Source organism: Thioalkalivibrio sp. ALJ2, assembly GCF_000378325.1.
Taxonomy (GTDB): Bacteria; Pseudomonadota; Gammaproteobacteria; order Ectothiorhodospirales; family Ectothiorhodospiraceae; genus Thioalkalivibrio.
On record NZ_KB899559.1, the window covers coordinates 112,928 to 169,477 of the forward strand.

At 65.1% G+C, this 56,550-nt stretch carries 52 protein-coding genes and 2 tRNA genes (2 of these 54 only partly in view); 24 read left to right on the forward strand and 30 right to left on the reverse strand.

What is annotated here, in order from left to right; translation table 11 throughout:
• The 4 genes from pheT to F468_RS0111975 form a co-directional block, all read left to right on the forward strand.
• Positions 1–1,779 carry the 3' portion of a phenylalanine--tRNA ligase subunit beta gene (gene pheT / locus F468_RS0111960; protein WP_018995248.1) on the forward strand. Its footprint begins 582 nt before the window's first position, so only the last 1,779 of its 2,361 coding nucleotides appear in the window; its start codon lies off the left edge, out of view; the stop codon is at positions 1,777–1,779.
• 4 nt (positions 1,780–1,783) lie between these two features.
• Complete coding sequence (locus F468_RS0111965; protein ID WP_018139153.1) at positions 1,784–2,083, forward strand: integration host factor subunit alpha; 300 nt, start codon at positions 1,784–1,786, stop codon at positions 2,081–2,083.
• A complete protein-coding gene (locus F468_RS0111970) occupies positions 2,067–2,423 on the forward strand; it encodes a MerR family transcriptional regulator (RefSeq protein WP_012982329.1) in 357 nt (118 codons plus the stop codon). Before F468_RS0111965 ends, F468_RS0111970 begins: the two co-directional genes overlap by 17 nt.
• A 59-nt stretch (positions 2,424–2,482) precedes the next feature.
• Positions 2,483–2,559, forward strand: a tRNA-Pro gene (locus tag F468_RS0111975).
• Positions 2,560–2,657: 98 nt separating this feature from the next.
• Here F468_RS0111975 and F468_RS0111980 read toward each other — a convergent pair.
• The 4 genes from F468_RS0111980 to flgA form a co-directional block, all read right to left on the reverse strand.
• The gene (locus tag F468_RS0111980; protein ID WP_018995249.1) at positions 2,658–3,374 is read right to left on the reverse strand and encodes a flagellar brake protein; all 717 of its coding nucleotides are present in this window, start codon (positions 3,372–3,374) and stop codon (positions 2,658–2,660) included.
• Positions 3,375–3,492: 118 nt separating this feature from the next.
• Positions 3,493–3,978 (reverse strand): flagella synthesis protein FlgN, encoded by a 486-nt coding sequence (locus tag F468_RS0111985; protein WP_018139151.1) that lies wholly within the window; start codon positions 3,976–3,978, stop codon positions 3,493–3,495.
• 13 nt (positions 3,979–3,991) lie between these two features.
• Positions 3,992–4,306, reverse strand: coding sequence for a flagellar biosynthesis anti-sigma factor FlgM (flgM, locus tag F468_RS0111990; protein ID WP_018139150.1), 315 nt, complete (start codon positions 4,304–4,306; stop codon positions 3,992–3,994).
• A gap of 131 nt (positions 4,307–4,437) precedes the next feature.
• Complete coding sequence (gene flgA / locus F468_RS0111995) at positions 4,438–5,172, reverse strand: flagellar basal body P-ring formation chaperone FlgA (RefSeq protein WP_018995250.1); 735 nt, start codon at positions 5,170–5,172, stop codon at positions 4,438–4,440.
• A gap of 243 nt (positions 5,173–5,415) precedes the next feature.
• On the opposite strand from flgA, the gene F468_RS0112000 reads away from it, so the two are divergent.
• From F468_RS0112000 to F468_RS0112065, 14 genes are all read left to right on the forward strand, one after another.
• Positions 5,416–6,345: a chemotaxis protein gene (locus tag F468_RS0112000; protein ID WP_018139148.1), complete on the forward strand. Its 930-nt coding sequence runs from the start codon at positions 5,416–5,418 to the stop codon at positions 6,343–6,345.
• Positions 6,346–6,618: 273 nt separating this feature from the next.
• The gene (locus tag F468_RS0112005; RefSeq protein WP_018139147.1) at positions 6,619–7,434 is read left to right on the forward strand and encodes a protein-glutamate O-methyltransferase CheR; all 816 of its coding nucleotides are present in this window, start codon (positions 6,619–6,621) and stop codon (positions 7,432–7,434) included.
• A gap of 180 nt (positions 7,435–7,614) precedes the next feature.
• The gene (flgB, locus tag F468_RS0112010; RefSeq protein WP_012982336.1) at positions 7,615–8,025 is read left to right on the forward strand and encodes a flagellar basal body rod protein FlgB; all 411 of its coding nucleotides are present in this window, start codon (positions 7,615–7,617) and stop codon (positions 8,023–8,025) included.
• Positions 8,026–8,061: 36 nt separating this feature from the next.
• Positions 8,062–8,481, forward strand: coding sequence for a flagellar basal body rod protein FlgC (gene flgC, locus F468_RS0112015; protein ID WP_018139146.1), 420 nt, complete (start codon positions 8,062–8,064; stop codon positions 8,479–8,481).
• A 13-nt stretch (positions 8,482–8,494) separates the two neighbouring features.
• Positions 8,495–9,166 carry a flagellar hook assembly protein FlgD gene (locus tag F468_RS0112020; protein WP_026278842.1) on the forward strand — a complete coding sequence of 224 codons (672 nt, stop codon included), beginning with the start codon at positions 8,495–8,497 and terminating at the stop codon, positions 9,164–9,166.
• 25 nt (positions 9,167–9,191) lie between these two features.
• Entirely contained in the window at positions 9,192–10,418 is a 1,227-nt protein-coding gene (gene flgE / locus F468_RS0112025) for a flagellar hook protein FlgE (protein ID WP_018139144.1), read from the forward strand.
• A 29-nt stretch (positions 10,419–10,447) separates the two neighbouring features.
• Positions 10,448–11,188, forward strand: coding sequence for a flagellar basal-body rod protein FlgF (flgF, locus tag F468_RS0112030; RefSeq protein ID WP_018139143.1), 741 nt, complete (start codon positions 10,448–10,450; stop codon positions 11,186–11,188).
• Between the two features lie 35 nt (positions 11,189–11,223).
• Positions 11,224–12,012, forward strand: a complete 789-nt coding sequence (gene flgG / locus F468_RS0112035; RefSeq protein WP_018139142.1) for a flagellar basal-body rod protein FlgG — start codon at positions 11,224–11,226, stop codon at positions 12,010–12,012.
• Between the two features lie 4 nt (positions 12,013–12,016).
• Complete coding sequence (gene flgH, locus F468_RS0112040) at positions 12,017–12,715, forward strand: flagellar basal body L-ring protein FlgH (RefSeq protein WP_018139141.1); 699 nt, start codon at positions 12,017–12,019, stop codon at positions 12,713–12,715.
• A gap of 86 nt (positions 12,716–12,801) precedes the next feature.
• Entirely contained in the window at positions 12,802–13,935 is a 1,134-nt protein-coding gene (locus F468_RS0112045) for a flagellar basal body P-ring protein FlgI (RefSeq protein ID WP_369699445.1), read from the forward strand.
• Complete coding sequence (gene flgJ, locus F468_RS0112050) at positions 13,935–14,990, forward strand: flagellar assembly peptidoglycan hydrolase FlgJ (RefSeq protein ID WP_018993597.1); 1,056 nt, start codon at positions 13,935–13,937, stop codon at positions 14,988–14,990. Before F468_RS0112045 ends, flgJ begins: the two co-directional genes overlap by 1 nt.
• A gap of 56 nt (positions 14,991–15,046) precedes the next feature.
• The gene (gene flgK, locus F468_RS0112055) at positions 15,047–16,987 is read left to right on the forward strand and encodes a flagellar hook-associated protein FlgK (protein ID WP_018995251.1); all 1,941 of its coding nucleotides are present in this window, start codon (positions 15,047–15,049) and stop codon (positions 16,985–16,987) included.
• 26 nt (positions 16,988–17,013) lie between these two features.
• Positions 17,014–18,243 carry a flagellar hook-associated protein FlgL gene (gene flgL, locus F468_RS0112060; RefSeq protein WP_018995252.1) on the forward strand — a complete coding sequence of 410 codons (1,230 nt, stop codon included), beginning with the start codon at positions 17,014–17,016 and terminating at the stop codon, positions 18,241–18,243.
• A gap of 85 nt (positions 18,244–18,328) precedes the next feature.
• Positions 18,329–19,015: a hypothetical protein gene (locus F468_RS0112065; RefSeq protein WP_018139136.1), complete on the forward strand. Its 687-nt coding sequence runs from the start codon at positions 18,329–18,331 to the stop codon at positions 19,013–19,015.
• An 18-nt stretch (positions 19,016–19,033) separates the two neighbouring features.
• Here F468_RS0112065 and F468_RS0112070 read toward each other — a convergent pair whose 3' ends face one another.
• The 3 genes from F468_RS0112070 to egtC all read right to left on the reverse strand — a co-directional run bounded on the left by F468_RS0112070 (position 19,034) and on the right by egtC (position 21,785).
• Positions 19,034–19,765 (reverse strand): SIMPL domain-containing protein, encoded by a 732-nt coding sequence (locus F468_RS0112070; protein ID WP_018993594.1) that lies wholly within the window; start codon positions 19,763–19,765, stop codon positions 19,034–19,036.
• A gap of 19 nt (positions 19,766–19,784) precedes the next feature.
• Entirely contained in the window at positions 19,785–20,936 is a 1,152-nt protein-coding gene (locus F468_RS0112075) for an SUMF1/EgtB/PvdO family nonheme iron enzyme (RefSeq protein WP_018995253.1), read from the reverse strand.
• Between the two features lie 66 nt (positions 20,937–21,002).
• Entirely contained in the window at positions 21,003–21,785 is a 783-nt protein-coding gene (egtC, locus tag F468_RS0112080) for an ergothioneine biosynthesis protein EgtC (RefSeq protein ID WP_018995254.1), read from the reverse strand.
• Between the two features lie 74 nt (positions 21,786–21,859).
• Here egtC and egtD point away from each other — a divergent pair, with 74 nt between their 5' ends.
• The 3 genes from egtD to F468_RS0112095 are packed head-to-tail and all read left to right on the forward strand — an operon-like array spanning position 21,860 to position 24,900.
• Positions 21,860–22,885, forward strand: coding sequence for an L-histidine N(alpha)-methyltransferase (egtD, locus tag F468_RS0112085; protein ID WP_018649361.1), 1,026 nt, complete (start codon positions 21,860–21,862; stop codon positions 22,883–22,885).
• Between the two features lie 17 nt (positions 22,886–22,902).
• A complete protein-coding gene (locus tag F468_RS0112090) occupies positions 22,903–23,394 on the forward strand; it encodes a histidine phosphatase family protein (RefSeq protein WP_018995255.1) in 492 nt (163 codons plus the stop codon).
• Positions 23,395–24,900: an exopolyphosphatase gene (locus F468_RS0112095; RefSeq protein ID WP_018995256.1), complete on the forward strand. Its 1,506-nt coding sequence runs from the start codon at positions 23,395–23,397 to the stop codon at positions 24,898–24,900.
• On the opposite strand, the gene ppk1 is transcribed toward F468_RS0112095, so the two are convergent.
• From ppk1 to F468_RS0112115, 4 genes are all read right to left on the reverse strand, one after another.
• Positions 24,893–26,965: a polyphosphate kinase 1 gene (gene ppk1, locus F468_RS0112100; protein WP_018995257.1), complete on the reverse strand. Its 2,073-nt coding sequence runs from the start codon at positions 26,963–26,965 to the stop codon at positions 24,893–24,895. The genes F468_RS0112095 and ppk1 overlap by 8 nt on opposite strands.
• 76 nt (positions 26,966–27,041) lie before the next feature.
• A complete protein-coding gene (gene argF, locus F468_RS0112105) occupies positions 27,042–27,956 on the reverse strand; it encodes an ornithine carbamoyltransferase (RefSeq protein ID WP_018995258.1) in 915 nt (304 codons plus the stop codon).
• Positions 27,953–29,149, reverse strand: coding sequence for an acetylornithine transaminase (locus F468_RS0112110; RefSeq protein ID WP_018995259.1), 1,197 nt, complete (start codon positions 29,147–29,149; stop codon positions 27,953–27,955). The genes argF and F468_RS0112110 overlap by 4 nt, the downstream gene beginning before the upstream one ends.
• 96 nt (positions 29,150–29,245) lie before the next feature.
• Positions 29,246–29,827 carry a superoxide dismutase gene (locus tag F468_RS0112115; protein WP_018174486.1) on the reverse strand — a complete coding sequence of 194 codons (582 nt, stop codon included), beginning with the start codon at positions 29,825–29,827 and terminating at the stop codon, positions 29,246–29,248.
• Between the two features lie 167 nt (positions 29,828–29,994).
• Between F468_RS0112115 and F468_RS0112120 the strand changes: the two genes are divergently transcribed.
• Both F468_RS0112120 and F468_RS0112125 read left to right on the forward strand, forming a co-directional pair.
• On the forward strand, positions 29,995–31,524 hold the full coding sequence (locus tag F468_RS0112120; protein ID WP_018995260.1) for a DASS family sodium-coupled anion symporter: 1,530 nt from the start codon (positions 29,995–29,997) through the stop codon (positions 31,522–31,524).
• Positions 31,525–31,655: 131 nt separating this feature from the next.
• A complete protein-coding gene (locus F468_RS0112125) occupies positions 31,656–33,566 on the forward strand; it encodes a methyl-accepting chemotaxis protein (protein WP_018139124.1) in 1,911 nt (636 codons plus the stop codon).
• Positions 33,567–33,629: 63 nt separating this feature from the next.
• Here the strand turns inward: F468_RS0112125 and F468_RS0112130 are convergent, their stop codons facing one another.
• The 11 genes from F468_RS0112130 to F468_RS0112180 all read right to left on the reverse strand — a co-directional run bounded on the left by F468_RS0112130 (position 33,630) and on the right by F468_RS0112180 (position 45,769).
• Positions 33,630–34,499 (reverse strand): amidohydrolase family protein, encoded by an 870-nt coding sequence (locus F468_RS0112130; RefSeq protein WP_018995261.1) that lies wholly within the window; start codon positions 34,497–34,499, stop codon positions 33,630–33,632.
• A gap of 80 nt (positions 34,500–34,579) precedes the next feature.
• Entirely contained in the window at positions 34,580–35,023 is a 444-nt protein-coding gene (locus F468_RS0112135; protein WP_018139122.1) for a glutathione S-transferase N-terminal domain-containing protein, read from the reverse strand.
• A 60-nt stretch (positions 35,024–35,083) separates the two neighbouring features.
• Entirely contained in the window at positions 35,084–35,650 is a 567-nt protein-coding gene (locus F468_RS0112140; protein ID WP_018995262.1) for a DsrE family protein, read from the reverse strand.
• 92 nt (positions 35,651–35,742) lie between these two features.
• The gene (gene phoU, locus F468_RS0112145; protein WP_012982363.1) at positions 35,743–36,465 is read right to left on the reverse strand and encodes a phosphate signaling complex protein PhoU; all 723 of its coding nucleotides are present in this window, start codon (positions 36,463–36,465) and stop codon (positions 35,743–35,745) included.
• A 26-nt stretch (positions 36,466–36,491) separates the two neighbouring features.
• Positions 36,492–37,322, reverse strand: a complete 831-nt coding sequence (gene pstB / locus F468_RS0112150; protein ID WP_018139120.1) for a phosphate ABC transporter ATP-binding protein PstB — start codon at positions 37,320–37,322, stop codon at positions 36,492–36,494.
• A gap of 217 nt (positions 37,323–37,539) precedes the next feature.
• Positions 37,540–39,207: a phosphate ABC transporter permease PstA gene (pstA, locus tag F468_RS0112155; protein WP_018995263.1), complete on the reverse strand. Its 1,668-nt coding sequence runs from the start codon at positions 39,205–39,207 to the stop codon at positions 37,540–37,542.
• A gap of 10 nt (positions 39,208–39,217) precedes the next feature.
• Positions 39,218–41,488 (reverse strand): ABC transporter permease subunit, encoded by a 2,271-nt coding sequence (locus tag F468_RS0112160; protein WP_018995264.1) that lies wholly within the window; start codon positions 41,486–41,488, stop codon positions 39,218–39,220.
• A 209-nt stretch (positions 41,489–41,697) separates the two neighbouring features.
• A complete protein-coding gene (locus F468_RS0112165; protein WP_018993584.1) occupies positions 41,698–42,672 on the reverse strand; it encodes a PstS family phosphate ABC transporter substrate-binding protein in 975 nt (324 codons plus the stop codon).
• A 123-nt stretch (positions 42,673–42,795) separates the two neighbouring features.
• On the reverse strand, positions 42,796–44,118 hold the full coding sequence (gene phoR, locus F468_RS0112170) for a phosphate regulon sensor histidine kinase PhoR (RefSeq protein ID WP_018995265.1): 1,323 nt from the start codon (positions 44,116–44,118) through the stop codon (positions 42,796–42,798).
• Positions 44,119–44,163: 45 nt separating this feature from the next.
• Complete coding sequence (gene phoB, locus F468_RS0112175) at positions 44,164–44,853, reverse strand: phosphate regulon transcriptional regulator PhoB (RefSeq protein WP_018995266.1); 690 nt, start codon at positions 44,851–44,853, stop codon at positions 44,164–44,166.
• Positions 44,854–44,965: 112 nt separating this feature from the next.
• The gene (locus F468_RS0112180; RefSeq protein ID WP_038049255.1) at positions 44,966–45,769 is read right to left on the reverse strand and encodes an MBL fold metallo-hydrolase; all 804 of its coding nucleotides are present in this window, start codon (positions 45,767–45,769) and stop codon (positions 44,966–44,968) included.
• A 356-nt stretch (positions 45,770–46,125) separates the two neighbouring features.
• On the opposite strand from F468_RS0112180, the gene F468_RS0112185 reads away from it, so the two are divergent.
• Positions 46,126–46,201: transfer RNA gene (locus tag F468_RS0112185), tRNA-Ala, on the forward strand.
• 43 nt (positions 46,202–46,244) lie between these two features.
• Here F468_RS0112185 and F468_RS0112190 read toward each other — a convergent pair.
• From F468_RS0112190 to F468_RS0112225, 8 genes are all read right to left on the reverse strand, one after another.
• Positions 46,245–48,662 (reverse strand): bifunctional diguanylate cyclase/phosphodiesterase, encoded by a 2,418-nt coding sequence (locus F468_RS0112190; RefSeq protein ID WP_018995268.1) that lies wholly within the window; start codon positions 48,660–48,662, stop codon positions 46,245–46,247.
• A gap of 106 nt (positions 48,663–48,768) precedes the next feature.
• Positions 48,769–49,215 (reverse strand): cyanase, encoded by a 447-nt coding sequence (gene cynS, locus F468_RS0112195; RefSeq protein WP_018649366.1) that lies wholly within the window; start codon positions 49,213–49,215, stop codon positions 48,769–48,771.
• Positions 49,216–49,254: 39 nt separating this feature from the next.
• Positions 49,255–50,169 (reverse strand): ABC transporter ATP-binding protein, encoded by a 915-nt coding sequence (locus F468_RS0112200; RefSeq protein WP_018995269.1) that lies wholly within the window; start codon positions 50,167–50,169, stop codon positions 49,255–49,257.
• Positions 50,170–50,199: 30 nt separating this feature from the next.
• Positions 50,200–51,045: a nitrate ABC transporter permease gene (ntrB, locus tag F468_RS0112205; protein ID WP_018139110.1), complete on the reverse strand. Its 846-nt coding sequence runs from the start codon at positions 51,043–51,045 to the stop codon at positions 50,200–50,202.
• Between the two features lie 3 nt (positions 51,046–51,048).
• Positions 51,049–52,509: an ABC transporter substrate-binding protein gene (locus tag F468_RS0112210; protein ID WP_018995270.1), complete on the reverse strand. Its 1,461-nt coding sequence runs from the start codon at positions 52,507–52,509 to the stop codon at positions 51,049–51,051.
• Positions 52,510–52,698: 189 nt separating this feature from the next.
• Positions 52,699–54,339 (reverse strand): sigma-54-dependent Fis family transcriptional regulator, encoded by a 1,641-nt coding sequence (locus tag F468_RS0112215; RefSeq protein WP_018649369.1) that lies wholly within the window; start codon positions 54,337–54,339, stop codon positions 52,699–52,701.
• Positions 54,340–54,482: 143 nt separating this feature from the next.
• On the reverse strand, positions 54,483–55,322 hold the full coding sequence (locus F468_RS0112220; protein WP_018139107.1) for an ABC transporter permease: 840 nt from the start codon (positions 55,320–55,322) through the stop codon (positions 54,483–54,485).
• Positions 55,319–56,550: the 3' portion of an ABC transporter substrate-binding protein gene (locus tag F468_RS0112225; RefSeq protein WP_018139106.1), read on the reverse strand. Its footprint extends 52 nt past the window's final position; the window shows 1,232 of its 1,284 coding nt (coding positions 53–1,284); the start codon falls outside the window, past its right edge — the gene reads right to left on this strand; it ends in the stop codon at positions 55,319–55,321. The genes F468_RS0112220 and F468_RS0112225 overlap by 4 nt, the downstream gene beginning before the upstream one ends.

The following is a 56,550-nucleotide window of genomic DNA, read 5'->3' on the forward strand; positions in this document are numbered from 1 at the left end:
GCCGGGGCGGAACTGGACGCACGTGTTGCGATCCAGGTCGAGGATACCGAGGCCTGCCCGCTGTACGCGGCGCGCGTGCTCGACGGTCTGGATGCGCGTGCGTCCACGCCTTTGTGGATGACCGAGCGCCTGCGGCGGGCCGGGGTGCGTCCGCTCAGCGCAATCGTGGATGTCACGAACTACGTGATGCTGGAACTCGGGCAGCCCCTGCATGCGTTCGACGCGGGCCGTCTGGGTGACACCATCGAGGTGCGCTGGGCGCGCTCCGGCGAGGCGCTGACCCTGCTGGGCGGGGACCAGAAAGTCGAGCTCGCCGAGCAGGACCTGGTAATCGCCTCGGCCACCACTGCGGTGGCGCTGGCGGGGATCATGGGCGGCGCCGACAGCGCCGTGGATGACGACACGACGCGGGTGGTGCTCGAGTGTGCCCACTTTGCCCCGCTGGCACTGGCCGGGCGCGCGCGGGCCCATGGCCTGCACACCGATGCCTCGCATCGCTTTGAACGTGGTGTGGATCCGACCCTGGTCGAGCGGGCTATGGAGCGTGCTACGCGTCTGTTGCTGGAGATCTGTGGCGGGCAGTGCGGGCCGGTGGAGCGTGTCGGCGAGCTGCCGTCGTCTCATTTCGACCAAGCGATTCGACTGCGCCGGCCCCGCATCGAACGGCTACTGGGGACGACGTTCGCGGATGAAGAGGTCGAGCGCATCCTGGGCGCCCTGGGTTGCCAGGTCGCTTCCTCGGATGACGGCTGGCAAGTCCGGGCCCCGCGTGCCCGCTTCGACATGGAGCGCGAGGAGGACCTGATCGAAGAGCTGGCGCGGGTGCATGGCTACGACCGTCTGCCGCAGCGCCTGCCGTCCCCGGTGGCGCCGGCCGAGCGGCCACCGGCCTTGCGTGGTCTGCGCGATCAGTTGGCGAGTCAGGGGTTTCACGAGGTCATCAGTTTCAGCTTCATCGATGCCGAGGCCTCGCGGTCTTTCTATCCGACGGTGGAGCCGCTGGGCCTGGCCAACCCGATCTCCAGTGACTTGGCGGTAATGCGCCCCGGCCTGTGGCCCGGTCTGGTCGCCACGGCGGCCTATAACCAGGCGCGCCAGCAGCCGGACCTGCGCCTGTTCGAGCATGGCCTGCGATTTGTGCCGGATGCCTCCGGCCTGCGCCAGGAGCCGCGTCTCGCGGGCCTGCTGGGCGGGCGGGCGCAGCCGGAGCACTGGGAGGCCGCGTCGCGCCGCGTCGACTTCTTTGATGCCAAGGGTGTCGTCGAGGCACTTTGTGCCTCCGTGGAGGCGCCGCTGGGCTTTCGCTCGGAGAAACATCCTGCGCTCCACGACGGGCAGTCCGCGCGGATTATGGCGGGTGATCGCCCCATCGGTTGGGTCGGGCGTCTGCACCCGGCGCTTTGCAGGCAGTTCGATGTCGAGCCGGTGTATCTGTTCGATCTCGATGCGCGGGCGATCCTGCGCGCACCGGTCGCCCAGTTCGCGCCGCTGTCGCCATATCCGTCGATCCGGCGTGATCTTGCCCTGGTGGTGCAGGCGACCGTTCCGGCCGGTGATGTGCTGAACGCGATCGAAGAACTGGGGCTGGAGCTGGTGCAGGATGTCCGGCTGTTTGATGTCTACCAGGGCAAGGGCTTGAATCCGGACGAGAAGAGCCTCGCTTTGGGCTTGATTTTGCGGGCTTTTGATCGCACCCTAGGCGAACAGGACGTGGCAAGCGTCACCGACAAGGTCGTCGAGCATCTGCACGCTCGCTTCCAGGCAACCCTGAGGCAGTGATTCCATGGCAGCAGTGACGAAGGCGGATCTTGCCGCCACGCTGAACGAAGAACTGGGCCTGAACAAGCGCGAGGCCAAGGAATTCGTCGAGATGTTCTTCGAGGAGATGCGCCAGTCGCTGGAAGAGGGCGAGGGCGTGAAGCTCTCCGGCTTCGGCAACTTCATCCTTCGCGACAAGAACCAGCGGCCCGGGCGCAATCCGAAGACCGGCGAGGAAATCCCGGTCTCGGCGCGGCGCGTCGTCACCTTCCGCCCGGGGCAGAAGCTGCGCGAGAGGGTCGAAAGCTATGCTGGAAGCGAGTAACCACCAGGAACTGCCCGCGATCCCGGGCAAGCGCTACTTCACCATTGGCGAGGTCGCCGAGCTGTGTCAGGTGAAACCTCACGTGCTGCGCTACTGGGAACAGGAGTTCCCGATGCTCGAGCCGGTCAAGCGGCGGGGCAATCGGCGCTACTACCAGCGCCAGGACGTGATCCTGATCCGCCAGATTCGGGCCCTGCTGTACGAAGAGGGCTATACGATCAATGGCGCGCGACAGAAGCTGTCTGGCGACGAGGCCAAGGGTGATCGCCAGCAGGCACGCCAGATCATCCAGGATACGATCTCGGAGCTGGAATCGGTGTTGCGTGTATTGCGCGCCTGAGAGGTCTTCTGGTCCGGGTCCTTTCGTGGGGGCAGGGAATCGGATATGATTCGCGGCTTCGGGGCGTAGCGCAGTCTGGTAGCGCATCTGCATGGGGTGCAGAGGGTCGCAGGTTCAAATCCTGCCGTCCCGACCAAGTTCAACGACTTGAAGGATATTCTTCAGGTGAAAAAAGAGGCCGCATCGAGCGGCCTTTTTTGTGTCTGGAGTGAGGGAAGAGACTGGCCTCGTCTGTTACTCCATCGAACGCCGGCGCGCCTCGCGCTGATAGTGCAGCAGGGCGATGTTGAACTGCCGCTCCAGCCACTGGTTCATGCCGGTGACCTGGAAGCCGGCATACACGTATCCGTCGCGCGGGCTGCGACGGCGATTGGCCAGACGCAGGTCGCCGCCCAGGCGTTCGCCAACTTCGGGCAGTAGCAGGTTCTCGAAACGCATCGGGGTCCCGATCTCGATTGTTTCGACCCAGTCTTGTGGTACCTCCACGCACATCCCCTGGGCCGAAAGATCGGCCAGGTCCCCGATACCGGGCTCTTCCCATTCGCGGTACTGCAATTCGACGCGCGGGCGCTCGCTGATCGGGATATGGACGCGAAAGGTCTCGCGTCGCTGGAGATATTCCAGGGTCTCGGGATAGGGGCAGACGTAAAGGGCCCCGGCGTCCTCGCGTTCGATGCGCGAGACGGCGGTGGAGAAGCGTACGGCCACCCCGCGCAGGCTGGCGAATACCCGCATGCCAGTGCCTTCCTGGGCGTGGCGATTCGCTTCGATGGGCGTGAGTTCGTCGAGGAAGAGCTCGCGTGCACCGGAATCAAGGCGAACCAGCGCGGAGTTGTACAGCGGGCCATCGTCGTCGAGGCGGACGTTGACGAGGGTGAGCTTGTGATCCAGATCCTTGAGGATGCCGGCAATCCGCTCCGGCTTGTCGACGGTGTAGTCGGTCTCTCCCATACGTGGCGTTGTTGTAATTATTGGGCCAAGCCGCACGGTACTGCCGAGCGGTCCGGAATGCCAGCCCCGGGTGTGAGGCGGAGAAGGGCGGAGAGGTGTCGCGCAGAGCGCGCGCGGGTCATGCGCGGGTGATGCGCCGACCGGTACGGCTGCCGGACTGGGTGCGGCCGTAGGGGTCGTAGGTGGGAGCCGGGCCGGGTTCCTCGCCGCGCAGGATCTGGATGGACATCTCCACGCGACGACGGTCGCGATCGATCAGTCGGGCATTCCCCTGGTTGAGGGTATTGCAGCGCTCCACCGAGCGGCGTAGCGCCTGCCAGTGGTCGTCCAGCTCGGCGCCTCCCTCGAGCCGACCGAACAGCCGTGCAAGTCCCTCGGGCGTATACGTTTCGCCGGCGGCCTCGATCGTCTCGCGCTGTCGCCGGCTTTCGGTTTCGAGTTCCTGCAGTAGCGTCTGCTTCTGGGCCACGACTTCACGCAGGGTCTCGGCGGCCCGTGATTCCACCGCACGGGTCTCCTGCAGCAGGATGTCCTCCATCTGGTGGCTCAGCCGAATCGAGGCCTCCAGCGAGCGGAGGAAGGCGTGGCGTTGTTCGGGCGACATCGTCGGGTCTCTGTTAGCGCAACAGGCTTTCCAGCTCGATCATGCGATCGGCTAGCTGTTCGTTGTCTACCGGGTACTGACCGTTGGAGATGGCCTCGCGCAGCTCGGCGACTCGCGCCTCGTCGAACGGGGCGTTGCTGGCGGCCCCGGAGGCGGCGTTCATTGCCTGCGCCGCGCCGGTCAGGGTGACAGAGTCATCCTGACGTACGGGTGAGGATGCATTGCCCTGGGCGCCTGCGTCGGGGCGAGAGGTCTCATCGCGGCCCTTCACGCTCGAGCTGTTGCCATCCGGGCGCAGGCCGGGGGAGTTCGGGCCTTTGATATCCATTATTCGGTTTCCTGTTTTTGCAATTCTACTGCAGGGGTTAGCGGCAGCACCGGCTGAAACTGTAGCCCCTTGAGCTGTGAATTTTCGATTCGCTTCACAGTTTGTGGATGGTGACGAGACACACCGCCATTCTACAGGGCAACGCGTACATGTCCGGACTCGAGCACCTCGCCTTCCACGACGCGTCCGGACGAGGTGTTCTTCACGCGGATGCGATCGCCCAGGATGCCATTCTCCAGCGCCTCGCCCTGCATGCGGATCACCACCGAGCCGTTCTCGGCCAGGATGGTGACGCGCTGGCCGCGGCTGACCACCTCGCGCTGGGTGACGTGCTGCTGGCCCAGGATCTGACCGGGCCGGATGTTGCGCCGGGTCTGCAGCCCCACCAGTTCGCCCTTGTTCTCGAAATAGCTCCCCGCATGGCGAGAGGTCTGAATTCGCTTGGTGCGCAGATCGCCGGGGAGGATCGTGTGCTGGCGTCGCAGGCTGCGGCTGGCGACCAGCACCTCGGCGTAGCGCTCGACCGTGACTGGCACATAGATCGACCAGCTGACGGGGGTCTCGCACTGAACCTGTACCGCCGTATTGCCATCGCGTCGCCCGCCGGGCGGGAACCGGGTCTCCAGTGCCTCGCTGCATCGGGCCAGGCGCAGGCGGTTGTCCAGCCGGCCGATCTGAATCTCTACCGCTTCGTCGCCTGGTGTGAGGTTCAACTCCTCCTGGATGAAGTGCTCCGCCGCCAGGCGGATGTTTTCCACTGCCTCGATCTCGGCCTGTGCCGCAATGGAGACCAGGGCCAGAACGACGCCCATGGCGGCCGAAAGCCACCAGGAGCGAATGGAAGGTTTGCGTGCTGACTGGTTCATTGGTCTGGATGCGCGTCGGCTTGTCAGGACTCGAGAGGTTTGCAGAGACGTGCAAGCAGAAAACATGCCAGGCAATCAGGAGCGTACCCTCAAGAGTCACAGCGGCCGGCCGTTATCGGGTCTAGAACGCGTGCAATCGGCATGCGACGGCGGGTTGTGGCATGACAGCGTCGGTCTGCGGGGTGCACACTGGGGCCGGCGAGTCGAGGTGGCTGGCCGCTGGGCGAGGGGGAGAGCAGGACAATGAGTCAATTCATTGACGATGTGAATCAGCGCACCCAGCTGGTGGGGCAGAACCGTATGGAGCTGCTCCTGTTTCATTTGGGGAGCTCGCAGACTTTCGGTATCAACGTATTCAAGGTGCGCGAGGTGATCCCGTCGCCGCCGCTGCGGCAGATTCCCGGATCGCTGAGTGTGGTGCGTGGTGTGGCTACCCTGCGTGGCGGAACCGTCCCCATCATCGATCTGGCGCGCGCGATGGGGCTGCGTACCGCCGTGGGCGAAACGGGCGACCACAAGGTGGTGGTGACCGAGTTCAACCGGTCGGTACAGGGGTTCTGGGTGTCCGCGGTCGACCGGATCGTCAACGTTAACTGGGAAGACGTGAAGTCCCCGCCTCGTGGGACCGGGCGCGAGTCGTTTCTGGTGGCGGTCACCGAGATCGACAACAAGCTGGTCGAGATCATTGACGTCGAACGGGTACTGTCGATCGTCAACCCGTTGCCATCCACGGTATCCGACGCGGTGCGCGCGGAGGCCGAGGAAGAACGCGCCAAGCATGGACAGCGCAAGATTGTGATCGTTGATGACTCCGTGGTCGCGCGCAAGCAGATCGAGGGTGCGATCAAGGGCCTGGGCTGGGAGTACGTGGTCTTCAAGGATGGTCGCGAGGCGCTGGATTTCCTGGAGGAGCAGGCCGAGGCCGGCACCGTGGACGAGGTGGTGGAGCTGGTGATTTCGGATATCGAGATGCCGCGCATGGACGGCTATACCCTCACCGCTCGAATTCGTGCGAACGATCGCCTGAAAGGCCTCCGGGTTCTGCTGCACTCGTCACTGAGTGGGGAGTTCAATACGGATATGGTCAAGCGTGCCGGGGCCGACGCCTTCCTGTCCAAGTTCAACCCCGACGAGCTGGCCGAGGCTGTGCTTGACCAGACCCGCAAGGACTGATGCCGGTGCCTGCGCCGTTTGCGTTAGTCGACCGAGTCGACCCTGGCGGCATGGAAGCGGTAACGGATTGCCGGCCGCATGAACATCAGCGGCCATGGCGCGCCGCATCGATCACCCGTTGGGATGCTGTCGGCGTCCGCGCGGTTGCACGTATACTGCATCCGTCCGGCATGGGGGATCGCGTGTTCCCCAGTCGGGTTTTCCGACACGCTGTCAAGGATTCGTCATCAACGTGCCCGTCCGCCCGTACCGTCGACTTTCAAGGATGACTTCGTGATCGACTCGCGTGACTACGAGGAGTTCTCGCGTTTTCTTTCCGAGTGCTGTGGCCTGGTGCTGGGCGACAGTCGTCAGTATCTCGTGTCGAGCCGACTGTCGCGGCTGCTGGACGAGTTCGGCTACAAGAGTGTGCCGGAGCTGCTGCACGCAATGCGCCAGGCGCCCAACCCGCGCCTGCGCACGCGTGTGATCGACGCGATGACCACGAACGAAACCTCCTGGTTTCGCGATGGCTTCCCGTTCGAGATCCTGCGCCATGTACTGCTCCCGGAACGGGCGGAGAAAGGCGCAGGGATCAAGGTCTGGTCGTCCGGCTGCTCCAGCGGACAGGAGGCCTACAGCATCTCGATGGTGGCGTCCGAGTGGGAGGAATCGCGGCCCAAGCGTGTGGTGCCGGTATCGATCCTGGGTACGGATCTCTCGGAGAAGATTCTGGACGATGCCCGGCGCGCGGTGTACGACGGGCTGAGCATCGTCCGTGGCCTGAGCGAGGCGCGGCGCGCCCGCTTCTTCGAGACCGTGGCGGAGGGCCATCGCGTACGCCCGGAGATCCAGCGCCGCTGCCGTTTCCAGAAGCTCAACCTGATCGACAGCTATGCGGCGCTGGGCAAGTTCGACATCGTGTTCTGTCGCAACGTGCTGATCTATTTCTCCGCCGAGACCAAGCGACAGGTTCTTGACGGAATTGCCCGCCAGATGAATCCCGGTGGCTATCTGTTTCTTGGCGCTTCCGAGACAGCGGGTCCTTACACCCAGGCCTTCGAAACCGTTCGCACCGAGTACGGCTCCGTCCTTCGCCTGAAGGGCTGATCGGCCCTTTCCGCCTTTCCATACGGTCGCTCCCGCGATCCGGGCGCCACCCTCGGCGCTGCTCTCCCAACCTCTTTCGGCCCATAGTGGCACACCAATTGCTTTGTCCCTGTCGTACGGGGCGAAGCGGTTTCGTCCCGAGGAACCTGAAGTTCGCCAGTGGCGGACGGGGTACGACGGATGAGTCTCTCTCTCGACAAGGCGATGGGCATTCTCCCGGAGGCGGTGAACGTCCGTGCGAAGCGGATGGAGCTGCTGGCCTCGAATATCGCGAATGCCGATACGCCGAATTACAAAGCGCGCGATATCGACTTTCGCTCGGTGCTGCAGGCGGCGGCCGGCGAGGGCGGCAACATGCCGATGGCGAGCACACATCAGGGCCATATCGGCGCCGGCGGGGCGGGTGGTGCCAACGGGTCGATGGAGACGCTTTATCGCGTGCCGTCGCAGCCGTCTCTGGATGGCAACACGGTGGACCCGCAGCTGGAGCGAGCGGCCTTTGCCGAGAATTCCCTGCAGTACCAGAGCAGCCTCGAGTTCCTGAACCGCCGGGTTTCCGGCATCCGTGATGCTCTGCGGGGCGAGCGCTAATGCGAGCGCCAACGCTGGGAACAGGAGAGTGATGTCGTGAGTGATCTGTTTAATCTGTTCAACACCTCGGCCTCCGCGCTGACCGCGCAGTCGGTGCGGCTGAATACGGTCGCGTCGAATCTGGCCAACGCCAACACCGTGGCGACCAACCCTGACGAGGCCTACCGGGCGAAGCAGGTGCTGTTTCAGACCGTGATGAACCAGGCCGATCCGAACGGCGCCTCCAATGGCGTGCGGGTGGCGGGAATTGATGAGTCGCGCGCGCCGCCACAGGCGCACTACGAACCAAACCATCCGCAGGCCAACGAAGACGGCTACATCTTCCGTCCCGCGATCAGCGTGGTGGAGGAGATGGCCAACATGATGTCGGCCTCGCGCAACTACGAAGCGAACGTCGAGGTGATGGAGACCTCGCGCCAGCTGTTGCAGCGAACGCTGCAGATCGGCCAGGGCTAAACCGGAGCCTCCCATGACTCAGATATCACCCGAAATGCTGGACCGCTTGGGCCTGTCACGTCCCAAGCAGGACGACAAGGAGACGGATCGCCTGGGTCAGGACGATTTCCTGAAGCTGATGACTACCCAGCTGCAGAATCAGGACCCGTTTGAACCGATGGAAAACGGGGAGTTTATCGGTCAGATGGCTCAGTTCTCGACCGTCACGGGGATCGAAGAGCTTTCGAAGTCCTTCGAGAAACTCGCTCAGTCCATGGGCCAGAGCCAGACCCTGCAAGCGGCCTCCCTGGTGGGTAAGGACGTCCTTGTCCCAACCGACTTCAGCGAGTTGGGTGCGGATGGCACGGTGCGCGGCGCCGTGGATCTGGATCAGTCGACCGGGCAGTTGCAGGTCGAGGTGTACAGCCCCACGGGTGAACGCATCCGAAGCATGAATCTGGGTTCGGCCAGTGAGGGGCTGCAGGAATTCACCTGGGACGGTCTGCGCGATGACGGGACGCCTGCGGCCCCGGGCGTATATGAATTCCGGGCGTCGGCCCAGAGCGGTTCCAGTAGTGAATCAGTAGATGTCTTCCTCGACGCCCGCGTCGAGAGCGTTTCGGTAGGCGACGATTCCAGCCTGGGCCTGATGGTCCGTGGCCTGGGCGAGATCAATTTCTCGGATGTCCGGCGCATCAGCAGCTGACGGACTCTAACGGAGGTAGACCAGTATGCCCTTCAATATCGGATTGAGCGGACTGAACTCGGCGCAGGCCGATCTGCAGACCACTGGCAACAACGTCTCGAATGCCGGCACGACCGGTTTCAAGCGCTCGCGCGCCGAGTTCGGTGATGTCTTTGCGCAGAGTTTTGGTGGCGTCAGCCAGACCGCGACTGGGGGTGGTTCGCGTCTCATGGCGGTGACACAGCAGTTCTCGCAGGGACGCACGGAGTTCACCGAGAACGGTCTCGACCTCGCGATTGATGGCGAGGGCTTTTTCGTGATGAACGATGGTGGCAATCGTGTCTATACGCGCGCTGGCGAGTTTCAGGTAAACCGCGACGGCAACCTGGTGAACAACCAGGGTCAGCAGCTGCAGGGCTATCCGCCAATCAACCCGGGCAGCACGGATACTGATTTCAATACCGGACAGCTTGGGGATTTGCGTCTGCAGACAGGGGCCTCCGCGCCGCAGGCTACCAGTGACATTGAGGCTCTGGTCAATCTCCAGTCGGATGCTCCAATCCTGGATCCGGGCGAGTTCGAGTTCGATGATCCGGACAGCTATAACTACTCGACGTCCCTGACGGTGTATGACTCGCTGGGGACGTCCCGCGATGCGCGCATCTACTTCGTGAAGAGCGACGAACGAGAGTGGACGGCCTTCATGAGCGTTGACGGCGAGCCGATCAACGAGGAAGAAGGCTTCGAACTCTCTTTTGACGCCAGTGGCCAGCTGGATGGCAACACGGAATTCCCGTTCTCCACGGAAGATTTTACCAACGGGGCTGAAGGTCTGGATGGGACGATCGACTTTGCCGGGACCACTCAGTTTGGTGGCGACTTTGCGGTGAACGATCTTGGCCAGGACGGGTTCGCTTCGGGCCGGCTGACGGGGGTCGACATCGATTCCAGCGGGGTGGTGTTCGCGCGCTTCACCAACGGCCAATCTTCCGTTCTGGGGCAGGTCGCTCTGGCCAACTTCACCAACCCACAGGGCCTGGAGCAGCTGGGCAACAACAACTGGGCCGAGACCTTTGCGGCCGGTGATCCAGTGTTTGCCTCTCCGGGCACCGGCAACCTGGGCGAGATCCAGGCCGGTGCCCTGGAGGCCTCGAACGTCGATATCGCCCAGGAGCTGGTGAATCTGATCACCGCGCAGCGCAACTTCCAGGCGAACGCGCAGACGATCTCCACGGCCGACCAGGTCACCCAGACCATCATCAACATCCGCTAGGTCAGGGACAGGGACACGAGGGCACAGGCATGGATCGATTCCTCTACATCGCGATGTCCGGCGCGAAGGAGACCATGCACGCGCAGTCGGTCAACAACCACAACCTGGCGAATGCCAATACCGACGGCTTTCGCCAGGCACTGGCCAACGCGAACACCGTCCCCGTGCGGGGTCCGGTATTCGATTCGCGCGACTACGCACAGCTGGGCACCGACGGCACGGACTTCTCCAAGGGCCAGATGCAAAGCACCGGTCGCGATCTGGACATCGCGATTGAAGACCAGGGTTTTATCGCGGTGCAGGGCCCGGACGGCGAGGAGGGTTACACCCGGGCGGGTTCCCTGCATGTGGATGCGTTCGGGCTCTTGCGCACCGCACAGGGGCACCAGGTCCTGGGGGATGGCGGCCCGATCGCGATCCCGCCGTCGGAGAAGATCGAGATCGGCACGGACGGCACGATCAGCGTGCGCCCGCAGGGAGTGGGGCCGGAGGCCCTGGCCGCGATCGAGCGTATCCGCCTGGTGAACCCGGACGTGAATGAACTGGAGCGCGGCGATGACGGCCTGTTCCGCATGGCCGACGGCGGCGAGGCGCCGCCGGATGCCGAGGTGCGGGTGGTCTCGGGCATGCTCGAGGGCAGCAACGTGAATACCGTCGAGGCGCTGACCCGGATGATCGAGCTGTCTCGCCACTTCGAGATGCAGGTAAAGATGATGGACAGCGCCAACACGCTGGAACAAAGCAGCAACCGGCTGCTGGGCCTCGGCTGACGCGGCCCCCATTGCAGGACTGACAGGAGAGCACCATGAACCAGGCACTGTGGATTGCCAAGACCGGCCTCGACGCGCAGCACACGCGCATGTCGACGGTCTCGAACAACCTGGCCAACGTGAATACCACCGGCTTCAAGAAGGACCGTGCGGTGTTCGAGGATCTGATCTACCAGACCGTACGCCAGCCGGGCGCCCAGGCCACCCAGGATCAGCAACTGCCCTCGGGGCTGCAGATCGGTACCGGTGTGCGCGCCGTGTCCACCGAGAAGATGTTTACCCAGGGTAACCTGCAGCAGACCGACAACTCGCTGGATGTCGCGATCGAAGGGCGGGGTTTCTTCCAGGTCCTGATGCCCAATGGGGACATTGGTTACACACGGGACGGCAGCTTCCAGCTCAATGCCGATGGCGAGGTGGTGATGTCGAACGGCTATCCGCTGCAGCCGGGCCTGTTCGTGCCGCCGGATACCCAGTCGCTGGCGATCGGCAAGGATGGGACCGTGACCGCGCAGATCCCGGGGCAGGCCGAACCGGTGGAGCTGGGGAACATCCAGCTGGCGGACTTCGTGAATCCGGCGGGTCTGCAGGCGATGGGCGAGAACCTGTTCCAGGAGACTGCGGCCTCCGGCGTCGCCCAGCAGGCCCAGCCCGGGCTGAACGGTACCGGCACCCTGGTACAGGGCTCGCTGGAGACCTCGAACGTGAACATCGCCGAGGAGCTGGTGAACATGATCGAGACCCAGCGCGCCTACGAGGTCAACTCCAAGGCGATCTCCGCGGCCGACCAGTCGCTGCAGTTCGTCAACCAGACGATCGGGTAGCGCGATGAACCGGCTTGAGACCCTGATGCGACCGATCCTGGGCCTGGCGGCTGTGGTGGTGCTGTCCGCCTGCGCCGCGACCCAGCCGACGATGCCCGGGGACAACCCGGACTACAACCCCGTGATGCCGCCGCAACCGGTGCCGCAGGCCCAGAACAATGGCGGCATCTACCAGGTCGCGCAGTCTCAGGGCCTGTTCGAGGACTACAAGGCACGCCAGGTGGGCGACATCCTGACCGTGATCCTGGCCGAGAGCACCCAGGCGCAGAAGTCCGCCTCGACCTCTACGCAAAAGGATTCGAACCTGGATCTCGGCAATCTGCAGGCGTTCGGCGGCGAGGCGACCCACCGTGGCCGTCCGTTGTTCGGTGCCAGCAATACCAGCAGCCGTGACTTCGATGGCTCCGGCGACTCGTCGCAGAGTAACCAGCTGGATGGCGAGATCACCGTGACCGTCGCCGAGGTACTGCCGAACGGCAATCTCGTGGTGCAGGGCGAGAAGTGGCTGGGCATCAACCAGGGCGAGGAATACGTGCGCTTTCGCGGCATCGTGCGCCCGGTGGACGTGACGACCAACAACACCGTCTTGTCGACGCAGGTGGCCAATGCGCGGGTCTACTACGGCGGCACGGGTGTGCTGGCCGACAGCAACACGCCCGGGTGGATCACCCGCTTCTTCAATAGCCCCTGGTGGCCGTTCTGAGCGGGAGATCCGAGATGCAACGAACAGGGTACAAGTCGCATCGGCGCAGCATGCGCCGCATCGCAGGGCGCGTGCTGCCCGGTCTGATGGTCGCCATGGGGCTACTGCTGGGCGGAATCGCCGGCGCGCAGGCCCAGACAGCGATCCAGCAGCAGGCGGCGATGCAGGAGCGCACCTACACCGAACGGGTCAAGGACGTGGCCAGTGTCTTCGGCGTGCGCGAGAACCAGCTGGTGGGCTATGGCCTGGTCGTGGGGCTGGACGGTACGGGCGACCAGACCACGCAGACCCCGTTCACCATCCAGAGCCTGAACAACATGCTCGGCCAGCTGGGGCTGACCCCCGAGGCCGGCAACCCACAGTTGCGCAATGTCGCGGCCGTCATGGTTACAGCCGACCTGCCCCCGTTTGCCAAGCCCGGTCAGCGCATCGACGTGACCGTCTCCTCGATGGGGAACGCGACCAGCCTGAGGGGCGGGACCCTGCTGATGACGCCGCTGAAGGGCGCGGACGGGCAGACCTATAGCATCGCCCAGGGCAACCTGGTTGTGGGCGGTTTCGGTGCCGAGGGGCAGGACGGGTCACGGATCACCGTGAACGTCCCAAGTGTCGGGCGTATCCCGAATGGCGCGACGGTCGAGCGCGAGGTGCCGACCGCTTTTGCCCAGGGCGACCACGTGACCCTGAACCTGAACCGTCCGGACTTCACAACGGCCAACCGGCTGGTGGAGACCGTCAACGACACGTTTGGGCCTGGCGTGGCCCATGCACTGGACGGATCCTCGGTGCGTGTGCGCGCGCCCCAGAACCCGGACCAGCGCGTGGGTTTTGTCGCCGAGCTGGAGAACCTGCCCATCGAGCGAGGTGCGCCCCCGGCACGGGTGATCGTGAACTCGCGCACCGGGACCGTGGTGATCGGCTCGAGCGTGCAGGTGACCCCGGCGGCGGTCTCTCATGGCAGCCTGACCGTCACCATCAGCGAGGCCCCGCAGGTGGTGCAGCCGCTGCCCTTTGCCGAGGGCGAGACCGCGGTGCAGCCGCAGACGGACATTGCTATCCAGCAGGACGATAGCACCATGTTCCTGTTTGACCCCGGCACCTCGCTGGACGAGATCGTGCGCGCGGTGAACAACGTGGGCGCGGCTCCGGGTGATCTGGTGGCCATCCTCGAGGCCCTGCGCGAGGCGGGCGCCCTGCGCGCGGAGCTGGTGGTCATCTGATGATCTCCTCCGGCCACGATCTCTCCATGCAGGCACGCTCGGCGCTGGCCAGCGACCCGAGCGGCCTGCGCGACCTTGGGCGCGCCGCCCAGGGAGGCGGGGACGAGGCGCTGGAGGCGGTCGCACGCGAGTTCGAGGCGATGCTGATCGGCCAGATGCTCAAGCAGATGCGCGAGGCCTCGCTGGGCGACGGACTGTTCGACAACGAGCAGAGCAAGATGTACCTCGAGATGCAGGACCAGGAATTCGCCAAGGCCATGAGTCAGGGGGACGGGATTGGACTGCGCGAGGTACTGATGCAGCAGCTGTCGCAGCAGAGCCAGCCGCAGGACGGGCAGGGTCTGCGGGATCCCGAGCGGCTGGCGTCCCTGGATCTCCCGCAACGCCGGGGTGACCTGAATTTCCGGCGCCTGTCCGACGAACAACGCGAACTCGAGCCCGTCGCGCCCGTGCGTCCTGCACAAAGCGACACGGGGGCTGGAGCCGGTGAGCTCCAACGGCTGGGCGGTGCGCCGAGCCCGCTGGCGATCGACTGGCCGCCACGCGACCCGTCCGAGTTTGTTGCGACACTGGAACCCCTGGCACGGGAAGCGGCTGCCGACCTGGGCGTGGAGCCCGGCATCCTGCTGGCGCAAAGTGCCCTGGAGACCGGCTGGGGACGCCACGTGCCCTCGCGCGAGAACGGCCAGCCAAGCTTCAACCTGTTCGGGATCAAGGCCGACTCCCGCTGGGAAGGGGATCAGGTCGCCGTGGGCACCCTTGAGTACCGTGATGGCGTGGCCCAGCGCGAGCAGGCACGTTTCCGCGCGTACGCCGATCCGGCGGATTCCTTCGCTGACTACGTCGACTTTATCCGCAACAATCCGCGCTATCACCGCGCCCTTCAGGCTGGCGACGATGTCCAGTACATCCGTGAGCTGCAGGCCGCCGGCTACGCGACCGACCCCGCCTATGCGGACAAGGTGCTGCGGGTACGCGATCAGCTGTCGGGCTTTGTGATTCCCGAACCGACTCAAGCATTGGCCGAGCCGGCCGTTACCCGAAACGAGGGGTAGACCATGTCGCAGACACGTAAATCCAGCTGGGCGAGCCTGACCGGGAGGGGCGGGGTATGAGTGTCTCCGGTATTGGGACCTCCGCGCTGCTGGCGTTTCAGCGCGCGATCGGCACGACCAGCAACAATATCGCCAACTCCGCGACCGAGGGCTACAGCCGTCAGCGCACGGAGCTGGGCAACCTGAACCCGCAGTTCCTGGGTGGCTCGTATCAGGGGCAGGGGGTCGGCGTGGATGCCATCCGGCGCATCTCGGATGACTTCGTCAACACCCAGCTGCGCACCAGCATCTCCGAGCAGTCCAACGCCCAGGCGAAGGCGGATCTCGCCGGACGGATCGACAACCTGCTGGCGGACGAGGCCAGTGGCCTGGCGCCGGTCTTGCAGGGGTTCTTTGATGCCGCCTCCGACGTGGCCAATGATCCGACCTCCAATGCTGCACGCACGGTGTTCCTGACCGAGGCCGAGTCGCTGGCCGAGCGCTTCAAGGCCATCGACGGGCGCCTGGAGGAGCAGCGGCGCATCCTGAATGGGCAGATCGAGACCAACGTCAAGGAGATCAACCAGCTCGCCGAATCGCTGGCGGGCCTCAACCGCGAGATCGTTGCCAAGAGCACCCAGGGCACACCGAACGACCTGCTGGACCAGCGCGACCGTGTGCTGAACCAGCTGGCGGAGAAGATCGACGTCACCACGGTCGAGCAGGACGACGGCGCGCTGAATGTGTTCATCGGCAATGGTCAGGCGCTGGTGCTGGGCGGAACCAACCAGTCGCTGGTGGCCGAATCCTTCTCCGGGGACCCGGGCAAGTTAGAGGTCGGTATTCAGTCGGGCAGTGGGGTAGCGAATGTGACTCGCTTCCTGCAGGGCGGTGAGCTCGGGGGGCTGCTGGAGATTCGCGACTCGGTCATCGACACCGCGCAGAACACCCTGGGTCAGATCGCCACCCAGCTGGGACAGGCCTTCAACGAGCAGAACGCCCAGGGTCTCGATGCCGATGGCCAGATCGGGGGCGACATCTTCGGGATCGGCGAACCCGCAGTATGGGGACGTTCCAGTAACGCCGAGAGTGGTGTCCCGGGCGTTGAGATCGCTGACGCCGACCGGCTGACCACATCCGACTACCGTCTGCGCGTAAACAGCGACGAGGAGTTCGAACTACTGCGGCTGCCGGGCAATCAGGTGGTGGAGATGGAAGACCTCGGCGACGGTCGCTTCCGAGCCGACGGCATGATCATCGACGTAAACGAGCTCGATAATCCCGATGACCCCACGGAGGGCGACAACTGGCTGATCCAGCCGACCCGCAATGGCGCGCGCGACCTCGAAGTCGTCTTGGATGACCCGGCCGGGATCGCCGCAGCTGCAGCTCTCCCAGAGGCGACTGTTGCCGACGGGGATGACTGGAGCGGTACGGTAGATGCCCTCGAAGTTGCCGACGGGTTTGATCCATCCTTGCTGGACAGCGCGGCCACTATCGTTATCGATAGCGATACTGACGAATACGTGGTCGAGGACGCCGATGGCAACGAGATTGGCCGGGGGGCAGTGAATGGTGGGGATTCGGTCACAATTGAGACTGAGCATGGCTGGTCGATCACGCTCAGCGGTGAGCCCGGTCCGGATGACCAATTGACCATCGGGCTCGACCGCGACCGGCCGGGGGATAACCGCAACATGCTCGAGATGGCTGATCTGTCCGAGGCTCGCACAGTTCAGACAGAAGACGGCGAACGTCGTGTACCCGGCTTTGGTGATTCCTACAACAGCCTGATCGCGAATGTCGGCACGCGCACGCGACAGGCCAATGTGGCGCTGGACTCCGCGAATGCCCAGCTGGAGCAGGCCAAGGCCCAGCGCGAGTCGATCTCGGGCGTGAATCTGGATGAAGAGGCCGCCGACCTGATCCGCTACCAGCAGGCCTATCAGGCCGCCGCCCAGGTGATCCAGGTCAGCAACTCGCTGTTCGACAGCCTGCTGGGCGCGTTCCGCCGTTAGGCGACTTGTGATTCGAGGGAACCCCGATGCGTATCTCCACGACCCAGATCTTCCAGAGCGGGATCAACCAGATCCAGGCGGGCCAGGGCGAACTCAACCGCACCTCGCTGCAGCTGGGCTCCGGCAAGCGCATCCTGTCGCCATCGGACGACCCGAGCGGCGCGACCCAGATCAACCAGTTCGAGCGCATCATCAAGGCGACCAAGCAGTTCCAGCGCAACATGGAGAACACCCAGCCGCGCATGCAGCAACAGGAATCACTGCTGCAGCAGGGCACCGATGCCCTGCAACGTGCGCGCGAGCTGGTCGTCACCGGCAACAACGACAGCCAGACGCGTGAGACCCGCGGGTACCTGGCCGACGAGCTGCGCCAGATCCGCGACGGCCTGCTGGATGTTGCCAACACCAAGGATCCCAATGGCGAATACATTTTCGCTGGCACCAAGTCCCAGAATCAGCCCTTCCGGCAGGATGGCGACGGCGAGATCCGTTACGAAGGGGCTTCGGGTGCGGGGAGTGTGCGCGAGGTGGCCGTTTCGGCCGATCGCAAGATCGCGGTGGGCCATGATGGCGCGGCCGTGTTCATGGATATCCCGGAGAACGATGGCCGTGTCGGTGCCGAGGTCGTCGAGAACAATGGGTCGCTGGTGCTGGAGAAAACTGGCGTCACGAGTGTTTCCGACCTGGATGATCGCGAATACAGCATCTCCTTCGACGAGAACGGCGATGGGGGGCTTGTCTACAGCATTACCTATGTCGACGAGGACGGCGGTACTGTTTCGCTGGAAGAGGATGTCCCCTATGTATCGGGCGAGTCCATCGAATTCGCCGGCCGCAGCGTGACCATCAGCGGTACGCCCGAGCCGGGTGACGAGGTGCTATCGCGTCCGGCCGAGAATTTCAGCGTGTTCCAGACGCTGGATCGCATTATCGATGCCCTGGAGCGCAGTGGCGACTCCGCCAGTGCGCGGGCGGATCTGGCCAGCGCCAGCAACACCGCACTGGCGGATCTGGATGCCGTGCTTGGTAACTTCAGCGACAAACGTGCCGAGCTTGGGAGCAAGCTGAAGGCCTTTGACCAGCAAAAGGACCTCAACGAGGACCGGATGCTGGATCTGGAAAGCGCGGTGTCGCAGATCCGCGATCTGGACTATGCCGAGGCGATCAGCCGCTTCAACCAGCAGCAGGTGGCGCTTCAGGCGGCCCAGCAGACCTATACCCAGGTCAACCGGCTCTCCCTGTTCGACTTCATCTAGGCAGAAGCGCCTGCGCACACGCGTGGGTGTCTGTGCGACCATATTGCGATCCCCATGAAGCGTCCCCCAGGGACGGAACCGCGCAATGGCCAAATACAACGAACCCTCCGCACCGATCCAGTACCGCTCCACCGGGCGGCCCCCGCGCTATCTGATCGTCCTGCTGGTGCTCGCGGTCATCTGGGCGGCGTTCTGGGGCGTGGTGATGCTGCAGTCCGGCGAGCCGAAGCCCGTGACCCTGAGCGAGCAGGAGCAGGTGGAGCTCGAGGCCAAGCTGCAGGCGATCTCTGCACCCGATGCACCGCGCCCCGATCAGGCCCCCAGTGAGCCGATCATCGACCTCGAGGCGGAAGCGGAGCCGCTGATCCCCGAACTCTACGAAGAGACCGACGAGGCGCGGATCGTCCAGTTCAGCGAACGCGAGCTGAATGCCCTGATCGCGCGCGATCCGGACCTGGCCGGCCGGGTGGCGGTCCGCCTGACGCCGGGGCAGGTGAGCACGCGCGTGCGCATCGACGTGCCGGCGGATGTGCCGCTGATGGGCGGGCGTGTGCTGAACGTGCGCTCCGGTGTGCGCTTCGAGACCGAAGGCGAGGAACTGCGAGCTCGGCTCGTCGGTGTGTCCGTCGCCGGCATCCCCCTGCCGGATGCGTGGCTGGGCGGCCTGAAAGACGAGGACCTGCTGGCGCTGGAGCCCTTCCAGCACCTGCGCGCGGGGATCGAGAGCATCGATGTGCGCGAAGGGGAGCTGGCCCTGCATCTCGCACGCTAGCCAGCTCCTGTAGATTGACTACGGGTCGACGCGCAGCGTCTCGCCCCCCAGCGCTTCGACTTTGGCGCGCACGGTGACGGAAACCGTGGACGTCCCGGCCTCCAGTGCAGGCTGGCTGGCGGCTTCGTCCATCGCGCGCATCGCCATCATCGGCTGCGGGCGGTCATAGCCGCTGTCGACGAGCTCGACTTCCACGGGGCGCAGATGGGTAGCCCCCAGGGAACGTGCCATCGCGCGGGCCTGTTCCTTCCAGTCGTGCATGGCGGCCTCCAGCAAGGCCTTGCGGTGCTCCTGCTGTGTCTCGCGGCTGAGCGAGAAGCGGATCTGGCCCACGGTGAGTTCGTCTCCCTGGAGGGCCCCGACCAGCTCGGTCAGGGTCTCGAAGTCGCTACTGACGAGTTCCAGGGTCTGCTGGACCTGCCAGGCTGTGATCTGGCCAGGTTTGTCGCGGTCGTGGATGGCCTGTGTCGTGTAGCTGCGGGTCGACGCCTCGACCGCGTCGTAGTCTTCCGCGCGAGCCAGGGCCTGTTCCATGCGGCGGTTGACCGTGTCTGCGGCGTCCCGTGCGTCCGGGGCACGGGCCTGGGCCTGCATCTGGACCGTCATGCGGTCATGCTCCACCTGCTGCTCGGCATGGCCGGAGAGCATCAGTGTGGTGTTTCCATCGGCGCTGGCCAGGGCCGGGATCAGCAGCAGGGCGCTAAGCCAGAGGCATGCAACAAGGGGACGCAGGGATAGGGTGCGGCTCATGGGATGTTATCCGGTGGGGTCAGGGTTCCATCGTACGTGCGACGCGCACGCCGGCAAAGACATGGCGTTTCTCCGGGGTGAAGAAATTGCGCATGCTCGGGCGTTTCAGCAGCGGATCGCTCCAGTCGCTGCCGCCGCGCAGGACGTAATGCTGGCCGTCAAACCACGGGGCCGAGTATTCGTTGTAGGGGAACGGGCGGAATCCGGGATACGGTGCGAACGGATTTCCGCACCACTCCCATACTCGGCCGGTGCCTCGCAGCGATCCCTCGCGCTGAGCATGTTCCCATTCGTGTTCGTGGGGCAGCCGGGCGCCGGCCCAGCGGGCGAAGGCCTCGGCCTCGAAGCGGGATACGCCCACCACCGGGGCATCGGCGTTGCGCTGTACCGTTCCCTCCGGCAGAACCTGCAGGCCAATGTCGGTCCCGGACCCGCGCCACCCGAGTGGGGTCCGGATGTCGTGGGCGTTGCGCCAGTTCCACCCCTCGCGGCTCCATAGTTCGGGGCGGTGATAGCCGGCCTCCTGCATGAAGGCCTGCCATTCCCCGTTGGTGACAGGGTCGCGCCGGATGGCAAAGGGCGCGAGTTCCTTCCCGTGAACGCCCTTTTCATTGTCGAAGACCAGTACGTCGTCGCTGCCTACGGTGGTGTGCACGGCATCCCATTCGCGCCAGGATTGCGAGGTGATCTCGGGCGCCTGCAGGCGGGGTTCCGAGTGGCCGGGCTCAGGCCCCTGAAGGCGGGCAAACCAGCGCACCTGAGCCAGGGTCTCCAGGTGCATCGCGTGGTGCTGGGCAAGGAACCCCGTCAGGTACTCGTCAGCCATCAGCGGGTGGTCGAGGATCTCGGCGTTACGCGCAAGCCAATCGCGATGCCGGAACTGGAGCTCGCGTCCCCATCGAGTGAGTCGATCGAGCGCGGGGAGGCGTCCACCCCGGCGCCATTTGGGGCTGAGTTCCGGGAAATAGAGGTCATGCCAGTCCCGCGTGCGGGGTGGTGGGTGCCCGAGAATACGCTCGCGCAGCCAGACGGCCTCGATGAAGTGGCAGTGGGCGTAGTGCCAGCCGATCGGGCTAAGGTCCGGGTGATACTGGTTACGCCAGATTTCGGCGGGTGTGCTTTCCAGTGCACTGTTCAAGCGCTCGTGCTGACGGGCCAGGTCGTCCAGCAAGGACGAAGAAGAGACGAGGCTTGCTGGAGGGTCGAATGCTGGGGTGCTCATATCCGAGTGGAAAGGCTAGAGCGCAAGGAGTTCCGGTGGCTCGTCAGGATCCAGGATCAGGATGTGCCCTGAAGGGACGGGGCGCCAGCGCTCGCGGTCCGTCAGCGGCTCGGAGGCGACGATCACCGAGTCCTCGGGGAAGTCGTCATCGTCGGACGTGTAGTACAGGCTGGGGCAGGGGCTGTTGATCGCATGGCGGCTGGCGACCAGACGGCGCCCGTCGGACAGGAGGACGTTGAGCAGGGCCATTTCGTCGCCGAGCCAGGTTTCCAGTGTTGAAAAGGCCTCGCCCAGGGCGCCTTCCAGTGTGGCGTTCTCGTCATCCGCCAGGAACTGGCGGACCAGGGCAAACAGGTATTCAGAATCCGTGGTGCCCTGGATGCCCTCCTCGATCTCGGGCGTCAGCAGGTTCTCGATCTGGCGGCGGATCTGCGGCCGGAAGCCGCCAATGAGCCCATTGTGGCTGCAGAGCAGCCCGTCGATGGCGAACGGCTGGGCATTGACGGTGTCGCCCCCGAACCCGGGGGTCGCGCTGCGGATGGCGGAGATCCACAGCGGTTCTTCCAGTGTTTCGGCGAGTGCTTGCAGGTTCGGGTCCTGCCACAGGGGGTCGGCACGCCGATAGCAGCGCGCGGTGCCGTCCTCGCTGAACCAGCCAAAGCCGAACCCATCCGCATTGACGCGGGCGTAAACCAGCTCCTGCGGGGCAATCGCCTGCTCGATCAGATTGTGCGGTGGGTCCAGCAGTATCCGCCTGAGTGCCAGTGGCGGGCCGAGATAGGCAAGATGGCGACACATTGGTGCGGACTCGCGGTTGGGAGGTCGGGAGTTTCATGGTAGCGTGCCGGGAACCCCGAAGCACGGATGTGCCCATGAATCCCGAGAGTCCTGCCATGTCGCTCCCGGAGCGCTATACCCGTCATGTGGTGCAGGTGCGCGATCCCCATGCGGAGTTGGTAGCGGACTTTTGCAAGGGCATGCTGGAGGCGCCGCGCTGGCTGCCGCCAAAGTACTTCTACGATGCCCGTGGCTCGCAGCTTTTCGATGCCATTTGCGACACGCCCGAGTATTACCCCACTCGACTTGAATCGGCCCTGCTGGAGTCCCGAGCGACCGAGATCGTCGAGACCTCGGGTGCCCATACGTTGATCGAGCTCGGCAGTGGGACCTCGCGCAAGACCGAGTACCTGATCGCTGCGTTGAACGAGCGCGTCGACGATCCGTATTACGTCGCCAATGATGTCTGTGGAGAGATCCTCGACGAGGCGGCCGAGCGACTGCTGGGACGATTCCCGACGCTCGTGATCGAGGCCCTGTGCGGTGACTATCTCGCCGCGCTTTCGGCTCTGCCGACGCTGACACCTGTCCCAATAGCCCCGCGCCTGTTCACCTTTCTCGGTGGCAGCCTGGGGAACTTCGAGGACGCCGAGGCGATCGCCCTGCTGTCGCAGATTCGCGCCGCCATGGGCGCGGAGGATCGGCTCCTGCTCGGGCTGGACCGGGTCAAGGCTATTCCCGTGCTGGAGGCGGCCTACAACGACGCGGCCGGTGTGACGGCAGCGTTTAACCTGAACCTGTTGTCCGTCCTCAATCGTGAGTTGGGAGCCGATTTTGATCCCGATGGTTTCCGCCATCGCGCCCCGTTCGTCGAGGCGCATTCACGTATCGAGATGCACCTGGTCGCCCAGGGTGATCAGACCGTCCAGGTCTCCGAACCCGCGACCACCCTGCAGTTCGCCGATGGCGAGTCCATTCGCACCGAGATCTCGCGCAAGTTTACGCGCCCGATGGTGCAGCAACTGCTGTCCGGCGCCGGACTGGCACAGGTGGCGGAGTGGTCGGCGCCGGATGAGGCCTACAGCCTGTTCCTGCTGGCCCCGGGAGGCGCACAGGCATGAGCCGGAGCCCGCGTCTCGTGCTGGTCCGCCACGCCCAGGCGGGCAACGCAGGGGAGTGGGAAGGTGCCGATCGGGATCGGCCGTTGAGCGAGGCCGGCCAGGTGAGCGCTCGGCGCATGGCCGCCTCGCTGACCGGTTTGCTTTCCGGGCATGTGGAACTGCTAACCAGCCCTTACCTGCGTGCGCGTCAAACGGCGTCACCCATCGCCGAAGGACTGGGCGTCCCGGTGCGCCAGAAGAAATGGCTGGCACCCGGACAGGTGGCCGGCGTGGAACTGGAGGCCCTGGCGGCGCGCCTGCCGGCCGACGGCAGTCTGGTGGTGGTCGGTCATGAGCCGGACCTCTCTTCGCTGGCCGGGCGCCTGATGGGCTGCCCGGCGGGGGCTTCCGGGGTACATATGGGCAAGGGTTCGGTCTGCGCCCTGGGAGGCGGCCTGCCCGGTCCCATGCAATTGCTCTGGCTGTTGCCCCGCCGGGTGCTGGAGGGTCTCTCGGGAGAACATGGCTAGATGAGTACGGACGGGCAGAGTGAGAGCGAGACCGTCGCGGCGGTCGATCTGGGGTCCAACAGCTTTCACATGATCGTGGCCCGGCGTCATGACGGTGAGGTCCTGAAGATGGACCGGCTGAAGGAAACGGTGCGACTGGCCAGTGGTCTGGATGCCCGCGGTCGCTTGGATGCAACCGTCGAACGCCGCGCACTGGACTGCCTCGAGCGATTCGGCCAGCGACTGCGCCAGCTACGCCAGGGCAGTGTGCGCGTCGTGGGCACCAATACCCTGCGCCAGATGGCCGACAGTCACCGTTTTCTGGCCGCTGCGGAGCGGGCCCTCGGGCATCCAGTGGAGATTATTGCCGGGCGCGAGGAGGCCCGGCTGATCTATCTGGGCGTGGCCCACACGCTCGCGGATGACGAGGGGCGGCGGCTGGTGATGGACATCGGCGGTGGCAGCACCGAATTCATCATTGGCGAGCGCTTCCGGCCCATCCTCGCCGAGAGCCTGGAGATGGGCTGTGTGACCTTCACCCAGAGGCACTTCTCCGATGGCCGCCTGACACCCCGGGCGTTTGCCGCCGCCGAGCTGCATGCCGGCCAGGAGCTGCAGCCGATCGCCTCCATCTATCGCGAGGCCGGGTGGGACCAGGCGCTGGGGGCCTCCGGCACGATCCTGGCACTGGACCGTATTGTGCGCGAGACCGGCATCGACGAGGCACCGGGCATGACGCTTGACGCGTTGCGCACCCTGCGCCAACGCATGATCGAGGTTGGGCGTCTGGACAAGCTGGAGCTGCCAGGGCTGGCCGAGGACCGGGTGCCGGTGATTGCGGGCGGGCTGGCGGTGCTGATCGGGGCGTTCGAGGCGCTGGGGATCGAGCGGCTGCATCCTTCCGATGGCGCGTTGCGCGAGGGAGTGATCCACGATCTGCTGGGACGCTTTCGGCACGAGGATGTCCGTGGCCTGACGATTGAAAACCTGCGCCGCCGTTTTGCCGTCGACGAGGCCCAGGCCGCGCGGGTACAGGCCATGGCCGCGCGACTGCTGGGGGCCGTCCGGGCCCGCTGGGGGCTGGACGAGAACGACGGCGAGCGCCTGGACTGGGCGGCTGAGCTGCACGAGGTGGGACTGGCGCTCGCGCACAGCAAGTACCACAAGCACGGCGAATACATCCTCAACTGGGCCGATCTGCCGGGGTTCTCGCAGCCCGAGCAGCACGAGCTGGCGCTGCTGGTGCGCCTGCACCGCCGCGCGTTCAAGCCGAAGCTGCTCAATGACGTACGTCAGGCCCGGGTCGAGCCCCTGCTGCGTCTGGCCAGTCTGCTGCGACTGGCGGTGCTGCTGCATCGCGCGCGTGCGCCGGAGCCCCCGCCGTTGGAGCGGGTCGAGGCGCGCGAGCGCGGGCTGGTGCTGGGCTTTGCCGCTGGCTGGCTGGATGCGCATCCGCTCACGCGGGCCGATCTGGAGGAGGAGGCCGGGCAGTGGGCGCGCCACGACCTGGAGCTGGTCGTCAGCTAGCGAGCGTCTTGAGCAACTGTTGCTGTGCCGAATGGGGCGGCTCGTCGGCAACCGGTTGGACCCGCTGATAACTCCCGTCGACCTGCAGGGCCCATGCGCTGGCGGTATCCCGCAGGTAGTTGAACAGACACTCTTCCGCGACACGGTCGCGCATGGCGGTATCGCGGATCGGAAAGGCGACCTCCACCCGTCGGAAGAAATTGCGGGGCATCCAGTCGGCGCTGGACAGATACAGCTCGGGCTCGCCCCCGTTCTCGAAATAGAACACCCGAGAGTGCTCGAGAAACCGGCCGAGCACCGAGCGCACTTCGATGTTCTCGGAGATGCCCGGCACGCCCGGGCGCAGGCTGCAGATGCCGCGCACGATCAGCTGAATCTTCACGCCCGCCTGCGATGCGCGATAAAGCGCCTGGATGATGCCGGTCTCGTTCAGCGAGTTCATGCGTGCGACGATCCGCGCAGGCCGGCCTTCGCGGGCGTTCTCGGCCTCGCGTTCGATCTTCTCGCACATCGCATCGTGCAGACGGAAAGGCGCCTGGATCAGCTCGCGCAGGCGTTCCACCTTGCCAAGGCCCGTGAGCTGCTGAAACACGCGATGGACGTCCTCGGTGACTACTGGATCGGCCGTCAGCAGGCCGTAATCGGTATAGGCCTTGGCGGTGCCCGAGTGGTAGTTGCCCGTGCCCAGGTGGGCGTAGCGCACGAGCTTGTCGCCGTTACGGCGCACCACCAGGGCGAGCTTTGCGTGGGTCTTGTAGCCGACCACGCCATAGGTCACATGCACGCCCGCATCCTGCATGCGGTTGGCCAGCTCGATATTGTCCGCCTCGTCAAAGCGGGCGCGCAGCTCGATCACGACGGTCACTTCCTTGCCCGATTGCGCGGCCTCGATCAGCGTTTCCACCAGTGGCGACTGGGTGCCCGTGCGATAAAGCGTCTGCTTGATCGCCAGCACGCGCGGGTCGCTGGCGGCCTGGCGCAGGAAATCCACCACCGGCATGAACGACTGGTAGGGGTGGTGCAGCAGCAGGTCCTGCTGGCGGATGGCCGCGAAGATGCTTTCACCGCTGGCATCCGTGCGCGGCAGGGCGGGGATGAACGGGGGAAACTTGAGGTCGGGCCGGTCGACCAGGTCGTACACGGCCATCATCCGGTTCAGGTTGACCAGACCGGTGACCTGGTAGAGGTCGTCCGCCTCCAGATGAAATTCCTGCAGCAGGAACTGCGCGACTTCTTCCGGGCAGTTGTCCGCGACCTCCAGGCGAACGCCCGCGCCGTAGTTGCGCTGGGGTAGTTCGCCTTCCAGCGCGTTCAGCAGGTCGTCGATCTCCTCTTCCTGAACGAACAAATCAGAGTTGCGGGTCAGCCGGAACTGGTAGCAGCCGGTGACCTTCATGCCCTTGAACAGCTCGTCGACGTGGGCGTGCAGGATGGACGACAACAGCACGAAATCGGAATCGCCGCTGGCCACCTCGCGGGGGAGCTTCACCAGGCGCGGGAGCGACCGTGGTGCCTGGACCACCGCGCGCCCGGATTCCCGCCCGAATGCGTCCTTGCCCTTGAGCGTGACGATGAAGTTCAGGCTTTTGTTCAGGATGCGCGGAAACGGGTGCGCGGGGTCGAGCCCGATCGGGCTGAGGACGGGCTGCAGCTGCTCGTGAAAAAACTGGCGTACCCAGGCCTTCTGCTGCTCGCTCCAGTGCGAGCGCCGCACGAAATGGATGCCTTCCTCGGCCAGCGCCGGGATCAGTTCGTCGTTGAGCGCGCGATACTGATCGTCCACTAGGGCGTGCGCCCGGGGCGCGATCAGGCGCAGCTGTTCCGCCGCGGACAGGCCGTCCGGCCCCGGCGCCTGGACGTTCAGGTCGAGCTGCTGGCGCAGCGAGCCCACGCGGACCTCGAAGAACTCGTCGAGGTTGGTGGACGAGATGCTCAGGTAGCGCAACCGCTCCAGCAGGGGAAAGCCCGGGTCGCGTGCCAGTTCCAGCACGCGCCGGTTGAATTCCAGCAGTGACAGCTCGCGGTTGAGGAAGAGCTCGGTATCGGTCACGTCGGCATCCGGCATGCACGACTCGGGGCAAGGGTGGGGCCCCGAGTGTAGGTGTGCATTATGTCAGTTTCGTGACAGGTCCTGTTCTGGATCAGCTGCCGCGGGTCAGCAGGAACTCCATCAGGGCCTTCTGCGCGTGCAGCCGGTTTTCCGCCTCGTCCCAGACCACGCTTTGTGGGCCTTCGAGGACCTCGGTGGAGACCTCTTCCTCGCGGTGCGCGGGCAGGCAGTGCATGAACAGGGCGTCGTCGTTGGCCAGACGCATCAGGTCGGCGTCCACGAAGAACCCGGCAAAGGCCCGGCGGCGGGCGCTCTTTTCCTGCTCCTGCCCCATGCTGGCCCAGACGTCGGTGACGACGAGGTCGGCACCCTCGGCCGCCGCGCGCGCATCGCGGGTCAGTTCGAAATGGTCGCGCGTGGCATCCACGACGTCCTCTTCCGGGTCGTAGCCCTCGGGACAGGCCGCCACCAGATGGAAGTCCAGCAGGTGCGCGGCATACATGTAGCTGTGGCACATGTTGTTGCCGTCGCCAATCCAGGCCACGCGCTTGCCCCGGATGTCGCCCCGGTGTTCGAGATAGGTCTGCAGGTCAGCCAGCAGCTGCGCGGGGTGCTCCCGGTCGGTCAGGCCATTGATCACGGGGACCGAGGAGTGCTGGGCGAACAGTTCGATCTTCTCGTGTTCGTAGGTGCGGATCATCACGCAGTCCACCATGCGCGAGAGCACACGGGCCGTGTCCTCGATCGGCTCGCCGCGGCCCAGCTGGGTGTCGCGCGGGGACAGGAACAGGGCGTTGCCGCCCAGTTGCTGCATGCCGACCTCGAACGAGACACGCGTGCGGGTCGAGGACTTCTCGAAGATCATCCCCAGCGTCTTGCCGCGCAGGATGTCGTCGTGGTGCTCGCCCGCGTGAGTCTGGCGCTTCAGTTCGACGGCACGTTCGAGCAGGGCGCGTGTCTCGTTTGCGGACAGGTCGTGGAACGACAGGTAATGGCGGGGCTTCATGCCTGGGCCTCCCGGGAATCTTCGGATACGAGCAGGGTGTCGACCAGATCGGCCACGGTGCTGGCGATCTGGTCGACCTGGGCGTCGTCCACGATCAGTGGTGGCAGTAGCCGGATCACCCGCTGCGCGGTCACGTTGAGGATTAGCCCTGCGTCGAGGGCGGCCTGAACCAGTGTTCCGGCCGGGCGATCCAGCTCGATGCCGATCATCAGCCCGCGTCCGCGCACGGCGACCACCCCCGGTTTGTCCTCGAGCCGGTCAGCCAGGCGGCGGCGGAGGATCTCGCCCTGTCGCCCCGCTTCCTCGCACAGGCCCTCGTCCTGCATCACGTCCAGCACGGCCAGGGCCGCCCGGCAGACCAGGGGATTGCCACCGAAGGTGGTGCCGTGGGTGCCGGGGGTGAACAGGCCGGATGCGCGTCCGGCTACCAGGTTTGCCCCGATCGGGATGCCGTTGCCCAGGCCTTTTGCGAGTGATATCACATCGGGCGTGATGCCTTCATGCTGGAAGGCGAACCAGTGTCCGGTGCGGCCGATCCCGGCCTGGATCTCGTCCAGCATCAGCAGCCAGTCGTGCTGGTCAGCCAGTTCGCGCAGGCGCCGCAGGTATCCGGGCGGGGGTACGTGGATGCCGCCTTCACCGGTGATGGGTTCGACCAGGATGGCGACCACGTCCGGATCGTTGCTCAGGGCCGCGACGGCCTCGGCATCGCCATGGGGGACGTGCACGAAGCCCTCGACAAGGGGTTCGAATCCGGCATGGATCTTTTCGTTGCCGGTGGCCGACAGCGTCGCGAGCGTGCGCCCGTGGAAGCTGCCGTGCATCACGATGACCTTCGGCTTCGCGATGCCGCGGCGGCGGGCATGCAGCCGGGCCAGCTTGATGGCCGCTTCGTTGGCCTCGGCGCCAGAGTTGCAGAAAAAGGCCTGCTCCATCTGTGCCAGCGCGCACAGGCGTCGCGCGAGCTGTTCCTGCAAGGGGATGCGGAACAGGTTCGATGTATGTACCAGCGTCTGAGTCTGATCGCAGATCGCATGCGCCACTTTCGGGTGGGCGTGTCCAAGGCCGCAGACCGCGATGCCGGACAGGGCATCGAGGTAGCGTTTGCCCTCGGTATCCCAGAGCCAGGCGCCTTCCCCCCGTTCGAAGGCAACCGGCAGCCGGCTGTAGGTATTCTGCAGGACATCACTCATTAGCAAAGCTCTCCCAAATGAAGAAGCCGGCGAGCGAGCCGCCGGCTTCTGCCCAGGGTGCCGCACTGGGGCGGCCCCCAATCGCGTTATCGCGACTTATTTCATCTGCTGGGCGACAAAATCCCAGTTCACCACGCTCCAGAAGTTCTCCAGATACTTCGGGCGCGCGTTGCGGTAGTCGATGTAGTAGGCATGTTCCCAGACATCGCAGGTCAGCAGCGGGGTCTTGCCATCACGCATCGGATTGGCCGCGTTGGAGGTGTTCACGATCTCCACCGAGCCGTCGCTATTCTGCACCAGCCAGGTCCAGCCGGAGCCGAAATTGGCGACCGCGGCCTCGTTGAACTTCTCCTTGAAGCCATCAAACGAGCCAAAGGCGCTGTTGATCGCGTCGGCCACCTTGCCGGACGGCTCGCCGCCGGCGTCCGGGCCCATGCAGTTGAAGTAGAAGGTGTGGTTCCAGACCTGGGCGCCGTTGTTGAAGATGCCGCCGGCCGGGGCCTTCTTGATGATGTCCTCCAGCGAGGCATTCTCGAACTCGGAGCCGGGCAGCAGGCCGTTCAGCTTGGTCACGTAAGTCGCGTGGTGCTTGTCGTGATGGTATTCCAGCGTCTCGGCGGAGATGTGCGGCTCCAGCGCGTTCTTGGCATAGGGCAGATCGGGCAGTTCGTAGGCCATGAAAGACTCCTTGTAAGAAAACATGCGAGACTGCGGCTGGCCGACCATTGGTGGCCGCGCCAGTAAACCCGTCAACGATAGTCACGTTGCTCGGGTGATGCAATTTCCGATGATGCGGCTTGGTTATCGTTCAGCCAACGTTTGCGGAAGTGTGAAGGAGCCACGGCATGTCCGCGCACGATGCCGATCGACAATCGGACGGCGCCCCCTCGTCGGTGGGTGCGAACCCCTCGCGCAGTGCCTACGCCTGGCGCGGGCGCATTGGGCTTTTCCTGGGCCCGCTCCTGATGCTCGCGTTCCTGGTTCTTCCAGCTCCAGAAGGCGTTGCACGCGAGGCATGGTGGGTGCTCGGGTTGACCCTTTTTATGGCGACCTGGTGGATTACCGAGGCCTTGCCACTACCCGTAACGGCGTTGCTGCCGATTGCCCTGTTGCCGCTGCTCGGCGTGATGCCGATGGACGCGGCCACCGCGCCCTACGCCAATCCCATCATCTTTCTGTTCATGGGCGGTTTTGCGATCGCGCTGGCGGTACAGCGCTGGGGACTCCACCAGCGGATTGCGCTCGCGATCGTCAGCCGGGCGGGGGATCGCCTGCATCGCCTGGTCGGGGCCTTCATGCTGGCCACGGCGGGGCTGTCGATGTGGGTCAGCAACACAGCCACTGCTGCGCTGATGTTGCCGATCGCCCTGTCCGTTCTGGCGCTGATGGATCGTGATACGCACATCTCGGGTAACGGCCTCGGCGCCGATTCGCGCCGCCCCGCACTGGCGCTTCTGCTGGGGATCGCCTTTGCCGCCAATATCGGGGGCATGGCGACGATCATCGGCTCTCCGCCGAACGCGCTGACCGCCGCCTATCTGGGCGACCGGCATGGCATCGAGATCGGTTTTGTGCAGTGGATGATGCTGGGCCTGCCCCTGGCCACCGCGTTGCTGCTGCTGGCCTGGTGGTTGCTGACGCGCTGGGTCTTCCCGGTTCATCGAGTACGCCTGCAGGGGTTGCAGGCGATGATGGACCAGCAGCGCGCCGAGGTCGGGGTCTGGTCTCGGGCCGAATACCGGGTCGCCGGCGTCTTCCTGCTGGTAGCGCTGGCGTGGCTGTCGCGCCCCTTTCTGGAAGGTCTCCTGCCGATTCATCTGACGGATGCCGGGATTGCCGTCCTGGGGGCCGGGCTGCTGTTCCTGCTGCCCTCGGGCGCAGCAGACCAGCGCCGGCTGCTGGCCTGGGACAATACGCGCGAGCTCCCCTGGGGGGTGCTGCTGCTGGTCGGCGGTGGTCTCAGCCTGGGTTCGGCCATCGAGGCGAGCGGCCTGGCGGAGCTGGCCGCCGAGGGCCTGGGCGCCGCCCAGGCATGGCCGCTGCTGCTGATCATTGCCGGGGCCGTGGTGGTGACCATGTTGCTGTCGCATGTGACCAGCAACACAGCCACCGCTGCCACGCTGCTGCCGCTGGTGGCTGCGCTGGCGATGCGCATGGATATTCCCGTCGTGCTCCTCGCGATCCCCGTGGCCTTTGCCGCCTCCGTGGCCTTCATGTTGCCGGTCGCGACCCCGCCCAACGCGATCGTGTTCGCCAGCAACCGGCTGCGGGTGATCGACATGATCCGTGGCGGGGCGCTGCTCTCCCTGGTGGCAATTGCCATGATTACGCTTGCGGTCTACGCCCTGGCGGAGGCCATCCTGATGCAGGGCTAGGCCTGTCTCCCGGCCTTTCCGGCTTCCTGTGATATCCCTCAAGTTTTATGCTTCGCCGCCGCTATCGACGGTGAACTGCCGCAGCAAGGATGCCGCTGGCCCGCAAAGCCTTATTGGGGAGAGTCTTCAACATGTTCGATAACATCCGAATCGGGGTCCGGCTGATGGTCGGGATTATCACGGTGGTGCTGCTGGCCGTGATCCTGACACTCGTAGTCGTGATGAACAGCCTGGGCACCATGGCCGATCGTGCCGAACAGCGCGAGCTGACCGATCTGGCCGCGCAGCTTGTCGGTCGTCTGGACCAGGAGGCCGCGCGCGCGACCGCGATGGCAGAGACCGTGGCGAAAATCCCCGACGTGCAAGAGGCGATGGCGACGGGCGATCGCGAGCGTCTGGCCGAGATGACCGTTCCCAGCTTTGAATCGCTGAACGAGCACTACGGGGTGGACCAGTATCAGTTCCATACCCCCCCGGCCACTTCGTTCCTGCGCGTCCACTCCCCCGACAACCACGGCGATGACCTGTCCGACTTCCGGCAGACCGTGGTCGACACGAACGACAAGCGCAACGCGATCTCGGGGCTGGAAGAAGGCGTGGCGGGTCTCGGGATCCGCGGGGTGGTACCCATCGAGCACAACGGCGACCACGTCGGCTCCGTGGAATTCGGCCTGTCGTTTGGTGACAGCTTCTTTGAAGAGTTCACCCAAGAAACGGATTCGCCGGTTGCCCTCTACCTGCGTGATGGTCGGTCGTTCAACCGCTTTGGCGGTACGATCAGTGGCGAGTCCACCTTCAGCGATGCCGAGATGCGCGAGGTCATGGAGGGCGAGGAGCTGGTGCGAAACGTGACCTATGAAGGCACCCCGATGGCCGTGGTCGCGCGTCCCGTTACGGATTTCTCCGGTGACGTGGTCGGCGTGCTGGAGGTCATGGTGGACCGCAGCGCGTATGTCGCGATGGCGCGCAACGCGACCGGCACGGTGGTGGCGGTTGGCGTGGTTGCCGTGGCGCTTGGTGCCCTCCTGGCCTGGCTCCTGACCCGAAGCATCGTTCGTCCCCTGAATCGCACGGTGGCCCGGCTGAACGATATCGCGGGAGGCGAGGGCGATCTGACCCGTTCGCTGGAGGTCTCTGGCAAGAACGAACTCGGAGAGCTGGCGGAGGCGTTCAACAACTTCGTCAAGAAGATCCGTGGCCTCGTATCCACGGTCGCGGCCGGTGGCGATCAGGTTGCCGCAGCGGCGAACGAGCTGTCTGCGACCAGCGAGGAGACCAACGAGCAGGTGCGGCGACAGAAGTCGGAGATCGATCAGGTCGCCACGGCCATGAACGAGATGACGGCAACGGTGCAGGAGGTGGCCCGCAATGCAGCGGATGCCGCCGCCGCGGCACAGAACACCGACCAGGACGCCAACGAGGGTCAGCAGGTGGTGCAGCGTACCGTGGCTGCGATCAACGCGTTGTCGCAGCAGGTGGATGGCGCCGCCGAGGTGGTCAGCCGCCTGTCGCAGGATGCCGAGGAGATCAACAAGGTCCTGGAAGTCATCGGCGATATCGCCGATCAGACCAACCTGCTGGCGCTGAATGCGGCGATCGAGGCGGCGCGTGCGGGCGAACAGGGCCGCGGTTTCGCGGTGGTTGCCGACGAGGTGCGTACCCTGGCCAGCCGCACGCAGGACTCGACCCACGAGATCCAGCAGATGATCGAGCGGGTGCAAAGCGGTACCCGCGAGGCGGTGCAGGCGATGGAAGATGGCCGTTCCAAGGCGCACCAGAGCGTGGAGCAGGTCAATCTCGCGGGCGAATCGCTGACCGCGATCACGCAGTCGGTCACGCGCATCAGCGACATGAATACGCAGATCGCCAGTGCCGCCGAGGAGCAGTCGACGGTGGCCGAGGAGATCAACCGCAACGTCGCCAATGTCACCGAGGTGCTGGATCAGACCGCGGCCGGATCGGAACAGATCCGCAATGCCTCCGAGGAGCTGTCCAAGCTGGCCTCGGAACAGCAGCAGCGGGTGGGTCAGTTCAAGGTATAAGCCCCGAGCCAGCTGACGCCAAGCCCGGGACCGGAGACGGTCCCGGGCTTTTTTGTGGCCGGCTTACTGGCTCTCGGTGGGCGGAAACAGGCGCTCGCCGTTCTCCCGGGCGATCATGCGCTGGACGTTCGCGGGTAGCTGCTCGAGCCAGGCCCGGGTGCTGTCCTTCAGCACCGTGAAGTGCTCCCAGCGGGCCAGGCTGAAGGTGTCATTGCCGATCAGGAAGCGACCCGGATAGTCGAGGAACAGCTCGAACCAGTCGGCGTCGATGATGCCCCCGGGATTGATGCGCGGGTTGCGCATGGAGACATCCATGACCATGTTCGGATGCCGCTCCAGGTAGTCACGAACCAGTGGCGGGTAGGCATAGGAACCGGCGTGCGCCCAGAGGATGCGTACCTCGGGCTGGACGGCGTAGGCATGGTCGATCACGGCAGGGTCGCCATGGATCACGATCCACAGATCCCGCTCGACTGCCAGTGCCAGCAGGTCCTCGAAGCCGCGGGCAAATCGGTCATCGGCCTGTATGTGCAGCTCCCCGATCCCGCGCCACTGGACCTGGCTTCGGTCGAGTATGGTCTCGACCTGTTCCCGCAGGCCGTCCTCGTGCATCCAGTCCATCTTGCGCCCCAGGCGCTGGGAGATCTCGAGAAACGGGACGATGCGCGCATCCACCTCCGGTTCCAGCGCTTCGATCAGTTTCGAGCGCGGGGACATGATGATCGCGGACTGGATTGAATTTTCTTGCAGCGTGCGCGCGACGGCCTCCGGCGGGAAGTGTTCCATCTGCCGGTCGCGGTAGTGCAGGTGGGCATCGAACAGGGGTTCAAGTGCCTGGGCAGAGGCTCCGCCAAGCAGTGAGCCGAGCAGCAGGGTCGCAGCCGGAAGAATGAACAGACGGGGCAGTCTTCGAGGGCGGTTCAGGGCAGCCATCCAGCGGGTTCCTCGGGTACGGGAACCCCAATCTTATACCGTGCTGTGCCGACAGTCCCCGAGTCGGTGGCCTGTCGCGGTCAGGCGCGGGAGTCCCCGGACACCGCGGCATCTCCGGAGCTACCGTCCGGGCGGTTCGGGTCAAAGCGCTCGCGCAGGTATTCGCCGATCGCATCCGACTCGTACAGCCAGCGTACCTGGCCGTCCGGTTCCTCGATGCGCAGGCAGGGCACCTGCAGCTTGCCGCCCTCGGTCTGCAGCTCCTCGCGGTGAGGGCCGGCCGCCTGGGCATTGCGCAACTCGATGTCGAGCGACAGCCGCTGCATGGTACGGCGGGCCCGGATGCAGAACGGGCAGGCCGGGAAATGGTAAAGCGCGAGGTGGCGCGTCTGTTCGTCAACGCGGGCCTGGTCGGCGGGGTCGCGTTCGATGCCGCGCGGGCGCGACAGGCGCTCGCCAATCAGCATAAACGGCGTGAGGATCAGGCGTACGCCGCGGAAAAACCATCGGATCAGAAATCGCATGCGCGAAAGGATGCCACAAGCCCCCTGGCGGGTGACAGAGCCCGCATCGGGCGTGGCACGTCACGGCTGGCCGAAGTCGAACTCCCAGGGGTCTTCCGCCGGGGCGTCCAGCAGGGACGGACGCAGGCGGATCACGGTGTAGCCTGCGGCCTCCAGGTCATCCAGCCGGTCCGGTGCGGCCGTGGCCACCTCGACATGCTCGGGGAAGGCATCGGGCTCGAGATCGCGCCAGCCGGCGAAGGTCCCGCAGACCACGACGTTGACGCCGTCATCCATCACCAAAGACTCGATCTCGGCGTGGAGCGAGCCATGCGCCACGGCCTCGGCGCGGGTGAGAGTGAACTGCTCCGCTCCGTGGGTGACGACCGCAATCGGCAGGTCCGGGTCGCGCTGGCGCAGCACCCGGATGTTCGCTTGAATCTCGGGCAGCAGGGCACTCAAGGCAGCGCGGTCGTTCTCGACGATCTCGAATGCCACCCCATCGGGGAGTTCGTCCTGCGTGAGCAGTGCCTCGACCTCCGAGGAGGGCGAGGCCTCTTTCGGGGCGTCCGCACCAGCCAGACTACCAACGGTTGTGAGCAGTGTCAGGCCGGTCAGGGCCAACAACGTCGGGATGAAACGCGGCATCGGGTACCAGGGGTCAGGGCATGGGTGTGCTGAACCCTATTTTGGGCCTGATTGCCGGGTCGGTGTCTACTCGGCCCGGGTTTGTCGCTTTCCTAGTGGCGATCCCCCGTGGCCTCGGCCGCCATCTGGTCGTAGCTGGTGTGGCGGACGTTCTTGCCCTTCACGAAGTACACCACGTACTCGCAGATGTTCCGCGCTCGGTCGCCGATCCGCTCCAGCGATCGGGTCGCCCACACGATGTCCATCAGACGCGGCACGGCATCGGGGGAGGCGGTCATCTGTTTCATCAGCTTGTGCGTGATGGCCTCGTAGAGGCTGTCGATCTGGATGTCCTGCTGTGCGACCCGCACCGCCTGCTCGGTGTCCATGCGCGCGAACGCATCGAGCACGCCGCGCGTCATCTCGCGCACGAGCTGGCCCATCTTCGCGATCTCGTCCATCGGTGCCTCGCGGCGGTCGGAGTCCAGCAGTTGCAAGCCCATGCGGCCCACACGCTCGGCCTCGTCGCCCATGCGTTCCAGGTCGGTGATGGTCTTGATCACCGCGATCACCAGACGCAGGTCGGAGGCCGTGGGCTGGCGACGGGCGAGGATGTGGGTGCATTCCTCGTCGATCTCGACCTCGAGCGCGTTGACCTTGTAGTCGGAGGTCATCACGGTCTCCGCCAGCGCGGTGTCGCCCTCGACCATCGCGGTCACCGCATCGCCGAGCTGCTGCTCGACCAGGCCGCCCATGGTCATCACCTTCTTGATGATGTCCTCCAGCTCGGCATTGAACTGCTGGGAGATGTGCTGCTTGAAAAAGCTCTTGTCCATGATCCGGACTCCTGATCCGAAATGGCCTAACCGAAGCGGCCGGTGATGTAGTCCTCGGTCTGCTTCTTGGCAGGCGAGGTGAACAGGGTGTCGGTGTCGGCGTATTCGATCAGCTCGCCCATGTACATGAAGGCGGTGTAGTCGGACACGCGTGCGGCCTGCTGCATGTTGTGGGTGACGATGACCAGCGTGTAATCCTTCTTCAGCTCGATCATCAACTCCTCGATCTTCAGCGTGGCCAGCGGGTCCAGCGCGGAGCAGGGCTCGTCCAGCAGCAGGACCTCGGGGTCGATCGCGATCGCGCGGGCGATCACCAGACGCTGCTGCTGACCGCCGGACAGGCCAAAGGCGTTCTCGTGCAGGCGATCCTTGACCTCGTCCCACAGCGCGGCACGCTTGAGCGACTTTTCCACCACCTCGTCCAGGCGTCGGCGATTCTTCACGCCCTGCAGCCGCAGGCCGTAGGCCACGTTCTCGTAGATGGACTTCGGGAACGGGTTGGGCTTCTGGAACACCATGCCGACGCGGCGGCGCAGCTCCGGCACGTCCACGGCCTTTTCGTAGATGTCGTCGCCGTCGAGCCGGATCGTCCCCTCGATGCGGGCGGCATCGATCAGGTCGTTCATGCGGTTGAAACAGCGCAGGAACGTGGACTTGCCGCAGCCGGACGGGCCGATGAATGCCGTGATCCGGTTCTTCGGGATCTGGATGTCGATGCCCTTCAGGGCCTGATCCTCACCATAGAACAGCTTCAGGTCCTCGGCGGTCAGGCAGATCTCCTCACTGGAGAGCCGCAGGCCGCGGTCGGGTCGGTCGCCTTGCGTCACGTTGACGGCGTGGGTAGCGGTGTCACTCATCTCGGGTACTCCATGGGAAACAGGGTTCGACGCATCCCGTCCTCGCGACGGTTCGGAAAAGCACCGTCATCGCGAGCGCCGCAGGCGCGTGGCGATCTCCGTGGGCCGGCCCCGACGCGACCCCGGGCAGGCGTCGGGGTGGCGGCGGGAGGTTGCCGCGGCCCCTTCGGGGCCTCGCAATGACGGTGTTTGCGGGAGGCGTTGTGCATCGGGCAACTCAGTCGCTGTCGGCGCGGTATTTCTCGCGCAGGTAGTTGCGGATCGAGATCGCGGTCAGGTTGAGCACGATGATCAGCATTACCAGCACCAGGGCGGTGGCGTAGACCAGCGGGCGGCCGGCCTCGACGTTCGGGCTCTGGAAGCCGACGTCGAAGATATGGAAGCCCAGGTGCATGAACGCGCGGTCCAGGTGCAGATAGGGGAAGTTGCCATCCAGCGGCAGGGTCGGCGCCAGCTTGACCACGCCGACCAGCATCAGCGGCGCCACCTCGCCCGCGGCACGCGCCACGGCCAGGATCAGCCCGGTCATCATCGCCGGGGCCGACAGCGGCACGATCAGGCGCCACAGGGTCTCGGCCTTGGTCGCGCCCAGTGCCAGCGAGCCGTGGCGGATGCTGGCGCCGATCCGGGTCAGGCCTTCCTCGGTGGAGACGATCACCACCGGCAGCGTCAGTAGCGCGAGTGTGAGCGAGGCCCAGATGATCGCGGGCGAGCCGAAGGTCGGCGAGGGCAGGGCATCGCGGAAGAAGATCTGGTCGATGTTGCCGCCAATCAGGTACACGAAGAAGCCTAGCCCGAACACGCCGAACACGATCGACGGCACCCCGGCGAGGTTGTTCACCGAGATACGGATGGTGCGCACCAGTGGGCCCTGCTTCGCATATTCGCGCAGGTAGATCGCGGCGAGCACGCCGAACGGGGTGACGACGATGGACATCAGGATGACCATCAGCACGGTGCCGAAGATCGCCGGCAGGATGCCGCCCTCGGTGTTGGCCTCGCGCGGGAAGCCGGTCATGAAGTCCCAGAAGGCGACGACATAGTGGCGCAGCTTGGCCGGCACGCTCATGTCGTTCGGCCACCAGGCATTCACGATGCGTGACAGCGGGATGGTCGCGTGCTGCCCGTCGGCGGTCTCCAGCACGATCGCAAAGCGGGCCAGTTCGTCGCGCAGGGCGTTGCGTTCGGCCTCCAGTTCGGCGTAGCGGGCGTCCAGCTCCGCGCGCTCGGCGTCCAGCTCCTCCTGGCGCTGGCCGCGCTCCTCCAGCGACAGCTCTTCGGCACGCTCGACGCCGCGCTGGGCGATGCGCAGGCGCTCGAGCTCGAAGTTCACCCGGCCGATCTCGATACGCTCGATGCGCTCGATCTGTTGAACCAGCTCGCGGGTCTGCGGCATGCGTTCCTCGAACGCGGTTCGCGCCTCGCCACCCTCGGCGACCGTTTCGCCGTCTTCCTGGTATTCGCGGATGTAGCCGTAGAAATCGCCCCACTGCAGACGCTCCAGCACCACCACGTCGCGCGGGCGTTCCCATTCGGACATGAAGTCGTCCAGGTACCACTGGAAGTCGCGGCTGTCGAGGTCACGGTTGCCGCGCTTGATCAGGTGGCGGACCACGATGTCCTGGCCTTCCGGCACGGTGAATCCAGCGTCGCGCATGGCCTGGGCGGTCATGGTCTCCGAGCGTTGCAGCTCACCCATGACGCGCCGGGGTTCGGAGTCCTGCTCTGTCTGGTATTCGAACTCGATGACCTCCGAGGGCCAGAAGAACGAGAGGCCGTTCACGGCGATCATCAGGATCAGGCCGAAGACCATCACCAGCGAGGCAGCGACCGCTCCGGCATTCAGCCAGATCCACGGGGTGCCGGATTTGAACCAACGATTCATCGGGTATGCCTCAAAGGGAGCTGTATTTCTGGCGCAGGCGCTGGCGCACGATCTCGGCGACCGTGTTTACCGCAAAGGTCAGCGCGAACAGGACCAGGGCGGCCAGGAACAGGATGCGGAAGTGGGTACTGCCGACTGCGGCCTCCGGCATCTCCACCGCGATGTTCGCGGAGAGCGTGCGCATGCCCTCGAAGATGTTGAAGTTGACCACCGGGGAGTTGCCGGTCGCCATCAGCACGATCATGGTCTCGCCCACCGCGCGGCCGAAGCCGATCATCACCGCGGAGAAGATCCCGGGGCTGGCGGTCAGCAGCACCACGCGCACCACGGTCTGCCACGGGGTCGCGCCCAGGGCCAGCGAGCCCTGGGTCAGGTGCCTGGGCACGTTGAAGACCGCGTCCTCGGAGATCGAGTAGATGGTCGGGATGACCGCGAAGCCCATCGCGATGCCGATCACGAGCGCATTGCGCTGGTCATAGGTGATGCCCTGGTCGGTCAGCCACTGGCGGGCATCGCCACCGAACATCCAGACCTCGATCAGCGGGCTCATGGAGACCGAGAACCAGCCGATGACCAGGATCACCGGGATCAGGATCGCGGCCTCCCAGCCCGCGGGCACGAGGTTGCGCAGGTTCTCCGGCAGCACCCGTGTCCACAGGAACGCGGCGACCAGCATTCCCAGTGGTATCAGGATCAGGATGCTGGCGACGGCCGGCAGGTTGGCCTCGATAAACGGGGCGAGCCACAGCCCGGCGAGGAAGCCGAGGATGACCGTCGGCAGCGCCTCCATCAGCTCGATCGAGGGCTTGGTGATGCTGCGCATGCGCCGCGACATGAAGTAGGCGCTATAGATCGCCCCCATGATCGCCAGCGGGGTGGCGAACAGCATCGCGTAGAACGCGGCCTTGATGGTGCCGATGGTCAGGGGCACCAGCGAGAATTTCGGCTCGAACTCGTCGGTGGCCGAGGACGACTGCCAGACGTAGTCACCCCCGGAGCGCCCCTCGTACCAGACCTTCTGCCACAGCACGTGGAAGGAGACCTCCGGGTGCGGGTTGGACAGGTCCTGCAGGTGCCAGGTCTCGTCGTCGTCGATCCCGATCAGCAGGCGGTTGCGCGGGTCGACATACACCCGGTGCAGCGGCTGGTCGGTGATCTGGCGTTCGATCAGGGTCCTTTGCGAAGTGGAGTAGTGGATCTTGACCTCGCCGCGGTCGTCGGCGGTCAGGAAGCCCTTGCGGATGTATTCCGGCTGGGTGTTGCGGATCGGACCGGCATGCGACGGGAAATCGCGCACCCGGGTGATGCGGTTCACGTTGTCGTCGTCGCGCACCAGCATGTACTGCGCGACCGTGCCGTCGGAGCCGCCGACGACGATGGACACCGTACCCAGCAGGTACTCCAGCGAGGTGACCTCGGCAGCGTCGCCGCGGATCACGCGCTTGCTGTCGACCAGGCTGGCGCGCGAGGGGTTGTTGATGTCGAAGAAATGCAGCTGCCCCTGGTCGTCGCCGACCAGCATGTGGCGGCCGGTGATATCCAGCAGGATGCGGGTCGGCGTGGCGCCATCCGGGAGCGAGGGCAGGTCGTAGGCGGAGCGTCGGACCTCGGTCTCGCCGGTCATCATCGAGGTGCGTTTCTCGAAGCGCACCAGCTTGAGATCGCCATTTTCCGTCGCAGCGGCGACGCGGATGCCGCTGGAGCCGCGCTGTATGCCGACCACCGAGATCGCGCGGCCGTCGTCGTCCACGTCCAGCAGTGCGGAGTCTTCGTCCCCCAGGGGGTACACCAGGCCCGGGTCGTACAGACGGCCTTCGGGACTGAAACGCTCGTTGTATTCGTACTCGATGGCCAGTACCTGCCCATTGTCCAGGCCCGCGGCCACCAGGCGCGTGCGCGGCTCGGCCGCGCTGAAGCTGGTGACCTGCACATCCTCCGGGATCGGTAGCGACTCTTCTTTCACGATGTCGCCGCTGTAGGGGCGGAAGAAGAGGGCGCGTCGGTCTTCGGTCAGGCGAACCGCCATCTCGCGATGGCGGTTCACCGCCAGGTGGATGGTCTGCGTGTTGGCGCCGCCTGGAGCCGCGTATTCTGTGCGCGGCTCCAGGGTCGCGCCCTGGAACATGGGCAGTGTCTCGCTGGCGAGATACACGAACATCAGGGTCAGTGCACCAACCACGGCCACACCGAAAAAGCCGATGGTGTAACGGGCGGTGCGGTCCTTGGTGCGGCGCCAGCGCTGGAAGCGGCCGAGCGTCGAGGTGGCGGAGAGGCTGGACATTCAGGGTCCCCTGATGCGGCGGGTGTAGGGTGCAACTGGCCGGCATGCTACGGCCGCTTCATGACAGAAACGTGACAGCCATGTGACGGACCGTTGAACGCTGTATTGCGGGTCGAGCGGGCGGGCAGCAAGAGGCGGGCACAAAAAAAACCGGGCCCCGCGAGGGACCCGGTTCGGGCCATCCGGAGATGGCCGGCGCGAGGCCTGGGTTATTCCAGACCGAGGTTCTTGCGCTCGCGTTCGGCCACGGCGGCCGGCAGCGGGATGAACCCGTCACGCACCACGACTTCCTGGCCTTCCTTCGACAGCACCATCTTCAGGAACTCGGCCGCGCGCGGGGTCAGGCCGTCTTCCGGGTGCTTGTTGACCATCACGTAGAGGAAGCGGGCCAGCGGGTAGTCGCCGGAGGAGGCGTTGTCCGCGTTCGGCTCGTAGTACTCGCCCTCGTTCTCGCCCAGCGGGACGGCGCGAACACCGGAGGTCATGTAGCCGATGCCGGAGTAGCCAATGCCGTTCAGCGACTCGGAGACACCCTGGACCACCGAGGCGGAACCGGGCTGTTCATTGACCGAATCCTTGAAGTCACCATCGCACAGGGCGTGCTGGCGGAAGAAGCCATAGGTGCCGGAGACCGCGTTACGGCTGTAGAGCGTAATGTCGCGGTTTTCCCAGGAACCGTCGAGGCCGACCTGGCCCCAGCGCGTAATATCCTCGGCCCCACCGCAGCGGCGGGTGGAGGAGAAGATCGCATCGGTCTGTTCGAGGGTCAGGCCCTCGATCGGGTTGTCGCGGTTCACGTACACCGCGATGGTGTCGATCGCGACCGGGACGGCGGTCATTTCGTAGCCGTGGCGCTCTTCGAACTCGGCATGCTCGCTGTCACGCGGCATGCGCGACATCGGGCCGAAGTCGGCGGTGCCCTCGGTCAGGGCCGGCGGCGCGGTGGAGGTGCCGGCACCCTGGATCTGGACGTTGACGTTCGGGTAGAAGTTCTGGAACTCCTCGGCCCACAGCGTCATCAGGTTGTTCAGGGTGTCGGAGCCGATGCTCGACAGGTTGCCGGAAATCCCGGAGACCGCCTCGTAGGCCGGGATGTCGGCATCGACTTCGGCGGAGGCGGTAAACGGCGTAACGGCCATTGCGGTGGCGGTGGCCAGGGCCAGAATGCTGCGCTTCAACAACATGGGAATCTCCCCTTGAATGGAATTCTTGCAAGGTCACTTCAAGCGACCTTGGAGGGGGATTATGCGGAGCCGCGTTGACGCTCCTGTGACGGGGACATGACAGCCGTGTGACATCGCAGGGCGTTAGTTTTTGGCGGGCTCGGTGGGCTTGGTGCGGGTGATCGAGAGGGGGAACAGGCAGGTGAAGCGCGTGCCGCGACCGAGCTGGCTGTCGATCTCCAGGTGGCCGCCGTGTCGCGCGAGCACATGTTTGACGATGGCCAGTCCGAGCCCGGTTCCGCCGCGGCGCTGGTCGCGGCCGGCGTCCACCCGGTAGAAGCGTTCGGTCAGGCGGTGCAGGTGATGACGGGCGATCCCCGGTCCCTCGTCGATTACGCTGAGTCGCGCGCCGTCCGGGTCGGATTTCCAGCGGACCTCGATGCGGGTGCCCGCAGGGGTGTACTTGATCGCATTGAAGATGAGATTGGCGAAGGCCGAGCGCAGTTCGTTCTCGGTCCCCTGCAATTCGAGCCCGTCCTGCGCTTGGATCTCGATACGGTGGCGCTGGTCGCCGGAGAGCAGTTCCGCCTCGCCTTTCAGCGTGTCCAGCATGGCCCCGACGTCGACCCATTGTGGCGGGCCCTGCGGGCTGCCGGTCTCCAGGCGGGAGAGGGTCAGCAGGTCGTCGACCAGCAGCTTCATGCGTTCGGACTGCTCGCGCAGCAGCTGGACCGAGCGCGCCTTGTCCGGCTGGTCCGCCAGTTCGTCTTCCAGCGTTTCCACAACTCCGTACAGTACGGTCAACGGCGTGCGCAGCTCGTGCGAGACATTCGCAATGAAGTCGCGCCGCATCACTTCCAGGCGGTGCAGGTGCGTGGTGTCCCGCGCCAGCAGCAGGAATTGCGCATCGCCATAGGGCACCAGACGGAACTCCAGCTGCTGGTCGTCGTGCAGCGGGGAGGGCGTGGTCACGCTGCCCGGCGTGGTGCGCGCGCTCTCCATGAACGTGATGAATGCCGGATAGCGCAGCAGGTGGGTAATGCGCTGGCCCTCATCCTCCGGCCAGTTCAGTCCCAGCAGCCGGGTGGCCATCTCGTTCAGCCACTCGATGCGCAGATCGTCATTCAGGACCACGACTGCATCCGGCATCGCCCGTGCCGAGTCGCGGTAGCGCTCGAGGTACTGGCGCAGCCGGTGGACGCGATGTTCGTGGCGCCGGCGTCGGCGGTAGAGATGGTCGAAGGCCAGCCCCCAAAGCCCGCGCACATCCGGTGGTTCGCTGCGCCCACCCTGACGCAGCCAGCGTTCCAGCAACAACAGGTGCGAGAGGTTCCAGAACAGCGCCGCCCCCAGCAGGAACGCGATCGTGGCCCAGAACTGCCCCATGCTCCAGCCGAGCAGCGCGATCGGGACACCGACCAGCAGGGTTCCCGCGATGACACCGGGCCAGGGGTTGCGTGATTGCATCGGACGACCGAGTGGGGTGATTGGAGCTCGCGGCGCCAGCCGCGGTCAGGGAGTCTGCGAGAAACGGTACCCCGATCCGCGTACGGTTTGCACGAGGTGGTCATGCCCGGTCAGCGCCAGCGCCTTGCGCAGGCGCCGGATATGCACGTCCACGGTGCGTTCCTCGACGTACACATTGGTGCCCCAGACCTGGTCCAGCAACTGGCCGCGGGTGAATACGCGGTCCTGGTGGGTCATGAAGAAGTGCAGGAGGTTGTATTCGGTCGGGCCCATCGACAGGGCCTCGCCGTTGCCGCTCACGCGGTGCGAGACCGGTTCCAGACGCAGACCCTCGACTTCCACCGGCTCTTCGCTGGTGATCGGCGCGGTACGCCGCAGCACCGCCTTTATGCGGGCAACCAGTTCGCGTGGCGAGAACGGTTTGGTCACGTAGTCGTCTGCACCCACATCCAGCCCGCGCACGCGGTCTTCTTCTTCGCCGCGGGCCGTCAGCATGATGATCGGGATGTCCTTGGTGAGCGGGCTGGCCTTTAGCGTGCGCGCCCAATCGAGGCCGCTCGTGTCCGGCAGCATCCAGTCGAGCAGGATCAGATCGGGGGGATCTTCCAGCAGCAGGGCCTTGGCAGTGCGCACATCGCCCGCCTCGCGCACCGCGTATCCGGCCTTGTGCAACGGCAGCTGGAGCATTTCGCGGATTGCGGTGTCATCCTCGACCAGCAGTATCTTTACAGCCATGACCCATTCCCGAGTTCAGGATGCCCTGCATTAGATAACAGAGATGTTACAGCCGTGTGACGGTGAGGGAACGGGAATGGCCGGATGCAGGCCGGGCGTTGCGGCTGAGAGCCTATCCGACCTTGAGGGCCCGGTTCTGGGCATGCAGTTCGAACCGCTCGCTGCCTTCCAGTAGCACCATCCGGCTCGCATGCCGCGACTGCTGGAGCTGCCGGCGGATGGCGGATTCATGTCCGGGCTTCAGGTGTGTGATGGCGATCCGTGGCTGGTGATGGAGCGCCTCCAGGTCGTCCGCAAGACGATGCGGGGTGTAATGCTTGGCCAGCTCGGCCATGCCGTCCATTTCGTCCGGCAGCCCGGACTCGATCATCAACAAGTCCAGATAGGGCAGGGTATTCAAGGCATCCCACAGGGCCCCGGAAGACGAGGTGTCTCCGGTGAACGCGAAGCCCATGCCGTCGTTGTGCATCACGCCGTACCCCACGGCGGGCACCGTATGCAGCGCAGGCAGGATATGAATCTCGCGCGATCCGATCATTACCTGCTGCCCCGGCTGAATCGCCTGAAACTGCAGCAGGGGCCGCTCGGGAGAGGGGAGACAGGTGAAGTCGGGCCAGATCACCCAGTTGAACACATGCTCGCGCAGGGCCTGCAGGGTGGCCGGTAGCGCATGGATCTGGATGGGGGGCGCGTCCGGTGAATACACCATGTCCGCGAGCATCGGCAGAAATCCGATGTGGTCGAGGTGCGAATGGGTCAGAAATACGTGACGGACCTTTTGTAATTCGCCCAGAGTCAGGTCACCGACCCCACTGCCGGCGTCGATCAGGATATCTTCGTCGATCAGAATCGATGTCGTGCGACGGTTGGGGCCGATGCCGCCACTAGCGCCCAATATGCGGACAGAGAGACTCATTCCGGATCGGACTGCAGCTGAAAGTTGTGAATGTCTCGGCAGACCATGCGGCAGAGACGCCTCCTTGAAGAGACGGTAGCTACGACGGATTTCCGACGTACTTCTAACATACATTAAGACTAGATCAGGTCTAAGCGTGTCTGACGTGACCTGCACCACGAAAATGGCACGTGTGGTCGGACAACGGCTGAAAAAGGTGCTAGGCATCGCGTTTTCCACCCGATTCCGGGCCCGTGCTGGCACCCGGGATGGGCGAGGAACGCCGCTTGGTCAGCCTGGGCAAGGGCGACGGGCAGGGATTACGCGACTGTCTCTTCCCGCGCTCGTCGGGAGTTGGTAGAATGCGCGCCTTGATTGGGGCGGTAGCTCAGCTGGGAGAGCGTCGCGTTCGCAATGCGAAGGTCGGGAGTTCGATCCTCCTCCGCTCCACCAATACATCAGAGAAAAGGCCTGCAGACGCAGGCCTTTTTTCGTTTCAGCTTCCGGTTTGGCGGGCGCTCGAAGGGTGGCTGGACTGCACCAGCTCGATCACTCGCTTGGGGGGCACGGGGGGCGTGGTCAGGTAGCCCTGCCAGGCATCGCAGCCCTGCGAGGCGAGAAAGCTCCGCTGGGCCTCGGTCTCCACGCCTTCCGCCAGCACGTCCAGCCCCAGGTTGTGGGCCATGCTGATGATCGCCATGGTCAGTTCCACGTCGTTGCGGTCCTCCGGCAGGTCGCGCACGAACGTCTGGTCGATCTTCAGGATGTCGATCGCGAACTCCTTCAGGTAGGCAAGCGACGAATATCCAGTGCCGAAGTCGTCGATCGCCAGCAATACGCCAAGGGATTTCAGTTGTTCCAGTGTGCCGCGGGTGGCCTCGGCCTGGTGCATTAGGGTGCTCTCGGTAATCTCGAGGGTCAGACGGCGCGGTTCCAGGCCCGTGTCGCGCAGTACCTGACGAATCCGGCGCGGCAGGCCGGGCGCGGCGATCTGGTGTCCGGACAGGTTGACCGAGACCTCGAGCGGAGAGTGTCCGGAGCGGTCCCACTCGATCACCTGGCGGCAGGCCTGCTCCAGCACGAAGTCGCCGACCGCCCCGATCAGGCCGGTCTCTTCCGCGACCGGGATGAACACGTTCGGAGAGATCAGGCCTTCTTCCGGGTCGCGCCAGCGCACTAGGGCCTCGACCCCAGTGATGCGGCCGGTGGCCATCCGTACCTGTGGCTGATAGAAGACCTCGAGCTCGTCCTGCGCCAGGGCCCGGCGGAGGCGGTTCTCGATCTCCAGGCGGCGGCTCGCCGCCTCGGTCATCGAATGGCTGTAGAAGCGGAACGTATTGCGGCCGGCATCCTTCGCCTCGTACATCGCCGCATCCGCCTGAGTGATCAGCTCTCCGGCATCCCTGGCATGGTCGGGGAAAAGCGAGATGCCGATGCTCGCGCCCACCTGCAGGTCGCGCCAGCCCCCGACCGCGAAGGACTCCGCGATCAGCTCCAGCAGTTCGCGGGCGCGTGCCTCGACATCGGGCCGGTCGCGGATGTCATCGAGCACCACGATGAATTCGTCCCCGCCGATGCGTGCCACGGTCTGGGCCCGGAAGCGCTCTTTCAGGCGCTCTCCGAGGATTTGCAACAGCTCGTCCCCGACCGCGTGGCCCAGGCTGTCGTTGATGGTCTTGAAGCGGTCGAGATCCATGAACAGCACTGCTATTCGGTCCTTCTGGTGCCGGGCCTCGGCCATGGCGCTCTCCAGCCGCTGGTGCAGCAATACGCGGTTGGGCAGCCCGGTCAGCGGGTCGTGGCCGGCCTGATAGGCCAGGCGCGCCTCGTGCGCGCGCAGGCGCGATTCCGCCTCGCGCCGTTGGTCAACTTCCAGGGCCAGCTGGGCGTTCAGCCGGCGGTAATGCACCACGGCCAGCGTCGAAAGCAGCAGCAGGGCCAGCAGAAACCCCAGCGGGATCTCCGGGCGGGCCTCCAGGAGCGCGCGGAGATCCAGCACTAGCGTCGGTTCGTAGGGCGGCAGGCCCAGCGTCTCGAACAACTGGTGCACCGGGGTGTAGGACAGGGGGGCCGACCAGCCGTGGTAGCCGCCTGCGCTGGCCGCGAGGTGATCGGCCGGCAGGCGCAGCAGGGCGATGGTGACCGCCTCCGCGATTGCATCGGGGGTGTGGTCCAGACGCGAGAAGGGCCATTCCGGGTACAGCCGGGTCGTGTGGGCCAGCGGGAATTCGGCGGTTTCGCGCGGCTGCAGTACTCGAAGGGCATCCGAGGGGATCTCGCCCGCTTCTATCAGCGATTCCAGCAGCCCGGTACGGACCATCCCGGCGTCGGCCTCGCCGGCAAGCAGGGCGTCGATCACCAGGCGGTGCGGCATCCCGGTGAAGGTGAGCGATTCGAGATCCTCGAACGGGTCGATCCCGGCGCGATGCAGTTCGAAATGGCCGGCCTGCCACCCCCCCAGCGAGTCCTGGTCTACGGCGAGCAGGCGCTGGCCACGCAGGTCGGGCAGGGTCTGCAGGTCTTCGCGCCCGGCGGGTACCAGGACCACGCCGCCGAACTGGCGGACCGGTTGGCCCTGCTCGCTCCCGATGAGGGTGGCCAGCCGGGTAATGCCCTGCTGCGCCTCCAGCCGCACGTAGTGTCCGGTGTTGGTCAGTACGAAGTCCAGCTCCCCCGATTCGACGGCGCGATTGAGGTCAGCGTAGTCGAGCGCACGGATCCGGAACGCGGCGTCGGAGATGCTTTCGCTCAGATAGTCGGCCGTGGGTTGCCAGCGCGCCTCGGTGGCCTCGAGGTCTTCGAAGGCGAGGACCCCGATCGTATGCACGTCGGGCGTATCGGTGATGGCCAGGGCGGGCGCAACAGCGGTCAGCAGCGCCAGCAGCGAGGAGAGCAGGGGTCGTGGCCAGAACATGGCAAGAGCCTACTCGATCTGGGGGAATGCCGCATGGGGGCGGGCGAGTGCGGTGCAAGGGGAGGGACCCCGCCGCCACGGGTCGGCGGCAGGGCGCACGGGCGGACTACCAGCTCTTGTAGGGCAGGAATTTTCCGTTCCAGGTGATCTTGACGCGGTCGCCCTTCGGGTCCTCGACCTTGTCGATATCCATGGTGAAGTCGATCGCGCTCATGATGCCGTCGCCGAACTTCTCGTGGATCAGCGCCTTCATGGTGTCGCCATAGACGTTGATCGCCTCGTAGAAGCGGTAGAGCACCGGGTCTGTCGGGATGGTCTTGTCCCAGTGCTTGTGCGGGAAGGCCTGCAGCGCCTGGGCAACCTCGGGCCCGAGGCCGAGGAAGCTCGCCAGTTTCTCGGCCTGGTCCGCCTCGAGGTGGTTCATGCCATAGCAGGCGGAGGTTACATAAACCTCGTGCAGGCCGGTGGCCTCGGCGATCGCGGCCCAGGTGCTACCGCGGTTCTCCTTGGCCTCGAGGATGGTGGTGGTCATGGCGGTCTTGCTGAGACTCATCGGGTAAGTCCTCTTGGTCGTGTTAGTGGATAAGGGTGTTCAAACGGCCCGGATCGCGGCCCGCTCCTGTGGCGCGGCGGACTCCGAGGGCTTCGCCGGATTGACATGGCGTGGCTCGTGGCGCGGATCCATACCCTGAGCGGCTTCCTGCTGGGCCTCCAGGGACATGTCCTTCGCGCGGTGTACGAGGAAGTCCACCAGGTGATTGCGGATCTTGTAGTAGTGCTCGTGCTGGTGGAGCGTGGCGCGCTCGCGGGGACGCGGGATGTCGATCTTCACCGACTCCGCGACCTTGGCGTGCGGGCCGTTGGTCATCAGCAGCACGCGGTCGGCCAGCAGGATGGCCTCGTCGACGTCATGCGTGATCATGAATACCGTCTGGTGGGTCTCCTGCCAGATCTTCAGCAGCTCCTCCTGGATCACGCCGCGGGTCAGGGCATCGAGTGCCCCGAACGGCTCGTCCATCAGCAGCAGCTTCGGCTCGATCGCAAAGGCGCGTGCGATGCCGACGCGCTGGCGCATGCCGCCGGAGAGCTGTGACGGCTTGCGGTCCATCGCGTGGTCCAGCCCGACCATCTTCAGATACTTCTCGGCATGTTCCAGACGCTTCTGCTTGCTCCAGTTGGGCCAGCGGGCGCGCACCGCGAACATTACGTTGTCGCGCGCCGACAGCCAGGGCAGCAGGCTGTGGTTCTGGAAGATCACGCCCTGGTCCAGGCTCGGACCCTTGATCTCCTTGTTGTCCATGATCACGTTGCCGTCGGTCGGCGAGGCCAGGCCGGCGAGCACGTTCAGGATGGTGGATTTGCCGCAGCCGGAGTGGCCGATCAGGCAGACGAACTCGCCTTTCTGGATCTCCAGATCCACCCCCTCGAAGACCGTCATCAGGTCGTCCGAGTCGGGCTGCGGGAAGCGTTGGCTCAGATTCTCGATTTCGAGGAAGCCCTTGCTCATGGTTGTACTCCTGGTTGGGCTGCGCCGACGTCAGTCGGCGTAGCGCACGAGTTTGGTGGCCTGGGCGAGGCTGAGATCCAGCAGGAACCCGATGATGCCGATCATCACGATCGCGAAGATCACGCTGGCCAGGTCGAGGTTGTTCCACTGGTTCCAGATGTAGTAGCCAATGCCGGTGCCGCCTACGAGCATCTCGGCGGCCACAATCACCAGCCAGGCGATGCCGATGGAGATGCGCATCCCGGTCAGGATGGTCGGGGCCGCGGCGGGCAGGATCACGGTGAATGCCGTGCGCACCTTGGACAGCTCGTGGGTCTTGGCCACGTTCAGCCAGTCATTGCGCACCGATGCGACGCCGTAGGCCGTGTTGACCAGCATGGGCCAGATCGAACAGATGAAGATCACGAAGATCGCCGAGATGTTCGAGTCACGGATCACGAACAGGGCCAGCGGCATCCAGGCCAGAGGCGATATGGGCTTGAGCACCTGAATGAACGGGTCAAAGGCCTTGTTCAGAAGCGGCGACATGCCGATCACGAAGCCGAACGGGACGGCGATCAGCGCGGCCAGGAAGAAGCCCAGCAGGACGCGATAGATCGAGTAACCCAGCTGGATGCCGATGCCCTTGTCGTTCGGGCCGGCATCGTAGAAGGGGTTGCTCAGCTCGGAAACGGCGTGGCTGATCACCTCGGACGGTGCGGGGATGCCGCTGGAGCCGCGTTGCCCGCCGCCCCCGGTCAGCATTTCGTACTCGCTGAGTTCTTCCTCCTGGATCATCAGGACCTCCGGGGCGGTGGCCAACTGCCACACGCCCAGGAAGAACAGCAGGATCACAACCGAAAGTACCCCGGCTCGAAAGTTGAGATTGCTCAACATGGCTTAGCTCCTGCGCATTTCGAAGCTTTCGAGATAGCCTTCCGGATCGGTGTAGTCGAACACCTTCCCCATGATCTCGAAGTTCTTGTAAGTGTCGCTCGGCGGTTCGTAGCCGAGCTCTTTCATCACCTCGGCACACTCGCTGGCGAGGAAGACATCCTCGGCGAGCCGGTTGTAGTCGAAGTCGCGACTCACATAGCCCCAGCGCTTCATCTGCGTGAGGATCCAGGTCGCCATCGAGTGCCAGGGGAACGGATCAAAGTCGATCCGGTGTGGGTCTTCCTTCACCTCTCCCAGGCCGTCGGCGTAGCGGCCGGTCAGCACCTGGCGGACTACGGGCTCCGGCTGGTTGAGATAGGAACGAGAGGAAATGACTTCGGCGATCTCGGCGCGGTTGTCGAGGTCGGACGAGTACTGGGTGGCATCGATCAGTGAACGGAACAGCGCCCCGAAGGTGTTCGGGTGTTCCTCGGCCCAGGCGGCCGAACAGGCGAAGGCGCAGCAGGGGTGCCCGTCCCAGATCTCCTTGGTCAGCATGTGAATGAAGCCGATCTCGTCCCAGACCGCGCGCTGGTTGAACGGGTCGGGCGCCAGATAGCCATCGATGTTCTCGGCGCGCAGGTTGGCGACCATCTCCGGCGGCGGGATCACGCGAATGCTGATGTCCTGATCCGGGTCCAGGCCGTGTTCCGCGACCAGATAGCGCAGCAGGAAGTTGTGGATCGAATATTCGAACGGGACCGCAAAGCGGAAGCCCTTCCAGTCCTTGGGATCGCGCTTGTCCTTGTGCTTGTTGTGCAGGGTGATCGCCTGACCGTTGATGTTCTCGATCGCCGGCATGATGAAGTGCTCGCGGCTGGACGAGCTGGTGCCCATCGTCATCGACAGCGGCATCGGCGAGAGCATGTGCGAGGCGTCGTATTCACCCGAGAGCGACATGTCGCGCGCGACCGCCCAGCCCGCCGTGTTGATCACGTCCACATCGAGGCCATAGCGCTCGTAGAAGCCCATCGGGTGGGCCATGATGATCGGCGTGGCACAGGTGATCGGCACGAAGCCGACGCGCAGCTTGGTCTTCTCCAGCGGTCCGCCGTCCTTGATGGCGGCTTTCACCTTGTCCAGTGGCATAACCGAACCCAGCGCCGCGGCCAGGGTGCCGCCACCCAGCATCTGCAGGAAGCGCCGCCGGTTGATCTCGTTGTGGCCGAACATTCCGCGCACCACCGCGCTCTCGACCGCGCGGTCGATCAGGGCCTCTTCGTCCAGCGTGTCCTGGGCCTTCTTCTCGGCGTGGTGAGGCTCGGTTGCGGCGAGTTCGCCGTTGTCCATTCGGCGTTCGAGGTTGGGGTCGGCCGCGTCGAAGCAGCTGCACTGGCCCGGGCCGTGATGGCCGTGGCGGCAGGCGCTGTCGTGGCGGAGGTCCGAATTGGCGTCAAACGGGTCGCTTAGGCTCTTGGTCGGCATGGCGATGTTCTCCTGGGTGGACGGATTCAAATCGGGGCGGTTGCGCCGCCCATGCCTGAGGCTTTGCAGAAGCCATGCCAAGAAGGGAAACGACGACCTGTGGGAGTTGGCGGGGAGGTATCTGACGACACTTGGTCGACACTCTGGACAGAGTGGACAAAGTGTCCTTATTAATCGTCTTGATCGCTTCTAAGTGACTTCTATGCCGAGCTTTTTCAGGCGGTAGCGTAGCTGGCGCGGGGTCAGCCCCAGGCCGAGTGCGGCACGTGTCTTGTTGCCGCTGGATTGCTCGATGGCGCGCAGCAGACGCTCGGCCTCGGATGCATGGACACGCTGGTAGGGACGCACCACGCTGGTGCGCTGTGCGTCATCGTTGGGCGCCAGGGGTGCGGGATTGACCGCTGGCGGGGCAGCCGCCTCGGCGGGGGTTCGAGTGGGCTCGTGGGGGCTGATGCGCGATTCCTCGTGCAGGATCTCGTCGATCAGTGCCGTCGTGATGCGGCCGTCGCTGGAGAGCAGAACGGCGCGTTCCAGCACGTTCTCCAGTTGACGGATGTTGCCCGGCCAGTCGAAGGCCTCAAGCCGTTCCAGCACGCGTTCGTCCAGCACCACGTTCCAGCCGTGCAGGTGGGTGAAACGGTCAAGGAAGTGTCGTGTCAGCAGGCGGATGTCGCTGGCCCGGTCGCGCAGGGCGGGCATGTGCAGCGGGATCACGTTCAGACGGTAGAACAGGTCGAGCCGGAACTCGCCCGCGTTGACGGCCGCCTGCAAGTTTTTGTGGGTGGCGGCCACGATGCGCACGTCCACCGGGATGTCACGATTGCCCCCGATAGGCTGGACCACGCGCTCCTGCAGCACGCGCAGGATCTTCGACTGCAACGCCTCCGGCATGTCGCCGATTTCGTCGAGGAACAGCGTGCCGCCGTCGGCCAGCGCGATCTTCCCGGTCTTGGCGCTGCTGGCACCGGTGAATGCCCCCTTTTCGTGGCCGAACAGCTCCGACTCCAGCAGGTCGGCCGGGATGGCCGCGCAGTTAAGCGATATGAAAGGGCGGGCGTTGCGCTGGCTGATCCGGTGGATCATGCGCGCGACCTTCTCCTTCCCGGTCCCCGAGTCCCCTGTGATCAGGACCGTGGCCTGGGTATCCGCGATGCGGTGCACCTGCTTGAGCACATGCTTGAGGGCGGGGCTCTCGCCGAGGATGCCGTACTGCCCGCCCTGGGTATCCAGCGCACTTTTCAGGTAACGGTTTTCCGATACCAGTTCGGCGGTGCGCTCGGCGATCAGCTGGTTAATGCGCAGGACCTGGCCGATCATGCTGGCGATCACGCGCAGCACATTCAGGTCGTCCTGGAACTGGCGCGAGCGTCGGCGCAGGCGGTGCACGCCAAGTACACCGATCGCGTGTTCGTCCTGCACGATGGGTACGGCGATATAGGCGACCGTCTCCTGCGGCAGGGTGGCGCGGTCGATCGCGCGGGCCAGGTACTCCGGCTCGTTGTCGATATCCTGGATCAGCGCGATCTGGCTGGTCTTCATCACGCGCCCGGTCACACCCTCGCCGAGGCTGTAGCGGCCCCGTTCGCGCTCGGCATCGGTCAGCCCGTAGGCATGGCGGATACGGAGCTTGCCGGTGTCCGGGTCCGGCAGCAGTACGCGCCCCCGGTTCAGCCCCAGCAATTGCGACATCATCCCAAGGATGCGGTAGATCGCGGCGTCGGGATCGCCCGAACGGCCCATCAGCTTGGCCACCTCCAGCAACAGGGTGATCTCCTGTTCGCGGGTGGCCAGGTCGGGTGCAGCCGGTTCGGAAAGCGAGTGCAGTGCCATGGGTGGGTATATGCAGAAAGCCTGCCAGCCCGTATTTCCTGTCGTAAGGCGGGCTGGCAGGCGGTTTTGTGGTCTGTTGTGGTGCTGTCTGCCTCGCCGCGGGGCGTGTATTGCACCGCGGCGAGGCTTGCGACTTGCTAAATCTAGCTCTCGGCGTGGTAGCTGCTGCGCTTGATCAGGCGCACGCAGATCGCGTCGAGCATGTAGCCGATGATGCCGATCACCAGCACGAAGGCCGCCAGCTTGTCGTACTCCAGCGTGTCGCGGGCATCGTTGATCGCATAGCCCAGCCCGGAGGTCACGCCGAGGTACTCGGCGGGAACCAGCACGATCCAGGCCACACCTACCGCCAGGCGGATGCCGGCAAACACATCCTGGGCGATCGCGGGCATCACGATGTAGCGCAGGGTGTGGATCGGGTTGGCCCCGAGGTTGGAGCCCACCTTCAGCCACATCGGGTCGATGCGCTGGACGCCATGGGCCGTGGCATAGGTGATCGGCCAAATCGCGGCGATCGCGATCAGGAAGATGATCGCCCCGTCCCAGGTGGCGAAGGCCAGCACCGCAATCGGCATCCAGGCCAGCGGCGAGATCATGCGCAGGAACTGGAATGGCACATGGGTGATCTGCTTCAGCGTCAGGAAGTAGCCGATCATCACGCCCATCGGCACGCCGATCGCGATGGCATAGAACAGGCCCCAGCCCACGCGGTACAGGCTGGACTCGATCGGTTTCCAGACGTTGCCGGAGCTGACCAGGTCCCAGAACGCCGTGAGAGTCGGGCCGGGGGCAAAGCTGGCGAACGCCATCGTGTCCTCGTTATTGGCGATCAGCCAGCCGCCCCACCACCACAGGGCGAAAAGCCCGGCGATGCCCACCGCCGGGTATTGCACCCGGCGCCGGACCTGATCCGCCAGCCGCAGGAACGGGATCATCCGTTCCAGGGCCGGGTTCAGCTCGTTCATCGTGGCTTCGCGGTTCATAGCGCGATCACCTCCTCGCGCTCGAACGGCGAATCGAGGTTTACGCCGGGCGCGCCGTGCCAGGCGGTGTGCTTCTCCATTGCCTTCTTGACGAACTCGTAGTTCACCAGGTCCTCGGTCACGAAATCGGGATCCAGGTCCTGGAGGAAGGTGGTGTCGCCACCGACCAGCGTCTCGTTCATCGCGCTGACCAGATACTTGGTCGCGGACGGATAGGGCCAGGGCGAGAAGTCGATGCGACCGTTGCCCCAGTCGGCGTTGCGGATCGCGCCGCTGTCGGTGTAGGTGGAGTCGTTGGTGTAGTTGGTCATGGCCCGCTCGACGACACCGGCTGGCATTGGCAGGTAGCCCTTGCCGTCACGCGAGAGCAGGGTGGCGACCGCCTTCTTGTCCTCCTGGATGGTGCCCTGGGCGCGGACCACGGCGTTCATGACCTTCTGCGTCCATTCCGGCTCGCGGTTGGTCAGGCGTTCGTTCATGCAGATCACGCAACAGGGGTGATTCTTCCAGATGTCGCCGGTAAAGCGCAGCAGGTTGCCGTGGGCCAGCATCTCGCCTGCCGCGTTGAAGGGCTCGGCCACGATAAAGGCATCGATAGAGCGCGCGGCCAGGGCCGGCGGCATATCCGGCGGCGGCATCAGCATCAGGTTGACCTCGTGCGACTCCAGCGCCGCCCCCTGGTCGCGGATCACCGGGGTCAGACCGGCGTCGCGCAGGGCCATCTGCATCACCACGTTGTGCATCGAGTACCAGTAGGGCACGGCAACGCTCTTGCCGCCCAGATCCGAGAAGTCATTGACCTCTACGTGGCGCCCGGTGACCACGGCCGATCCGTTGATATGGGCCCAGGACATGATCTTGACCGGGAAATCGTTCTGATAGCGCATCCACAGGGGGATGGGCTTCAAAAGATGCACGAGGTTGAAGCGGTTGGCCGCGAAGGACTCGATCAGCGGCGACCAGCCCCGGATCAGCGTCGGATCGGCGACCTCCAGGCCCTCGTCCTCGAAATAGCCCTCGGAGTGGGCCACCAGCAGCGCGGCGGCATCGGTGATCGGGATGTAGCCGATCCGCACCACGCCGTCGAAGTCACGGGTGATCCCTTCGGGCTCTTCCAGGCCATCCGGCTCGGCGCCGAACAGCGACCCCGGCAGGGCGAGACCGGTGCCGGCCAGGCCGCCGACGGCGGCGGTGCGCAGGAAGTTGCGCCGCGAGAAATTGGTCGACA

Excerpts from the sequence above, each read along its gene's own strand:
- F468_RS0111965 (WP_018139153.1), top strand. The coding sequence starts at position 1,784 with ATGGCAGCAGTGACGAAGGCGGATCTTGCCGCCACGCTGAACGAAGAA.
- F468_RS0111970 (WP_012982329.1), top strand. The coding sequence starts at position 2,067 with ATGCTGGAAGCGAGTAACCACCAGGAACTGCCCGCGATCCCGGGCAAG.
- F468_RS0111980 (WP_018995249.1), bottom strand. The coding sequence starts at position 3,374 with ATGGGAGAGACCGACTACACCGTCGACAAGCCGGAGCGGATTGCCGGC.
- F468_RS0111985 (WP_018139151.1), bottom strand. The coding sequence starts at position 3,978 with ATGTCGCCCGAACAACGCCACGCCTTCCTCCGCTCGCTGGAGGCCTCG.
- flgM (WP_018139150.1), bottom strand. The coding sequence starts at position 4,306 with ATGGATATCAAAGGCCCGAACTCCCCCGGCCTGCGCCCGGATGGCAAC.
- flgA (WP_018995250.1), bottom strand. The coding sequence starts at position 5,172 with ATGAACCAGTCAGCACGCAAACCTTCCATTCGCTCCTGGTGGCTTTCG.
- F468_RS0112000 (WP_018139148.1), top strand. The coding sequence starts at position 5,416 with ATGAGTCAATTCATTGACGATGTGAATCAGCGCACCCAGCTGGTGGGG.
- flgB (WP_012982336.1), top strand. The coding sequence starts at position 7,615 with ATGAGTCTCTCTCTCGACAAGGCGATGGGCATTCTCCCGGAGGCGGTG.
- F468_RS0112020 (WP_026278842.1), top strand. The coding sequence starts at position 8,495 with ATGACTCAGATATCACCCGAAATGCTGGACCGCTTGGGCCTGTCACGT.
- flgE (WP_018139144.1), top strand. The coding sequence starts at position 9,192 with ATGCCCTTCAATATCGGATTGAGCGGACTGAACTCGGCGCAGGCCGAT.
- flgF (WP_018139143.1), top strand. The coding sequence starts at position 10,448 with ATGGATCGATTCCTCTACATCGCGATGTCCGGCGCGAAGGAGACCATG.
- flgG (WP_018139142.1), top strand. The coding sequence starts at position 11,224 with ATGAACCAGGCACTGTGGATTGCCAAGACCGGCCTCGACGCGCAGCAC.
- flgH (WP_018139141.1), top strand. The coding sequence starts at position 12,017 with ATGAACCGGCTTGAGACCCTGATGCGACCGATCCTGGGCCTGGCGGCT.
- F468_RS0112045 (WP_369699445.1), top strand. The coding sequence starts at position 12,802 with ATGGTCGCCATGGGGCTACTGCTGGGCGGAATCGCCGGCGCGCAGGCC.
- flgJ (WP_018993597.1), top strand. The coding sequence starts at position 13,935 with ATGATCTCCTCCGGCCACGATCTCTCCATGCAGGCACGCTCGGCGCTG.
- flgK (WP_018995251.1), top strand. The coding sequence starts at position 15,047 with ATGAGTGTCTCCGGTATTGGGACCTCCGCGCTGCTGGCGTTTCAGCGC.
- flgL (WP_018995252.1), top strand. The coding sequence starts at position 17,014 with ATGCGTATCTCCACGACCCAGATCTTCCAGAGCGGGATCAACCAGATC.
- F468_RS0112065 (WP_018139136.1), top strand. The coding sequence starts at position 18,329 with ATGGCCAAATACAACGAACCCTCCGCACCGATCCAGTACCGCTCCACC.
- F468_RS0112070 (WP_018993594.1), bottom strand. The coding sequence starts at position 19,765 with ATGAGCCGCACCCTATCCCTGCGTCCCCTTGTTGCATGCCTCTGGCTT.
- egtC (WP_018995254.1), bottom strand. The coding sequence starts at position 21,785 with ATGTGTCGCCATCTTGCCTATCTCGGCCCGCCACTGGCACTCAGGCGG.
- egtD (WP_018649361.1), top strand. The coding sequence starts at position 21,860 with ATGAATCCCGAGAGTCCTGCCATGTCGCTCCCGGAGCGCTATACCCGT.
- F468_RS0112095 (WP_018995256.1), top strand. The coding sequence starts at position 23,395 with ATGAGTACGGACGGGCAGAGTGAGAGCGAGACCGTCGCGGCGGTCGAT.
- ppk1 (WP_018995257.1), bottom strand. The coding sequence starts at position 26,965 with ATGCCGGATGCCGACGTGACCGATACCGAGCTCTTCCTCAACCGCGAG.
- argF (WP_018995258.1), bottom strand. The coding sequence starts at position 27,956 with ATGAAGCCCCGCCATTACCTGTCGTTCCACGACCTGTCCGCAAACGAG.
- F468_RS0112110 (WP_018995259.1), bottom strand. The coding sequence starts at position 29,149 with ATGAGTGATGTCCTGCAGAATACCTACAGCCGGCTGCCGGTTGCCTTC.
- F468_RS0112115 (WP_018174486.1), bottom strand. The coding sequence starts at position 29,827 with ATGGCCTACGAACTGCCCGATCTGCCCTATGCCAAGAACGCGCTGGAG.
- F468_RS0112120 (WP_018995260.1), top strand. The coding sequence starts at position 29,995 with ATGTCCGCGCACGATGCCGATCGACAATCGGACGGCGCCCCCTCGTCG.
- F468_RS0112125 (WP_018139124.1), top strand. The coding sequence starts at position 31,656 with ATGTTCGATAACATCCGAATCGGGGTCCGGCTGATGGTCGGGATTATC.
- F468_RS0112130 (WP_018995261.1), bottom strand. The coding sequence starts at position 34,499 with ATGGCTGCCCTGAACCGCCCTCGAAGACTGCCCCGTCTGTTCATTCTT.
- F468_RS0112135 (WP_018139122.1), bottom strand. The coding sequence starts at position 35,023 with ATGCGATTTCTGATCCGATGGTTTTTCCGCGGCGTACGCCTGATCCTC.
- F468_RS0112140 (WP_018995262.1), bottom strand. The coding sequence starts at position 35,650 with ATGCCGCGTTTCATCCCGACGTTGTTGGCCCTGACCGGCCTGACACTG.
- phoU (WP_012982363.1), bottom strand. The coding sequence starts at position 36,465 with ATGGACAAGAGCTTTTTCAAGCAGCACATCTCCCAGCAGTTCAATGCC.
- pstB (WP_018139120.1), bottom strand. The coding sequence starts at position 37,322 with ATGAGTGACACCGCTACCCACGCCGTCAACGTGACGCAAGGCGACCGA.
- pstA (WP_018995263.1), bottom strand. The coding sequence starts at position 39,207 with ATGAATCGTTGGTTCAAATCCGGCACCCCGTGGATCTGGCTGAATGCC.
- F468_RS0112160 (WP_018995264.1), bottom strand. The coding sequence starts at position 41,488 with ATGTCCAGCCTCTCCGCCACCTCGACGCTCGGCCGCTTCCAGCGCTGG.
- F468_RS0112165 (WP_018993584.1), bottom strand. The coding sequence starts at position 42,672 with ATGTTGTTGAAGCGCAGCATTCTGGCCCTGGCCACCGCCACCGCAATG.
- phoR (WP_018995265.1), bottom strand. The coding sequence starts at position 44,118 with ATGCAATCACGCAACCCCTGGCCCGGTGTCATCGCGGGAACCCTGCTG.
- phoB (WP_018995266.1), bottom strand. The coding sequence starts at position 44,853 with ATGGCTGTAAAGATACTGCTGGTCGAGGATGACACCGCAATCCGCGAA.
- F468_RS0112180 (WP_038049255.1), bottom strand. The coding sequence starts at position 45,769 with ATGAGTCTCTCTGTCCGCATATTGGGCGCTAGTGGCGGCATCGGCCCC.
- F468_RS0112190 (WP_018995268.1), bottom strand. The coding sequence starts at position 48,662 with ATGTTCTGGCCACGACCCCTGCTCTCCTCGCTGCTGGCGCTGCTGACC.
- cynS (WP_018649366.1), bottom strand. The coding sequence starts at position 49,215 with ATGAGTCTCAGCAAGACCGCCATGACCACCACCATCCTCGAGGCCAAG.
- F468_RS0112200 (WP_018995269.1), bottom strand. The coding sequence starts at position 50,169 with ATGAGCAAGGGCTTCCTCGAAATCGAGAATCTGAGCCAACGCTTCCCG.
- ntrB (WP_018139110.1), bottom strand. The coding sequence starts at position 51,045 with ATGTTGAGCAATCTCAACTTTCGAGCCGGGGTACTTTCGGTTGTGATC.
- F468_RS0112210 (WP_018995270.1), bottom strand. The coding sequence starts at position 52,509 with ATGCCGACCAAGAGCCTAAGCGACCCGTTTGACGCCAATTCGGACCTC.
- F468_RS0112215 (WP_018649369.1), bottom strand. The coding sequence starts at position 54,339 with ATGGCACTGCACTCGCTTTCCGAACCGGCTGCACCCGACCTGGCCACC.
- F468_RS0112220 (WP_018139107.1), bottom strand. The coding sequence starts at position 55,322 with ATGAACCGCGAAGCCACGATGAACGAGCTGAACCCGGCCCTGGAACGG.